General features: G+C 71.6%; 53 protein-coding genes and 2 riboswitches (1 of these 55 only partly in view). Of the genes, 30 read left to right on the forward strand and 23 right to left on the reverse strand.

Annotated features, from left to right (window positions below):
- Positions 1–140: 140 nt before the first annotated feature.
- Entirely contained in the window at positions 141–1,187 is a 1,047-nt protein-coding gene (locus AB0F15_RS28090) for an SIS domain-containing protein (protein ID WP_360276391.1), read from the reverse strand.
- A 148-nt stretch (positions 1,188–1,335) separates the two neighbouring features.
- On the opposite strand from AB0F15_RS28090, the gene AB0F15_RS28095 reads away from it, so the two are divergent.
- Together AB0F15_RS28095 and AB0F15_RS28100 are read left to right on the forward strand one after the other, a co-directional pair.
- Entirely contained in the window at positions 1,336–2,091 is a 756-nt protein-coding gene (locus tag AB0F15_RS28095; RefSeq protein ID WP_360276394.1) for a GntR family transcriptional regulator, read from the forward strand.
- Positions 2,092–2,181: 90 nt separating this feature from the next.
- The gene (locus AB0F15_RS28100; RefSeq protein WP_360276396.1) at positions 2,182–3,699 is read left to right on the forward strand and encodes an MFS transporter; all 1,518 of its coding nucleotides are present in this window, start codon (positions 2,182–2,184) and stop codon (positions 3,697–3,699) included.
- Between the two features lie 5 nt (positions 3,700–3,704).
- On the opposite strand, the gene AB0F15_RS28105 is transcribed toward AB0F15_RS28100, so the two are convergent.
- A complete protein-coding gene (locus AB0F15_RS28105) occupies positions 3,705–4,658 on the reverse strand; it encodes a threonine/serine dehydratase (RefSeq protein WP_360276399.1) in 954 nt (317 codons plus the stop codon).
- Between the two features lie 147 nt (positions 4,659–4,805).
- Between AB0F15_RS28105 and AB0F15_RS28110 the strand changes: the two genes are divergently transcribed.
- A complete protein-coding gene (locus AB0F15_RS28110) occupies positions 4,806–5,534 on the forward strand; it encodes a hypothetical protein (RefSeq protein WP_360276402.1) in 729 nt (242 codons plus the stop codon).
- Between the two features lie 38 nt (positions 5,535–5,572).
- On the opposite strand, the gene thiE is transcribed toward AB0F15_RS28110, so the two are convergent.
- Positions 5,573–6,232, reverse strand: coding sequence for a thiamine phosphate synthase (gene thiE / locus AB0F15_RS28115; RefSeq protein ID WP_360276404.1), 660 nt, complete (start codon positions 6,230–6,232; stop codon positions 5,573–5,575).
- Positions 6,233–6,262: 30 nt separating this feature from the next.
- Positions 6,263–6,368: riboswitch (TPP riboswitch) on the forward strand.
- Between thiE and thiO the strand changes: the two genes are divergently transcribed.
- The 5 genes from thiO to AB0F15_RS28140 all read left to right on the forward strand — a co-directional run bounded on the left by thiO (position 6,362) and on the right by AB0F15_RS28140 (position 9,263).
- A complete protein-coding gene (gene thiO, locus AB0F15_RS28120) occupies positions 6,362–7,435 on the forward strand; it encodes a glycine oxidase ThiO (RefSeq protein WP_360276407.1) in 1,074 nt (357 codons plus the stop codon). It overlaps the preceding riboswitch by 7 nt.
- A complete protein-coding gene (gene thiS / locus AB0F15_RS28125; RefSeq protein WP_360276409.1) occupies positions 7,435–7,635 on the forward strand; it encodes a sulfur carrier protein ThiS in 201 nt (66 codons plus the stop codon). Before thiO ends, thiS begins: the two co-directional genes overlap by 1 nt.
- A gap of 1 nt (position 7,636) precedes the next feature.
- The gene (locus AB0F15_RS28130; protein WP_360276412.1) at positions 7,637–8,395 is read left to right on the forward strand and encodes a thiazole synthase; all 759 of its coding nucleotides are present in this window, start codon (positions 7,637–7,639) and stop codon (positions 8,393–8,395) included.
- 97 nt (positions 8,396–8,492) lie between these two features.
- Positions 8,493–8,924, forward strand: coding sequence for a MarR family transcriptional regulator (locus tag AB0F15_RS28135; protein WP_360276415.1), 432 nt, complete (start codon positions 8,493–8,495; stop codon positions 8,922–8,924).
- 42 nt (positions 8,925–8,966) lie between these two features.
- The gene (locus AB0F15_RS28140) at positions 8,967–9,263 is read left to right on the forward strand and encodes a hypothetical protein (RefSeq protein WP_360276418.1); all 297 of its coding nucleotides are present in this window, start codon (positions 8,967–8,969) and stop codon (positions 9,261–9,263) included.
- A 4-nt stretch (positions 9,264–9,267) separates the two neighbouring features.
- Here the strand turns inward: AB0F15_RS28140 and thiD (AB0F15_RS28145) are convergent, their stop codons facing one another.
- Positions 9,268–10,101, reverse strand: a complete 834-nt coding sequence (gene thiD, locus AB0F15_RS28145) for a bifunctional hydroxymethylpyrimidine kinase/phosphomethylpyrimidine kinase (RefSeq protein WP_360276421.1) — start codon at positions 10,099–10,101, stop codon at positions 9,268–9,270.
- Positions 10,102–10,218: 117 nt separating this feature from the next.
- Between thiD (AB0F15_RS28145) and AB0F15_RS28150 the strand changes: the two genes are divergently transcribed.
- Positions 10,219–11,238, forward strand: a complete 1,020-nt coding sequence (locus AB0F15_RS28150; RefSeq protein WP_360276424.1) for a phosphatidylinositol-specific phospholipase C domain-containing protein — start codon at positions 10,219–10,221, stop codon at positions 11,236–11,238.
- 47 nt (positions 11,239–11,285) lie between these two features.
- Here the strand turns inward: AB0F15_RS28150 and AB0F15_RS28155 are convergent, their stop codons facing one another.
- The 4 genes from AB0F15_RS28155 to AB0F15_RS28170 form a co-directional block, all read right to left on the reverse strand.
- Entirely contained in the window at positions 11,286–11,798 is a 513-nt protein-coding gene (locus AB0F15_RS28155; RefSeq protein ID WP_360276427.1) for a hypothetical protein, read from the reverse strand.
- Positions 11,799–11,839: 41 nt separating this feature from the next.
- The gene (thiD, locus tag AB0F15_RS28160) at positions 11,840–12,640 is read right to left on the reverse strand and encodes a bifunctional hydroxymethylpyrimidine kinase/phosphomethylpyrimidine kinase (protein WP_360276430.1); all 801 of its coding nucleotides are present in this window, start codon (positions 12,638–12,640) and stop codon (positions 11,840–11,842) included.
- Positions 12,637–14,274 (reverse strand): phosphomethylpyrimidine synthase ThiC, encoded by a 1,638-nt coding sequence (thiC, locus tag AB0F15_RS28165; RefSeq protein ID WP_360276433.1) that lies wholly within the window; start codon positions 14,272–14,274, stop codon positions 12,637–12,639. Before thiC ends, thiD (AB0F15_RS28160) begins: the two co-directional genes overlap by 4 nt.
- Positions 14,268–14,391: riboswitch (TPP riboswitch) on the reverse strand. Its footprint overlaps the gene before it by 7 nt.
- A gap of 48 nt (positions 14,392–14,439) precedes the next feature.
- Positions 14,440–15,351 carry a trypsin-like peptidase domain-containing protein gene (locus tag AB0F15_RS28170; RefSeq protein WP_360276436.1) on the reverse strand — a complete coding sequence of 304 codons (912 nt, stop codon included), beginning with the start codon at positions 15,349–15,351 and terminating at the stop codon, positions 14,440–14,442.
- A gap of 200 nt (positions 15,352–15,551) precedes the next feature.
- On the opposite strand from AB0F15_RS28170, the gene AB0F15_RS28175 reads away from it, so the two are divergent.
- Positions 15,552–17,723: a glycoside hydrolase family 15 protein gene (locus AB0F15_RS28175; RefSeq protein WP_360276438.1), complete on the forward strand. Its 2,172-nt coding sequence runs from the start codon at positions 15,552–15,554 to the stop codon at positions 17,721–17,723.
- Positions 17,724–17,775: 52 nt separating this feature from the next.
- On the opposite strand, the gene AB0F15_RS28180 is transcribed toward AB0F15_RS28175, so the two are convergent.
- Positions 17,776–18,354: a peptide deformylase gene (locus tag AB0F15_RS28180; protein WP_360276441.1), complete on the reverse strand. Its 579-nt coding sequence runs from the start codon at positions 18,352–18,354 to the stop codon at positions 17,776–17,778.
- A 155-nt stretch (positions 18,355–18,509) separates the two neighbouring features.
- Here AB0F15_RS28180 and AB0F15_RS28185 point away from each other — a divergent pair, with 155 nt between their 5' ends.
- Together AB0F15_RS28185 and AB0F15_RS28190 are read left to right on the forward strand one after the other, a co-directional pair.
- Complete coding sequence (locus tag AB0F15_RS28185) at positions 18,510–18,818, forward strand: DUF3263 domain-containing protein (protein ID WP_013230291.1); 309 nt, start codon at positions 18,510–18,512, stop codon at positions 18,816–18,818.
- The gene (locus tag AB0F15_RS28190) at positions 18,815–19,450 is read left to right on the forward strand and encodes a LytR C-terminal domain-containing protein (protein ID WP_360276443.1); all 636 of its coding nucleotides are present in this window, start codon (positions 18,815–18,817) and stop codon (positions 19,448–19,450) included. The genes AB0F15_RS28185 and AB0F15_RS28190 overlap by 4 nt, the downstream gene beginning before the upstream one ends.
- Positions 19,451–19,621: 171 nt before the next feature.
- Here the strand turns inward: AB0F15_RS28190 and AB0F15_RS28195 are convergent, their stop codons facing one another.
- From AB0F15_RS28195 to AB0F15_RS28205, 3 genes are all read right to left on the reverse strand, one after another.
- Positions 19,622–21,892 (reverse strand): AAA family ATPase, encoded by a 2,271-nt coding sequence (locus tag AB0F15_RS28195; RefSeq protein WP_360276446.1) that lies wholly within the window; start codon positions 21,890–21,892, stop codon positions 19,622–19,624.
- A 321-nt stretch (positions 21,893–22,213) separates the two neighbouring features.
- The gene (gene pssA / locus AB0F15_RS28200; protein WP_360276449.1) at positions 22,214–23,167 is read right to left on the reverse strand and encodes a CDP-diacylglycerol--serine O-phosphatidyltransferase; all 954 of its coding nucleotides are present in this window, start codon (positions 23,165–23,167) and stop codon (positions 22,214–22,216) included.
- Positions 23,168–23,170: 3 nt separating this feature from the next.
- Positions 23,171–23,902 (reverse strand): phosphatidylserine decarboxylase, encoded by a 732-nt coding sequence (locus AB0F15_RS28205; RefSeq protein WP_360276452.1) that lies wholly within the window; start codon positions 23,900–23,902, stop codon positions 23,171–23,173.
- Positions 23,903–24,152: 250 nt separating this feature from the next.
- On the opposite strand from AB0F15_RS28205, the gene AB0F15_RS28210 reads away from it, so the two are divergent.
- Complete coding sequence (locus AB0F15_RS28210; RefSeq protein ID WP_360276455.1) at positions 24,153–24,359, forward strand: hypothetical protein; 207 nt, start codon at positions 24,153–24,155, stop codon at positions 24,357–24,359.
- Positions 24,360–24,415: 56 nt separating this feature from the next.
- Here AB0F15_RS28210 and AB0F15_RS28215 read toward each other — a convergent pair whose 3' ends face one another.
- The gene (locus AB0F15_RS28215) at positions 24,416–24,697 is read right to left on the reverse strand and encodes a GlsB/YeaQ/YmgE family stress response membrane protein (RefSeq protein WP_360276458.1); all 282 of its coding nucleotides are present in this window, start codon (positions 24,695–24,697) and stop codon (positions 24,416–24,418) included.
- 72 nt (positions 24,698–24,769) lie between these two features.
- Between AB0F15_RS28215 and AB0F15_RS28220 the strand changes: the two genes are divergently transcribed.
- On the forward strand, positions 24,770–25,336 hold the full coding sequence (locus AB0F15_RS28220; RefSeq protein WP_360276461.1) for a helix-turn-helix domain-containing protein: 567 nt from the start codon (positions 24,770–24,772) through the stop codon (positions 25,334–25,336).
- Entirely contained in the window at positions 25,333–26,586 is a 1,254-nt protein-coding gene (locus AB0F15_RS28225; RefSeq protein WP_360276464.1) for an MFS transporter, read from the forward strand. The genes AB0F15_RS28220 and AB0F15_RS28225 overlap by 4 nt, the downstream gene beginning before the upstream one ends.
- Here the strand turns inward: AB0F15_RS28225 and glp are convergent.
- Entirely contained in the window at positions 26,540–27,733 is a 1,194-nt protein-coding gene (glp, locus tag AB0F15_RS28230) for a gephyrin-like molybdotransferase Glp (protein ID WP_360276467.1), read from the reverse strand. The two genes, AB0F15_RS28225 and glp, sit on opposite strands and share 47 nt — an antisense overlap.
- A 73-nt stretch (positions 27,734–27,806) precedes the next feature.
- On the opposite strand from glp, the gene AB0F15_RS28235 reads away from it, so the two are divergent.
- The 5 genes from AB0F15_RS28235 to groL all read left to right on the forward strand — a co-directional run bounded on the left by AB0F15_RS28235 (position 27,807) and on the right by groL (position 32,864).
- Positions 27,807–28,484 carry a TIGR00266 family protein gene (locus tag AB0F15_RS28235; RefSeq protein WP_360276470.1) on the forward strand — a complete coding sequence of 226 codons (678 nt, stop codon included), beginning with the start codon at positions 27,807–27,809 and terminating at the stop codon, positions 28,482–28,484.
- The gene (locus AB0F15_RS28240) at positions 28,484–29,107 is read left to right on the forward strand and encodes an AIM24 family protein (RefSeq protein WP_360276473.1); all 624 of its coding nucleotides are present in this window, start codon (positions 28,484–28,486) and stop codon (positions 29,105–29,107) included. The genes AB0F15_RS28235 and AB0F15_RS28240 overlap by 1 nt, the downstream gene beginning before the upstream one ends.
- A gap of 112 nt (positions 29,108–29,219) precedes the next feature.
- Positions 29,220–29,426 carry a cold-shock protein gene (locus tag AB0F15_RS28245; RefSeq protein WP_003085446.1) on the forward strand — a complete coding sequence of 69 codons (207 nt, stop codon included), beginning with the start codon at positions 29,220–29,222 and terminating at the stop codon, positions 29,424–29,426.
- 73 nt (positions 29,427–29,499) lie between these two features.
- Complete coding sequence (locus AB0F15_RS28250) at positions 29,500–30,981, forward strand: serine/threonine-protein kinase (RefSeq protein WP_360276476.1); 1,482 nt, start codon at positions 29,500–29,502, stop codon at positions 30,979–30,981.
- A 254-nt stretch (positions 30,982–31,235) separates the two neighbouring features.
- Entirely contained in the window at positions 31,236–32,864 is a 1,629-nt protein-coding gene (groL, locus tag AB0F15_RS28255; protein ID WP_360276478.1) for a chaperonin GroEL, read from the forward strand.
- A gap of 62 nt (positions 32,865–32,926) precedes the next feature.
- Here groL and AB0F15_RS28260 read toward each other — a convergent pair whose 3' ends face one another.
- Together AB0F15_RS28260 and AB0F15_RS28265 are read right to left on the reverse strand one after the other, a co-directional pair.
- Positions 32,927–33,247 carry a hypothetical protein gene (locus AB0F15_RS28260; RefSeq protein ID WP_360276481.1) on the reverse strand — a complete coding sequence of 107 codons (321 nt, stop codon included), beginning with the start codon at positions 33,245–33,247 and terminating at the stop codon, positions 32,927–32,929.
- A 175-nt stretch (positions 33,248–33,422) separates the two neighbouring features.
- On the reverse strand, positions 33,423–33,638 hold the full coding sequence (locus AB0F15_RS28265; protein ID WP_360276484.1) for a PspC domain-containing protein: 216 nt from the start codon (positions 33,636–33,638) through the stop codon (positions 33,423–33,425).
- A 122-nt stretch (positions 33,639–33,760) separates the two neighbouring features.
- Here AB0F15_RS28265 and AB0F15_RS28270 point away from each other — a divergent pair, with 122 nt between their 5' ends.
- The gene (locus tag AB0F15_RS28270) at positions 33,761–34,528 is read left to right on the forward strand and encodes a nucleotidyltransferase domain-containing protein (RefSeq protein ID WP_360276487.1); all 768 of its coding nucleotides are present in this window, start codon (positions 33,761–33,763) and stop codon (positions 34,526–34,528) included.
- A 14-nt stretch (positions 34,529–34,542) separates the two neighbouring features.
- Here the strand turns inward: AB0F15_RS28270 and AB0F15_RS28275 are convergent, their stop codons facing one another.
- Positions 34,543–35,472, reverse strand: a complete 930-nt coding sequence (locus AB0F15_RS28275; RefSeq protein WP_360276490.1) for an o-succinylbenzoate synthase — start codon at positions 35,470–35,472, stop codon at positions 34,543–34,545.
- Positions 35,473–35,535: 63 nt separating this feature from the next.
- On the opposite strand from AB0F15_RS28275, the gene AB0F15_RS28280 reads away from it, so the two are divergent.
- Positions 35,536–38,340, forward strand: coding sequence for a BTAD domain-containing putative transcriptional regulator (locus AB0F15_RS28280; protein WP_360276492.1), 2,805 nt, complete (start codon positions 35,536–35,538; stop codon positions 38,338–38,340).
- A 109-nt stretch (positions 38,341–38,449) separates the two neighbouring features.
- Here AB0F15_RS28280 and AB0F15_RS28285 read toward each other — a convergent pair whose 3' ends face one another.
- From AB0F15_RS28285 to AB0F15_RS28295, 3 genes are all read right to left on the reverse strand, one after another.
- Complete coding sequence (locus AB0F15_RS28285) at positions 38,450–39,295, reverse strand: DUF72 domain-containing protein (protein ID WP_360276495.1); 846 nt, start codon at positions 39,293–39,295, stop codon at positions 38,450–38,452.
- Positions 39,296–39,854: 559 nt separating this feature from the next.
- Positions 39,855–40,616 carry a DUF4253 domain-containing protein gene (locus tag AB0F15_RS28290; protein WP_360276497.1) on the reverse strand — a complete coding sequence of 254 codons (762 nt, stop codon included), beginning with the start codon at positions 40,614–40,616 and terminating at the stop codon, positions 39,855–39,857.
- 185 nt (positions 40,617–40,801) lie between these two features.
- A complete protein-coding gene (locus tag AB0F15_RS28295; protein WP_360276500.1) occupies positions 40,802–42,448 on the reverse strand; it encodes a DNA repair helicase XPB in 1,647 nt (548 codons plus the stop codon).
- A gap of 88 nt (positions 42,449–42,536) precedes the next feature.
- On the opposite strand from AB0F15_RS28295, the gene AB0F15_RS28300 reads away from it, so the two are divergent.
- Positions 42,537–43,145, forward strand: coding sequence for a hypothetical protein (locus AB0F15_RS28300; protein WP_360276503.1), 609 nt, complete (start codon positions 42,537–42,539; stop codon positions 43,143–43,145).
- 84 nt (positions 43,146–43,229) lie between these two features.
- Positions 43,230–44,216: an NAD-dependent epimerase/dehydratase family protein gene (locus tag AB0F15_RS28305; RefSeq protein WP_360276505.1), complete on the forward strand. Its 987-nt coding sequence runs from the start codon at positions 43,230–43,232 to the stop codon at positions 44,214–44,216.
- 80 nt (positions 44,217–44,296) lie between these two features.
- Here the strand turns inward: AB0F15_RS28305 and AB0F15_RS28310 are convergent, their stop codons facing one another.
- Entirely contained in the window at positions 44,297–45,262 is a 966-nt protein-coding gene (locus AB0F15_RS28310) for an ABC transporter substrate-binding protein (protein WP_360276508.1), read from the reverse strand.
- Positions 45,263–45,448: 186 nt separating this feature from the next.
- Between AB0F15_RS28310 and AB0F15_RS28315 the strand changes: the two genes are divergently transcribed.
- The 6 genes from AB0F15_RS28315 to mdlC all read left to right on the forward strand — a co-directional run bounded on the left by AB0F15_RS28315 (position 45,449) and on the right by mdlC (position 54,224).
- A complete protein-coding gene (locus AB0F15_RS28315; RefSeq protein ID WP_360276511.1) occupies positions 45,449–48,283 on the forward strand; it encodes a nitrate- and nitrite sensing domain-containing protein in 2,835 nt (944 codons plus the stop codon).
- A gap of 12 nt (positions 48,284–48,295) precedes the next feature.
- The gene (locus tag AB0F15_RS28320; RefSeq protein ID WP_360276513.1) at positions 48,296–48,973 is read left to right on the forward strand and encodes a copper homeostasis protein CutC; all 678 of its coding nucleotides are present in this window, start codon (positions 48,296–48,298) and stop codon (positions 48,971–48,973) included.
- A 500-nt stretch (positions 48,974–49,473) separates the two neighbouring features.
- A complete protein-coding gene (locus AB0F15_RS28325; RefSeq protein ID WP_360276516.1) occupies positions 49,474–49,686 on the forward strand; it encodes a hypothetical protein in 213 nt (70 codons plus the stop codon).
- A 44-nt stretch (positions 49,687–49,730) separates the two neighbouring features.
- Entirely contained in the window at positions 49,731–50,693 is a 963-nt protein-coding gene (locus AB0F15_RS28330) for a hypothetical protein (protein WP_360276519.1), read from the forward strand.
- A 166-nt stretch (positions 50,694–50,859) separates the two neighbouring features.
- Positions 50,860–52,509, forward strand: coding sequence for a S53 family serine peptidase (locus AB0F15_RS28335; RefSeq protein ID WP_360276522.1), 1,650 nt, complete (start codon positions 50,860–50,862; stop codon positions 52,507–52,509).
- A gap of 128 nt (positions 52,510–52,637) precedes the next feature.
- Positions 52,638–54,224: a benzoylformate decarboxylase gene (gene mdlC / locus AB0F15_RS28340; RefSeq protein WP_360276530.1), complete on the forward strand. Its 1,587-nt coding sequence runs from the start codon at positions 52,638–52,640 to the stop codon at positions 54,222–54,224.
- Positions 54,225–54,300: 76 nt separating this feature from the next.
- Here the strand turns inward: mdlC and AB0F15_RS28345 are convergent, their stop codons facing one another.
- Positions 54,301–55,161 carry an ABC transporter ATP-binding protein gene (locus AB0F15_RS28345; RefSeq protein ID WP_360276533.1) on the reverse strand — a complete coding sequence of 287 codons (861 nt, stop codon included), beginning with the start codon at positions 55,159–55,161 and terminating at the stop codon, positions 54,301–54,303.
- Between the two features lie 20 nt (positions 55,162–55,181).
- A protein-coding gene (locus tag AB0F15_RS28350) for an ABC transporter permease (protein ID WP_360276536.1) crosses the window boundary here: on the reverse strand, positions 55,182–55,533 show its 3' end. The gene runs 482 nt beyond the window's last position; 352 of the gene's 834 nt are visible here — the last part of the coding sequence; its start codon lies beyond the right edge, outside the window; it ends in the stop codon at positions 55,182–55,184.

Genomic DNA, 55,533 nt, shown 5'->3' on the forward strand with positions numbered 1-55,533 from the left:
TAGCCGGCCCGCCCCCCCGTGGGGGGGTGGGGCGTTGGGGTTGGCCCCTCCCCCGCCCCGGGGCCCATCACCCGCCCGGGGGGCTTCTCCCTGGGCGGCCCTGGTCGACGTGCCGCCGGCGTCGACGCCCACCGCGAAACTCACCGGGTCTTGGTCACCTTCAGCAGGCCGCGCGGGCTGTCCGGGTCGCCGCCGCGGGCCAGTGACAGGCCGAGCGCGATCCGCTGGATCGGCAGGATCTCCAGGATCGGCGCCAGTTCCTCGACCGTCGGCGCGACGTCGATGCGCAGCGCCGCGGGCACCTCGGCGGCGGCCGAGCCGACCGCGAGCACGTCCGCGCCCCGCTTGCCGACGGCCTCGAGGACCTCGTGCATCGCCCGGCCGCCGTGCCCGGCGCTGGTCACCGCGAGGACGGCGGTCTCGCCGTCCACCGCCGCGACCGGGCCGTGCAGCAGGTCCGCGCCGCTGTACGCGCGCGCGGCGAGGTAGCTGGTCTCGGCGAGCTTGAGCGAGCCTTCGAGCGCGGTGGCGTAGGAGTAGCCGCGGCCGGTGGTGAGGACCCGGTCCACGAAGCGGTACCGGTCGACCGCCCGCTGGACGCCTTCGGCCGCGCCGTCGAGGGTCTGCTGCGCCAGCTCGCCGATCTTCTCGGCGTCGGCCGCCTTGCCGCCGCGCACCGCGTCGACGAGCAGGTACAGCGCCATCAGCGTCGCCGAGTACGTCTTGGTGGCGGCGACGGCCTTCTCGACGCCCGCGCCGATGTCGACGCCGAGCTCGGACGCGGCCCGCAGCGGCGAGTCCGGCGTGTTGGTGACCGACACCGTGAGCGCGCCCTGGCGCCGCGCCGTTTCGGTCACCTCGATCAGGTCGGGTGAGCCGCCGCTCTGGCTGACCGTGACGAACAGCACGTCCCGCAGATCGGGCCGGGCGCCGTACAGCGTGGCCGTGGACGGGGAAACCAGACCGGCCGGAAGGCCGAGCAGTACCTCGATCAGGTACTTCGCGTACAACGCTGCGTGGTCGCTCGATCCACGCGCGGCGAGCAGAGCGAACCGCGGGGGCCGGTGTGAGATCTTTTCCGCCACTTCGGCGATTTCCGCCTGACGCGCCACCAGTCCGGCCAGGACGTCCGGCTGCTGGGCGATCTCCGCGGCCATGTGCTCGCCGGGCCGTTGTTCGGTCATCATTTTCCTCTCCACCTCCGGCATTATGTACCGGACTCAGGCGGCGTCGGTCAGGTCTAGACCAATGTTATAGGGGCGGCGCGTTTGGGGAAAAGGGTACGTTTCTTACGGGGACGTGGCGTGCGATGAGGGAAGACATAGGGAGCCGGGCATGTTGGAGACCACCACCACGGGCGAGGCGGGCGCCGTCGCCGGGCTGCGCGGGCAGCGCGAGCCCAAGTACTGGGCGCTGAAACAGCACCTGCTCGACCTCCTGGACGTGCTGCCCCCGGGGTCGCCGATCCCGACCGAACGCGCGCTCGCCGGGGAGTTCACGGTCTCCCGCACCACCGTGCGCCAGGCGCTGGCCGACCTGACCGCCGAGGGTCGTCTGCACCGTGTGCAGGGAAAAGGCACCTTCGCGGCCGAGCCGAAGCTCGCGCAGCGGCTCCAGCTGTCCTCCTACACCGAGGACATGCGCAAGCAGGGCCTGAAGCCGTCGTCGAAGCTGCTGGAAGTCGAGGAAATGCCGGTCGAGGGCGATCTGGCGAAGCTGCTCGGAATCCGGAACGGGGCGAAAATCCTCCGTCTTCGACGTCTTCGACTGGCGGACTCCCAGCCGATGGCGCTGGAGACGACCCACCTCCCGCTCGGCCGGTTCCGCGGGCTGCGCAAGCACGTCTCGGCCGGCGGTTCGTTGTACGCCGTTCTCCGCGAGCACTACGGCGTCGAACTCGAGCGCGCCGAAGAGACGATCGAGACGTCGCTGGCGGGGCCGCAGGAAGCGGAGATGCTCGGCGCGGACGTCGGCATGCCGGTGCTGATGCTGACCCGCCACTCGTTCGCCACCGACGGCAAGCCGGTCGAGTTCGCCCGCTCGGTCTACCGCGGTGACCGCTACAAGTTCGTGACGACGCTGCTGCCGTAGGCCTCGTGAGTGGTAATTCGGGTCAGAACCCGAATTACCACTCACGACAGCCGGGTTGACGGGGGTCTCCGGGCACGGTGGAGTTGGCCGGTGAACTCAGCTGAAGACACCGGGATCCGGTGGGGCACCGGCGCGGCCCGCGGCGTGCTCGCCACCACCATCCTCGGGTCCGGCATGGCGATGCTCGACGGCACGATCGTCAACGTCGCCCTGCCCCGCATCGGCACCGAGCTGAACGCCTCCGTGGCGGGGCTCCAGTGGATCCTCGACGGTTACCTGCTGGCGCTGGCCGCGCTCATCCTCGTCGCCGGTTCGCTCGGCGACCGGTACGGCCGGCGCCGCATGTACCTCATCGGCGTGGTCTGGTTCGGCGTCGCGTCCGGGCTGTGCGCCGCCGCGACGTCCACCGAGATGCTCGTCGCGATGCGGATCCTGCAGGGCATCGGCGGCGCCCTCCTGACGCCCGGGTCGCTCGCGATCCTCCAGGCGTCCTTCGCGCACGACGCCCGCGCCCGCGCGATCGGCGCCTGGTCCGGCCTCGGTGGCATCGCGGCCGCCGCCGGGCCGCTGCTCGGCGGTTTCCTCGTGCAGGTCTGGTCGTGGCGGCTGGCGTTCCTCATCAACGTGCCGATCGCGGTCGCCGTGGTGCTCATGGCGCGCAGGTTCGTCCCCGAATCCCGCGACACCGGCGCCACCGGGCACCCGGACTTCGGCGCCGCCGCCCTCGGCGCCCTCGGCCTCGCGGGGATCACCGGCGCGCTGGTGGAGGCGCCCGCCCGCGGCGTCGGCGACCCGCTCGTGCTGGTCGCGGGCCTGCTGGGGATCGCGGGGCTGGCCGCGTTCGTCGCCGTCCAGCACCGCTCGCGCGAGCCGCTGGTGCCGCCGTCGCTGTTCCGCGACCGGACGTTCACCCTGGCCAACGCGCTGACCTTCGCCATGTACGCGGCGCTCGGCGGCGTGATGATGCTGCTGGTCATGCAGCTGCAGGTGTCGCTCGGCTACTCGCCGACCGCGTCCGGGCTGGCGGGGCTGCCGCTGACGGTGATCATGCTGCTGCTTTCGGGCCGCTCCGGGGCGCTGGCCCAGCGCATCGGCCCGCGCACGCAGCTGGTGGTCGGCCCGATCGTCGTCGGCATCGGGATGCTGCTGATGCTGCGCATCGCGCCCGGCGCGTCCTACCTCGGCGCGGTGCTGCCCGCGGTCGTGGTCTTCGGCCTCGGCCTGGCGACGGTCGTGGCCCCGGTGACCGCGACCGTCCTCGCCGCGGCGCCGGACCGCTACGCCGGTGTCGCGTCCGGCGTCAACAACGCCATCGCGCGCTCCGGCGGCCTGCTGGCGGTGGCGGTGCTGCCCGCCGCCGCGGGGCTGACCGGCGAGGCGTACGCCGACCCGGTCGCGCTCACCGCGGGCTGGCGGACGGCGCTGGTCATCTGCGCGGCCCTCGCGATCGCCGGCGGCCTGATCGCACTGGGCATCCACAACGGTGTCCTCGAACCGGCCGCCGAGCGGACCGACGACGAGTGCCCCCACCTGGGTGAGTGCTACCACTGCGGCGTCGAGGGGCCGCCGACGCACATCCGCCGGGGCTCCTCCGTCGCCGGCTCCTGAGCGGGTCAGCGCTCCGCGAGGATCTCGGCGAACAGCGCCGGGTCGGCGTTGCCACCCGAGACGACGGCCACCGTGCGGCCGGCGGGCAGCTCGTCGGCGTGGAACAGGTACGCCGCCGTCGTCACCGCGCCGCTGGGTTCGGCCACCAGCCGGGCCTGGCGGGCGAGGACGCGCACCGCCTCCCGGATCTCGTCTTCGCTGACCGTCACCATCGCGTCGACGACGGCCTGCAAATGGGTGAAGGTCAGCTCCGACGGCTGTGAGCGGAGACCGTCGGCGATCGTGCGGCCGCGGTCGGCCTGCGGCCACCGGACCAGCTCGCCCCGACGGAGGCTGTCGGCCGCGTCCCCGGCCAGCGCGGGCTCGACGCCGATCACCCGCGCCCGCGGGCACCGGGCCTTGATCGCGGTGCCGACGCCGGCTGCCAGCCCGCCACCGCTGACCGGGACGAGCACGACCTCGACGTCCGGGAGGTCCTCGGCGATCTCGAGGCCGACCGTGCCCTGCCCGGCGATGACGGCCGCGTCGTCGAAGGGCGGCACGAGGGTCAGCCCGCGTTCGGCGGCCAGTTCGCCCGCCTTCGCCGGGTGCTCGCCGAGCGGTACCTCGATGATCTCGGCGCCGTACGCGCGGGTGGCCTCGACCTTGATCCGCGGCGTGACGTCCGGCACGACGATCACCGCGGGGATGCCGTACCGCTGCGCGGCGTACGCGACTGCCTGCGCGTGGTTGCCACTCGAATAGGCGATGACGCCGCGGGCGCGGACCACCTCGTCGAGGGCCGTGATCGCGTTGAACGCGCCGCGCACCTTGAACGCGCCGACCGGCTGCAGGTTTTCGGGTTTGAGCCACAGGGTCTTGCGGGGATCCCACGTCTGGAGCAGCAGGGGCGTGCGCACGGCGACATCGGCGACGCGTTTCGCGGCGGCCTCGATGTCGGAGATCGTCACCAGTTCCATCTGCCGAGTATGTCAAGAAAACGTGGGGTTCGGAATGTCTACTATGGACAGACAGAGTGGTCCTCCTCACGCTGCGGCAACGTGGGGAGTGCCTCACGCGCCTTAGACGTTGGACAGGGGAGAACACCGACTACCTAGATCGGGATCATGAGCAAGGAGAACGCAGCGACTTCGGAGAAGACGGAAGAGAAGCCGGGCCTGCGGATCGCGCAGGTGCTCGCGGCGGCACTGGCGGCCGTGACCGCGGCACTGCTCGGCTCGACGCTGGGCGTGGCGGGCACCGTGGCCGGTGCCGGCGTGGCGAGCGTGGTGTCGACGGTCGGCAGCGAGCTGTACCTGCGCTCGCTGCAGCGCACCCGCGAGGCGGCCCTCAGGGCGCGCCAGCTGGCGACGTCGGGAATCCGGCGGCGCGGGCCCGCGGTGGACATCACCGACCAGCCGACGGTGCAGCTGAAGCCGCCGGAGGAAGAGCCGTCACGGCTGTCCTCGCGGCTGCGGAAGCTGCGCTGGCCGCTCATCATCGGCACGAGCCTGGCCGTGTTCGTGGTGGCGATCGCGGCGATGGTCGGCGTGGACGCGGCGACGGGCGGCAAGGTCGCGGGCGGAACGGGCTCGAGCATCGGCAAGGTCCTCGGCAGCGGCTCCGGTCACCCGGCCGAGACCCCGTCGACGCCCCCGGCTTCGACGGACGACACGCAGGTGTCCCCGACGGAGACGAGCACGACCCCGACGAACACCTCGACCCCGCCGACCACGTCCTCGGAGACCCCGGCGACCACCTCGGGCACGGCGAGCGAGCAGCCGTCCACCTCGGCCCCGGCCACGACGGCGACCCCGCCGACCAGCAAGGGTGTCGCGGCGACACCGACCCCGTGACGCGTGAAGGCCACCCCGCCGGGTGGCCTTCACGGCGATCAGGGCAGCCGGGCCCGCAGGTCCCGCGCCGCGGCCTCGGGGTCGTCGGCCTCGGTGATCGCCCGGACCACCACGATCCGCGACGCCCCCGCGTCGAGCACCTCCGGCAGCCGCGGTCCGTCGATGCCGCCGATCGCGAACCACGGCCGGTCCGGGGTCCACGCCGCCGTCGCCCGCACCAGCTCCAGGCCGGGTGCGTGGCGGCCCGGCTTCGTCGGCGTCGGCCAGCACGGGCCCGTGCAGAAGTAGTCGACCCCGGGCTCGGCGGCCGCGGCGAGGGCTTGGTCGAGGGAGTGCGTCGAGCGGCCGATCACGACGTCGTCACCGAGGATCCGGCGGGCCAGCGGCACCGGGATGTCGTCCTGCCCCAGGTGGAGCACGTCCGCCCCGACCGCCAGCGCCACGTCCGCGCGGTCGTTCACCGACAGCAGCGCCCCGTGCCGCGCACACGCCTCCGCCAGCACCTCCAGCGCCGCGATCTCGCCGGCCGCCTCCAGCGCGCCGGTCTTGTCCCGCAGCTGGATGATGTCGACCCCGCCGGCGAGGGCCGCGTCGGCGAACGACGCCAGGTCGCCGCGGGTCGTGCGGGCGTCCGTGCACAGGTACAGGCGCGCGGCGTCGAGGCGGGCGCGGATCTTGTCACCGGAGAGGGCGGGCATAGCGGCGACCGTACCCGCGCGTTAAGGTGAGGTCGTCCGCACGGGAGCCCGGGGCACGGGCTGAGAGGGAGCTGCCGCTCCGACCGTGGAACCTGATCCGGGTCATGCCGGCGCAGGGAGCGTGATCCCATGACGAACCTGGCAGTGGTGGGCGGCGGCGTGATCGGCCTGTCCGCGGCGTGGCGTGCGGCCACGAAGGACCACCAGGTCACCCTCTACGACCCCGAACCCGTCCGGGGCGGTGCGTCCTGGCTGGCCGGGGGCATGCTCGCCCCGGTCACCGAGGCCTGGCCCGGCGAGGAGGACGTCCTGCGCCTCGGCGAAGCGTCCCTCCGCCGCTGGCCGGATTTCGCCGGTGACCTCGCGAACGAGGGCGTCGACCCCGGCCTGGCCGCGCACGGGACGCTGGTCGTCGCCTTCGACAGCGCCGACGCCGGGCACCTCGACATCCTCGCCGGCTACCTGCACTCCACCGGCCGCACGGCCGAGCGGCTCACCGGCCGGGAAGCCAAGCGGCTCGAACCCGGCATCGGGTCCGTCCGAAGTGGACTTCACGTGCCCGGCGACCTGGCCGTGGACAACCGGAAACTGCTCGAAGCGCTGTGCACGGCCTGCGAAAAGCGAGGGGTCCGGTTCGTCCGCGAACGGGTGGAAGAACTCCCGGACGCCGAAGCCGTCGTGCTCGCCGCGGGTGCCTGGACCGGACGGCTGCACCCGCGGCTCGCCGACGCCGTCCGCCCGCTCAAAGGCGAAATCCTCCGGCTCAGGCCCCGCCGCGGCTGCCTGCCGCCGCCCGCGCACACCGTCCGGGCCGTCGTCGAGGGCCGCCCGATCTACCTCGTTCCGCGCGGTGACCAGGAGCTCGTCCTCGGCGCCACCCAGTACGAAGCCGGCTTCGACCAGGCCGTCACCGCCCGCGGGGTGCGTGAGCTGATCGAGGGCGCCGAGCGCGTGTTCCCCGCGATCACCGAGTACGAGCTGACCGAGACCGCCGCGGGCCTGCGGGCCGGCAGCCGGGACGCGCTGCCGTACCTCGGTGTCCTGGACGACGGCGTCTTCGCCGCCACCGGGCACCACCGCAACGGTCTGCTGATGGCTCCGGTGACCGCGGCCGCCGTGGTCGCCTGGCTCGAGGGGGACAAGCCGCCCGAAGGCACCGAAGCCGCTTCCCCCGCCCGCCTGCACCAGAAGGAGCACGTGTGATGGAGATCAAGCTCAACGGCGAGTGGACGGAGTTCCCGGACGGCGCGACCGTCGCCGACGTCCTCGACGCCACCGGCGGGCAGCGGCCCGGGATCGCCGTCGCGGTCGACGGCGTCGTCGTCCGGCGCGCCGACTGGGCCGCCACCCCGGTGCCCAAGGGGGCAGGCGTCGACGTGCTCACCGCGGTCCAGGGAGGCTGAAATGGACGAAGAACCGCTGGTCATCGGCACCTGCAAGCTGACGTCCCGGCTGATCATCGGCACCGGCGGCGCGGCCAACCTCGCGGTGCTGGAACGCGCGCTGGTCGCGTCCGGCACCGAGCTGACCACCGTCGCCATGCGCCGCGCCGACGCCGAAGGCGGCTCCGGTGTCCTCGAGCTGCTGCGCCGCCTCGGCATCGAGCTGCTGCCGAACACCGCGGGCTGCCGCACGGCCGCCGAAGCCGTGCTCACCGCGCAGCTCGCGCGTGAGGCGCTCGGTACCGATCTCGTCAAGCTCGAGGTGCACGCCGACGACCGGACGCTGCTGCCGGACCCGTTCGAAACCCTCGACGCCGCCGAACGGCTGGTCGCCGACGGGTTCACCGTGTTCGCCTACACGAACGACGACCCGGTGCTCGCGCTGCGCCTGGAGGAAGCAGGCTGCGCCGCGGTGATGCCGCTGGGCGCGCCGATCGGCACCGGCCTCGGCATCCGGAATCCGCACAACATCGAGCTGATCGTCTCGCGGGCCGGGGTGCCGGTGATCCTGGACGCCGGAATCGGCACGGCGTCGGACGCGACGCTCGCGATGGAGCTCGGCTGCGCCGCCGTCCTGCTGTCGACGGCGGTCACCCGGGCCGCCGATCCTGAGCGGATGGCCGCGGCGATGCGGGCCGGCGTCGTCGCCGGACGGCTGGCCCGCGAGGCCGGCCGCGTGCCGCAGCGGTTCTGGGCGCAGGCGTCGAGCCCACCCCGGTGAACCGAGGTGGCTTAACGCCGAGTGTGCACGGCGAACCCGTAAGGTGGACGGCACTTTCCGGCGCATCCGCGGCGGGGCAGCGCAGAAGGAGCCAGCCGTGACGAGCACATCGGTCCAGGACGTCTCGGGCAGGTTGTACCTCGCCGTCGGCAGGCTGTCCCGGTCACTGCGGCAGGCCGGGGTGCCGGGGCCGGGCCACGGTGCCCTCTCGGCGCTCGCGACGCTGGTGCACGCGGGCCAGCTCCGGCTCGGCGACCTCGCGGCGAAGGAGGGGGTGGCCGCGGCGACCATGTCGCGGATCATCGCGTCCCTGGTCGAGGCCGGCTACGTCAGCCGGGAATCCGACCCGGTCGACCGGCGCGCGTGGCTGGCGAAGGCGACCGAAGAGGGCGAGCGGCTCGTCTCCGGCGTCCGCTCGACCCGGGTGCAGGAACTGGACCGGCGGCTCGACCGGCTCTCGCCCGACCACCGGGAAGCGCTGCTGGCGGCGCTGCCGGCGCTCGAAGCGCTGATTTCCGACGAGGGTTAGCGTCTTCGGCCGAGAAATCTCGCGAGGGGAGACGGAAGGCCCATGGGTGAAGGCCCCGAAATCCCGCTGGCCCGGCTGCGTGAGGTGACCGCACTCCTGCTGGCGCACGTCGAACGCACCGGTGGTTCGGTCACGCTCGAGCACGACCTGTTCTGGGAGCTGCTGCCGGAACAACGCCACGATCTCGGCCACGAGCCCGCCGAGCACACCGTGGGCCGGCTCGGCGAGTCGTGGGCGCAGCTGGCGGCGATGGCCGATGACCCCGACCGGGTGGTCGGGTACGGGCTCGTCTGGCTGGCCGACGTCCTGCGCGCGCTCGGCCACCAGTCGATCGGCTGAACCTTCAGCGCTCCTCGGGAGCCAGTCGCCAGAAGGCCGAGACCGGGCCGACCTTGGCGCCCATCGGGTAGGCGTGCTCGACGGCGTGCGAGACGAACCACTTGCCGTAGTGCGCGGCCTCGACCACGGACATCCCCTTGGACAGGCCCGCGGTGAGCGCCGACGCCATCGTGTCGCCCGCGCCGTGGGTGTGCGGGGTCGCGTAGCGCCGCCCCGGCAGCTCCACGAACGTCGAGCCGTCGAAGAGGAGGTCGACGCACTCGGGGTCGGCCTGCAGGTGCCCGCTCTTGACCAGGACGTACCGCGGGCCCATCCGGTGCAGCACGACGGCCGCGGTGTGCATGCCCTCGCGGTCGGTCACGGTCATCCCGGTGAGCAGCCGGACCTCGTCGAGGTTCGGGGTCAGCACGGTCGCGCGCGGCAGCAGTTCGTCGCGCAGCGCCCGGAGCCCGGCTTCGTCGAACAGCGGGTGGCCGTGCATCGACGCGGCCACCGGGTCGACGACGAACGGGATCTTCGCGTCGCGCCCGATTCGGGCGGTGTCACAGGCCGCGGCGACCGCGTGGATGATCTCGGCCGAGGCGAGCATGCCGGTCTTCGCCGCGCCGACGCCCATGTCCGCCGCCACGGCTTCGATCTGCCCGGCCACGATGTGCGGCGGCAGGTCGGCGCGGTCGTGCACGCCGAGGGTGTTCTGGACGGTGACCGCGGTGACCGCGACCAGGCCGTGGACACCGCAGGTCAGGAACGTGCGCAGGTCCGCCTGCAGGCCGGCGGCGCCGCCGGAGTCCGAGCCGGCGATGGTCAGCGCCGACGGCGGGCTGGGGTTCTCGTTCATGGCGCTATCTTTCCCGACTTCCGGTCTAGGCCAACCGGCCGCACTTCCTTCATCAACAGTCCACCACGGTGGCACATTGTGTGAGCTACTGCACCATTCACGGGCGAAGGAGCCTGGATGAAGCTCTCCTCGGTGGTATTCCTCGCGGCTGCTCTCGTCGCCGGCACGCTCTCCGGAGCGACCGCCGCCGGCGCGGACGGCGCGAAGATCTCCCACCTCACGACCGTCGGCGTGCACAACACGTACGACCCGGCGGCCTACGACTACCTGGCCAGGGCCCTCGACGCGGGCTCGTCGCTGATCGAGCTGGACGTCTGGCCGGACTTCTTCACCCACGAATGGAAGGTCAGCCACTCGAGCCCGCTGGGGAACAACAACAACTGCGTCGCGGCCACCTCGGCGTCGCAGCTGTACTCCGGGGGGAAGAACAAGAACCTCGAGTACTGCCTCGACGACATCCGGATCTGGCTCGCGGCCCACCCCGGCCACACGCCGATCACGCTCAAGATCGAGATGAAGACCGGCTTTTCGGACAACACCGGCCTGGGTCCGGACGAGCTGGACGCCACGTTCCGGGCGCACCTCGGCAGCGTCGCGTTCCGCCCGGCCGAGCTGCTCGGGAGTTACGGCACGCTCGACGCCGCGGCCAAAGCGGACAACTGGCCGTCCGTGGACGCGTTGCGGGGCCGGGTGATCACCGAGATCATCCCGGGCACGGTCGAGGAGGGGAACCCGACCGACACGCTCAAGACCGACGTCGAGTACGCGCGGTACCTGGTCGGCCTGAAGAACGCCGGCAAGCTCGGCGACGCGAACATCTTCCCCACCGTGCACGGCGCGGCCGGCGGTGACCCGCGGGACAAGTACACCGCCGACCTCAAGCCGTGGTTCGTGGTGTTCGACGGCGACGCGAACGCGTGGGTCACCCAGACCGGCCCGGCGTGGTACGACGCCAACCACTACTACGTCGTGATGACGGACGGCGAGAACGTCGCGCCCGCCATCGACGCGCACAACCCGACGGTCGACCAGGCGAACCAGCGCGTCGCCGAGCTGGCGAAGCAGCACGCGTCGGTGATCACCGCGGACTGGACCGGGCTGACCACGGTTCTGCCGGAGGTACTGCCCCGCGGCTGAACGGCTGCTCCCTGGTCGTGCGAAACGGCCAGGGAGCGGTCAGCCCGTCACGCTTCCCACCAGTGGGGCTGGTCGATGTCAGGTGCGTCCGGAAGCGGGAAGTGGAAGGGGACGCCGAGCCGATCGGCCAGCTCCTGCCCCTTCCACATCGCTTCGTCCCGTACCGGCTGCGTGCGGCTCAGGTGCGGTACGAAGCGGCCGAGGGCGACCAGGTGGTGGTGCGGGTGAGCCACGACCACGTCCAGCTCCGCCTGCCAGCCGCGAGAGTCGCCGTCCCAGGTGATTTCGACGGCGACCGGCGTCAGCCCGCGTTCGGTGAGCTCCGCGAGCATGCCGTCCACAGTGGACTCCGGTGGTGGCTCGAGCAGGTCGCACTCGTGCAGCACCCCGGTGCGGTACCCGACCAGCCCCTTGCCCTCGTTGATGTCCACCACCGGGGTGCGGCCCGACTTGACCCGCAGGACCTGGATCGCGCGCACGAAGTGGTTCCTGGCGAGCAAGGCGTCGATCTCGGTGCGCAGCTCATCGGACAGGACCGCCCACAGCTCCTCGGGTTCCACCGGCTCAGTCTGGCAGCCCCGGGGGCGGTCCCGCGCCCGGTTTACCGGTCCAGCACCCAGAACGGCGAAACCGGGCCAACGCCCGCGCCCAGCGGGTAGGCCTCCGCGACGCAGCGCTCGATGAACTTCTTGCCCGCCGCCACCGCCTCCGGCACCGAAGCGCCCTTCGCGAGCGACGCCGTGATCGCCGACGCCAGCGTGTCCCCGCCGCCGTGGGTGTTTTCCGTCTCGTACCGCGGGCCGCTCAGTTCGACGTATTCGCGCCCGTCCGAGAGCAGGTCCACGCAGTCGGGTGTGCCCGTCATGTGGCCACCCTTGACCAGGACCCACCGCGAGCCGAACTCCAGCAAGGCTTCGGCGGCGGCCCGCTGCGATGCCGGGTCGACCACCGAAACGCCCGTCAGCAACCGGACTTCGTCGAGGTTCGGCGTGATCAGCGTCGCGCGCGGGAACAGCTCGGTGCGGATCGCCTCCAGTGCGTCCTCGCGCAGCAGCGGGTGCCCCGTCATCGACGCCGCCACCGGGTCGACCACCAGCGGGAAGTCCAGGCCGAGCTCGTCGAGCGTCTTCGCGACCGCGCGGATGATCTCCGCCGTCGCCAGCATGCCGGTCTTCGCCGCGTCGACGCCCATGTCCGACGCCACCGCCTTGATCTGGGCGGTGACCACGTCGGCCGGGATCTCGGTGAACCCCTGCACGCCCAACGAGTTCTGCACGGTCACCGCGGTCAGCGCGACCAGGCCGTGCACGCCGTTCGCGAAGAACGTGCGCAGGTCGGCCTGGATGCCCGCACCACCGCCGGAGTCGGAGCCGGCGATGGTGAGGGCGGTCCTCGGAGTCATTGGCCGACCACGGGGAGGTAGACCTTGTTGCCGTGTTCCTCGAACTCCGCCGACTTCTCCGCCATGCCGGCCTCGATGGCCTCCACAGTGGACAGTCCGTGTTCCTCGGCGTACTTGCGGACGTCCTGCGTGATCCGCATCGAGCAGAACTTCGGGCCGCACATCGAGCAGAAGTGTGCGGTCTTGGCCGGCTCGGCGGGCAGGGTTTCGTCGTGGAACGAGCGCGCCGTGTCCGGGTCGAGCGAGAGGTTGAACTGGTCGTTCCAGCGGAACTCGAAGCGCGCTTTGGACAGCTCGTCGTCCCACTCCTGCGCGTACTGGTGGCCCTTGGCCAGGTCCGCGGCGTGCGCGGCGATCTTGTACGTGATCACCCCGGTCTTCACGTCGTCGCGGTTGGGCAGGCCGAGGTGCTCCTTCGGCGTGACGTAGCACAGCATCGCCGTGCCGTACCAGCCGATCTGCGCGGCACCGATGGCCGACGTGATGTGGTCGTACGCCGGCGCGATGTCCGTCGCGAGCGGGCCGAGGGTGTAGAACGGCGCCTCGCCGCAGAGCCGTTCCTCGAGCTCCACGTTCTCCTTGATCTTGTGCATCGGCACGTGCCCGGGGCCCTCGATCATCACCTGGACGTCGTGCGAGCGCGCAATGTGCGTCAGCTCGCCCAGGGTCTCCAGCTCGGCGAACTGGGCGCGGTCGTTGGCGTCGGCGATCGAGCCCGGGCGCAGGCCGTCACCGAGGGAGAACGTGACGTCGTACTGCCGCAGGATCTCGCAAAGTTCCTCGAAATGCGTGTAGAGGAAAGATTCCTTGTGGTGCGCGAGGCACCACGCGGCCATGATCGACCCGCCGCGGCTGACGATGCCGGTGACCCGCCGCGCGGTCAGCGGGATGTAGCGCAACAGCACGCCGGCGTGCACGGTGACGTAGTCGACGCCCTGCTCGCACTGCTCGATGATCGTGTCGCGGTACACCTCCCACGACAGCTTTTCCGGTTCACCGTCGACCTTTTCGAGGGCCTGGTAGATCGGCACGGTGCCGACCGGGACCGGCGAATTGCGGACGATCCACTCCCGCGTCTCGTGGATCCGCTTGCCGGTGGAGAGGTCCATGATCGTGTCGGCGCCCCAGCGGGTGGCCCACACCATCTTGTCGACCTCTTCCTCGACCGACGACCACACGGCCGAGTTGCCCATGTTGGCGTTGATCTTCACGAGGAAGTTCTTGCCGATGATCATCGGCTCGGACTCGGGGTGCTTCCGGTTGACCGGGATCACCGCGCGGCCACGGGCCACCTCGTCGCGCACGAATTCGGGCGAAACCCGTTCCCTGACGGCGATGTACTCCATCTCGCGGGTGATGACACCCTGCTTCGCCCACCCGAGCTGGGTGTTGTGTTCCCGCCCGTCGGCCCAGCCCGCGCGGAGCCGGTGCAGTCCGGTGTGGACGTCGATCTCGACGTCCGGATCGGTGTACGGGCCGGAGGTGTCGTAAACGTCGAAGTGTTCCCCGTTGGAAAGGTCGATCCGCCGCACGGGGACGCGGAGCCCGGATTCGGTCTGCCGGTACGCCTTGTGCGAGCCGGTGATCGGCCCGGTGGTCACCTTTACGGCAGCATTGTTCTCAAGCGTCGTCAACGACTTTCACTCCCTACGCCGGCATTACCCGGTCAGGTTCATGCGGTCGGTGACGCCCGGGAAGTTCCCCAGTCACCCTCTCAGCCCGCCATGGCGCGAGCTCCCGCGTTGGTGTTGTGCCACCGACCATGCCACGCCGGGTCGGGATACTCAAGTCTCCTCACCTCACCCGACCAGTTCGGCCGGTGTGGCGTAGACGTCGACCATGGCTCCGTTGCGCAGCACCGTGATCGGCAGTGCGGTGCCGATCACTTCCGCGAACAGCTGCCGCTGGATGCCCTGGGCGTCCGAGACGCGGGTGCGCGCGACCGTCAGCACGAGATCGCCCGCTTTGAGGCCCGCCCGGTCGGCGGGCCCGCCCGCGACCACTTCCCGCACCCGCAGCCCGGCGTTCTGCCCGGTGCGCTCGGCGACGTCGTCGGGCAGCGGGGCGGGCACACCGACGACGCCGAGGTAGGCGCGCCGAACCCGTCCCTCGACGACGAGGGTGTCGATGATCCGCCGCGTCGTCGTGTTGATCGGCACCGCCAGCCCGAGGCCGACCCCGGCGACGGCCGTGTTGATCCCGACGACCCGGCCGGCGGAGTCGGCGAGCGCGCCGCCGGAGTTGCCGGGGTTGAGCGCGGCGTCGGTCTGGATGACGTCTTCGATCACCCGGCCGGCGCGGCCGTGGCGCACCGGCAGCGCCCGCCCGAGCGCGCTGACGACCCCGGCCGTGACGGTGCCGGAGAAGCCGAGCGGGCTGCCGACGGCCACGACGAGCTGCCCGACGACGAGCCGGTCGGCGTCCCCGAGCACGGCGGCCGACGGCGTTTCGCCGCGGGCCCGCAGCACGGCGAGATCGGACAGCGGATCGGCGCCGACGACGTCGAAGGGCACTTCGCTGCCATCGGCGAAGGTGGCGACACCCCGCCGGTGGTCGTCGACGACGTGGGCGTTGGTGAGCAGGTGACCGTCGTCGGAGAAGACGACCGCCGAGCCGCTGCCGCGCGCGAGCTGCACCCCGGCGACGTGCGGGGTGACGGTCTTGGCGACCGTGCTGACCGCGCGCGAGTAGGCGTCCATCGCGTCGTCCATGCGTACCTCGATTACAGCGTTGCAGGTACTACGATTCTGCGCCCGGTTCGGCGGGAAGTCCGTTCGCTGCTGGTGAACCGGCCGGCGGATCCGTGACGGTCAGTGGTTCACCGGATTGGGGCATGTATCCGGCAGAAATCGGCGGCAGACTGCCAGGCGCTTCTGTAACGGTGCAGAGGCGACTTTTCTGTGGGGTTGATATGCGCAAATTCATCTTCGGCGCCCTGGCGGGGCTGCTGGTCACCGGGCTGGTCCCGGCGACCGCGGTGGCCCGGCCCGAAGGGCAGGCACCCGGCGCGCCCGGGGCCCATCCCAGCTGGCTGCCCGCGAACAAGACCGGCTTCGGCACCGCCCGTGACCGCGACAGCAACGTCTGGTTCACCCTGCAGGGTGGCCAGCTCTCCGAGGTCTACTACCCGGACCTGTCGACGCCCAGCGTCCGGTCGATGAACTTCGTCGTCACGGACGGCCGCAGCTTCGCCACCACCGACTACTCGGCGAAGACGCAGCAGGTCCGGCGGACCGGCGAAGACAGCCTGACCTACGAGCAGACCATCACCGACGACCAGCACCGCTGGCGTCTCCGCAAGACCTACGTCACCGACCCGGCCGCCACGACCGTGCTGGTGGACGTCGACTTCCAGTCGCTCACCGGGCGGCCCTACCAGCTCTACGCGGTCGCCGACCCGGACCTGACCAACGACGGCTCCGACGACTCCGCCGCCCGCGCGGGGAACACCGTCACCGCGCAGGACGCGTCGAACGCCGCCGCTCTCACCGCGAAGCCCGCCTTCGCGAAGACCAGCGTCGGCTATGCGGGCGCGTCCGACGGGAACACCCAGCTCGCCAGGACCTTCAAGCTCGCCTCCTACGACACCGCCGAGAAGGGCAACGTCGTCCTGACCGGTCAGACGAACGCCGACGGGCTGTGGAACCGGCACGTCACCGTCGCCCTGGGCATGGGTGCGAAGGCCGCCGACGCGCTCAAGAGCGCGCAGGCGTCGCAGCGGCGCGGCTTCCGCGACATTGCGCGCGCCTACGACCGCGGCTGGCAGCAGTACCTGCGCGGGATCAGCAAGCCGCCGTCGTCGCTGAAGACGGCGGCCGAGCGCGACCTCTACCAGGCGTCGATGCTGACGCTCGCCGCGAGCGAGGACAAGCACCACCCCGGCGCCTTCATCGCGTCGCCGAGCATGCCGTGGCGGTTCGGGAACAACGACCCGGAGTGGTCGCCGTCCGGGACCTACCACCTGGTCTGGCCGCGCGACCTCTACCAGATCGCGACCGGGCTGGCCGCCGGCGGCGACAAGTCCGCGGCGAACCGGGCCGTGACCTACATGTTCGGCACGCAGCAGCAGCCCGACGGGCACCTGCCGCAGAACAGCCGCGTCGACGGCGTGCCGTACTGGACGTCGATCCAGCTCGACGAGACCGCGTTCCCGATCGTGCTGGCCCAGCAGCTCGGCCGGAACGACCTGTGGCCCGGCGTCCGGAAGGCCGCCGACTTCATCCTCGGTTACCGGGGGCCGAACGGGCAGGCGTCGCCGTACACCCAGCAGGAGCGCTGGGAGGAGCAGGACGGCTGGTCCCCGTCGACCATCGCCTCGGTGATCGCCGGGCTGGTCTGCGCGGCGGACATCGCTTCGCACAACGGCGCGGCCGCCGACGCCGCCCGCTACCTCGCCGCGGCCGACAAGATGAAGGCCGACCTGCCCAAGCAGACGATCACCACGAACGGGCCGCTGTCTAAGGACCCGTACTTCGTCAGGCTCACGAAGGACGCGAACGCGAACGCCGGCACGACGTACAACCTCGGCAACTCGAGCGTGACGATGGACCAGCGCGCGGTCACCGACGCGGGCTTCCTCGACCTGGTCCGGCTCGGCATCTACCGCGCCGACGACCCGGTGATCCGCAACAGCATCCGGGTGACCGACAAGGACATCGCGTTCACCACGCCCACCGGCCAGTTCTGGCACCGGTACACCAAGGACGGCTACGGCGAGCAGGCCGACGGTTCGCCGTGGGACTACACGTTCCCGGCCGAAAGCCGCACGACGTTCGGCCGGCTGTGGCCGCTGCTCGCCGGTGAGCGCGGCGAGTACGAGCTGACGCTCGGCGACAGCGCCTCGGCCGCGCGGCGGCTGCGGGACCTCGGCCGGGTGAGCAGCTCGGCGGAGACCATGCCGGAGCAGGTGTGGGACGAGAACCCGCCGTCCGGGCAGACCGGCTTCCCGGCCGGCACGCCCACGACGTCGGCGACCCCGCTGGCCTGGACGCACGCCCAGTACGTCCGGCTCGCCTGGGACGTCAAGGCGGGCTCGGTGCTGGAGACGCCGCGAGTGGTGCGCTGCCACTTCCTCGGCTGCTGACCGCTCGTGAACCGGCGAAGGGCCCCTCGGTTTCGAGGGGTCCTTCGTGGTCTCAGATGACGGCGCCGTCGTCCTCGGGGGTCCGCGGCGGCAGCCAGGAGTTGCCCGGGACGCCCCACTTGTTGGACTTCAGCATCTTCTTCGCGGCGCGCGCGTGCCGCCCGACCAGGCGGTCGAGGTAGATGTACCCGTCCAGGTGATCGGTCTCGTGCTGCAGGCAGCGCGCGAAGTAGCCGGTGCCCTCGACCTCGATCGGGTTGCCATCGACGTCGGAGCCGGTCACCTTCGCCCAGTCGGCCCGGCCCGTCGGGTACGACTCGCCGGGCGCCGAGAGGCAGCCCTCCCAGTCGTCGTCCGGGTCCGGCATGGTCTCCGGGATCTCCGACGTCTCCAGCTTCGGGTTGACCACGACGCCCTTGTGCCGCACGCCTTCGTCGTCCGGGCAGTCGTAGACGAACACCCGCAGATCGAGGCCGATCTGGTTGGCCGCGAGGCCGACACCCTCGGCGGCGTACATCGTCTCGAACATGTCGTCCACGAGCGTGCGCAGCTTCTCGTCGAACTCGGTGATCTCCCGAGTCGGCTGGTGCAGCACGGGTTCGCCGGCGATCACGATGGGGTGGATGGTCACGGCGAGCCAGTTTAGTCGGACCCCTCTGGTAGACCTGCATCAGACCGTGACGCGCCGACGTCGATGCCCACGTCGGCGGCGGCTTCCGTGGTTGAATGGCGCCCGCGGAAGAGCTAGGTCTGATTCGCCATGACGCCCGATTGAGAGGGACTCGGATGGACGCCGCGGAGTCGATGGCTGAGCCGCAGCCGTCGCCGCCGAAGCCCGTGCCCGGCCTGACCGAACGCGAGGTCGAGATCCTCGCCTTCGAGCGCCAATGGTGGCGGCACGCCGGGGCGAAGGAGAACGCCATCCGCGAACGCTTCGACTTGTCTGCGACGCGCTACTACCAGCTGCTCAACAAGCTGCTGGAGAAGCCGGAGGCGATCGAAGCCGACCCGATGCTGGTGAAGCGGCTGCGCAAGACCCGCGCCGCCCGCCAGCGCAAGCGAGGCGCCCGGCGACTGGGGATCGAGCTGCAATGAGTGTGTTTTCGGGAATGTCCCGGCCGATGAAGGCCGCGGGTGTCGCGTTGATCGGCGTGGCCATCATCGCCGCCGTCATCGGCGGGATCTCCGCGCTCGGCGGGGGCGACGGATCGAACGAAGCCGGGCCGAGCGGCACGTCGACGCAGCCGGGCACGTCCGGCGGGACGTCGACGCCGCCTTCGGGCACGGCTTCTTCGACACCGCCGTCGTCCTCGACGAACTCGTCGTCGACCGCACCGTCGTCGCCGGCCCCGCCGGGGACCGGCCAACCGACGTCGCCCGCTCCCGGGCAGCCCGGGCAACCGAGTGGTGACCAGCAGGCGTCCAACAAGTGGGTGACCGTCCGGGTGTTCAACAACTCGACGATCAAGGGACTCGCCGCCCGTGCGGCCAACGACTTCCGCGGGTCGGGCTGGAACGTCACCGAGGCCGACAACTACTCCCAGGGCATCATCCCGGCGACCACGGCGTACTACCGCCCGGGCACCGACGAGGAAGCGGCCGCGAAGCAGCTCGCGCAGGAGTTCGGCTTCAAGGCCGAGCCGCGGTTCGAGGGCATCAAGGACGCAAGCCCGGGCGTGATCGTCATCGTGACGAACAACTACGAGAGCCACCCCAAGGGCAGCTAAACCCGTAACCCGCGTGCTCAAACCCGTAACCCGCGTGCTCAAACGCGTAACCCGCGTGATTGAGCCCGGAACTCGCGAGATCCGGCCTCAATCACGCGAGATCCGGGTCTGATCACGTGGGTTACGGGTCTGGTCACGCGGGTTACGGGTCTGGTCACGTGAGTTACGGGCTCACTCGCCGGCCTGGTTCTTTGCGTAGGCCTCCAGCGCCGCCAGCTGGGCCGGGTCGAGGCTTGGCCGGACCGCCTTGCGGGCTGCTTCGAGGTGCGCCGCCGTGACTTCGCGGGCCTCCAGTGACTCGCGCATCGCCGTCAACGCCGCTTCGCGGATCAGCGCCGCGCAGTCGGCCGCCGAGTAACCGTCCAGAGTGGACGCCACCGCGGCGAGGTCGACGTCGTCGGCCAGCGGGGTGTTCTTCGAGCTCGCCGCGAGGATCGCCGCGCGGGCCTCGGCGTCCGGCGGTGGCACGTAGACGCGGCGCTCGAGCCGTCCCGGCCGCAGCAGCGCCGGGTCGACCAGCTCCGGCCGGTTCGTCGCGCCCAGCACGACGACCTCGCGCATCGGCTCGACGCCGTCGAGCTCGGTGAGCAGCGCGGCGACCACGCGGTCGGCGACACCCGAGTCGGACGACTGGCCGCGGCGCGGCGCCAGCGCGTCGATCTCGTCCAGGAAGATCAGCGCGGGCGCGGCCTCCGCGGCCCGGCGGAACAGCTCGCGCACCGCGCGTTCGGACTCGCCGACCCACTTGTCCATCAGCTCGGCGCCCTTGACGGCGAAGACGTTCAGCGCGCCGGTGCCGGCCAGCGCCCGCACGAGGAACGTCTTGCCGCCACCGGGCGGCCCGTACAGCAGCACGCCGCGCGGCGGTTCGACGCCGAGCCGGGCGAACGAGTCCGGGTACCGCAGCGGCCACAGCACGGCTTCGGTGAGCGACTGCTTGACGTCGACCATGTTCCCGACGTCGTCCAGGGTCAGCCCGCCGGTGGCCAGGTTGTCCGAAGTGGACATCGAGACCGGCCGGACGGTCGCCAGCGCGTCCAGGAGGTCCTGCTGCGAGATGCGCGGCTCGTCGGTGTCGCGCTGGCGCAGCGCCGCCCGCAGTGCCGCGTCCCGGCGCAACGCGATCAGGTCCGCCGCGACGAAGCCGGGCGTCCGCTCGGCGAGGACGCCGCAGTCGATGCCCGTGTCGAGCGGGACGTCGCGGAGCAGGACGTTCAGCAGCTCCCGCCGGGTCTTCGCGTCCGGCAGGGCCAGGCCGAGCTCGCGGTCCAGCAGGTCGGCGGCGCGCAGCCGCGGGTCGGCCGACTCCGCACGGGCCGTCGTCGCGACGACGGCGAAGCGCTCGCGCCGCAACGCCGTCCGCAGCTCCTCCAGCACGACGGTCGCCACCGGCGGCGGGGTGGTCGCGGGCAGCAGCGCGTCGACGTCGGTGAGCAGCAGCACCGCGGGCCCCGCCGGCGCGCGGATCGCCTCCCGGAGGCGCGCCACCGCGACGTTCGGGTCCAGCACCGCGAGGTTCGGCGCGGCCACCGGCAGCACGCGGATGCCGGCTTCCTGCGCGACGGACCGGACCAGCGTCGCCTTGCCGACCCCCTCCGGGCCGGACAGCAGGACACCCAGGTGGGCGGGCGCGCCCAGCCGCGCCAGCAGCTCGGGCCGGTGGAAGGCGAGGTCGAACCACTCGGCGAGCTTGCGCGCGGCGGCCTCGGCGCCGATCAGGTCGGCGAGCGGAACGGCCGGTTCGGCGACCTCTTCGACGGCGGCCTCGTCTTCGACGATCTCGGCGTCGATCCACTCCTCGGCCGCGGTGACGGCGGAGGTGCGGACCAGCGCGGTCGCCGTCCGGGGCCGGGCGGGCTCCGGCGTGCCCGGCCGGGCCCCGTCGCGCCAGGTGACCACTGTGGACGGACCGACCGCCACGGCACCCGGCGGCTCGGTCGCGGTGACGGTGAGCAGCTCGTTCGTCCAGGTCGCGCCGATCGCCCGCGACAGCTGGCCGCGCAGGCCGGCGGGGTCCGACCCCGGCGACGGCGCGAGGTCCTGCGGCAGCAGCGAAACGGCGTCGCCGACGGTGAGCACCTTGCCGATCAGCGCGAGCCGCAGCATGTGCGGGCTCAGCGAGACACTGGCCAGCCGCGACCCCGCGACCGTCACCGTCTTCGCCGCCGCGACGTCGGCCGGCGCGACGACGATTTCCGAGCCCTCGGTCACGCCCAGGTTCGACATCGTCACGTCGTCGGTGAGCACCACCCCGGGCACGCCGGTCTCGTCGGCGGGCGCGGCGAGCGCGGCGCTGACCCGGGCCCCGGTGAGGTGGACGGCGTCCCAGGCCCGCAGGCCCAGCGCGTCGAGGACTTCCGGATGCAGCCGGACGACGCCGCGGCGCGTGTCCAGCGCGGACGGCGTGTGCCGGACGGTCAGCGTGATCTGCGGGTGGCTCACGCCGTTCACCCTAGCGAGCCGGCGGTCCTGGAGGAGGGTGATGCCCGCCGATCCGCGGGATCACGCGAGATGCCCGCCGGATCACGCGAGTTACGCCGCCAATCACGCGAGATCCGTGCTCAATCACGCAAGATCCGCCTCAGACCACGCGAGATGCCCGTCCGATCGCGCGCGAGCGCCGTACCGGAACGGCGAACTCGCGTACCTGGATGGACGACTCGCGTACCCAGGCGGACGACTCGCGTGATTGGAGACGTAACTCGCGTGATTGGAGACGTAACTCGCGTGATTGGAGACGTAACTCGCGTGATTGGTGGGGGCTTACTTGCGGCGGAGGCCGATCTGGCGCCACGAGCGGCGGCGCGGGCCTTGGCCGTTTTGGCTGCCGCGGGGGGTGCGGACCGTCTCGCCGGTGCGGGGGAGCCGGACCGCGCGCATGGCCGCGCCGGCCACCCGGCGGCGCAGCGGGGGACGCAACCCCAGCCGGCGCGGGGAGCGGGCCCGGCGGATCGCGCGGCGCTCGCGCGGCGGGACCGTCCAGGCTTCGGGGTGCGCCGCCAGCCAGCGGTGCCGCTTGACCGAGTACGGGATGTGCGCCAGGTACAGCACCATCGCCACGACCAGCGCGACCAGCGGGAACTGGATGATCGCCGCGGCCAGCAGGGCGACGCCGATCAGCAGCGGCGCGATCGCCTTGGCCGGCGCCTTGACCGTCTTCAACGACAGCGTCGGGATGCGGCTGATCAGCAGCGCGGCGATGGCGACCGTCCACGCCCACACGACGTACTGCGACGACCACCAGCCCGCGCCCCACTGGAGCCAAGCGACCAGCGGAAGCATCGCCAGCAGGCCGCCGGCGGGCGCCGGGACGCCGACGAAGAACTCGCTCGCGTACACCGGCTGTTCGGTGTCGTCCAGCAACGTGTTGAACCGGGCCAGCCGCAGGATCATGCAGACGGCGAAGATCAGCGACGCCACCCAGCCGATCCGGTCGGCGCCGGTCTGCCACACGTAGATGACCAGCGCCGGCGCGACGCCGAACGAGATGCCGTCGGAGAGCGAGTCCAGCTCCGCGCCCATCTTCGACGTCGCGTCGAGGAGACGGGCGATCCGGCCGTCCAGGCTGTCGAGCACCGCCGCGATGCCGATCGAGGCGATCGCCATCGCGTAGTTCTTCGTCAGCGCGAACTGCACGGCCGACAGGCCCGCGCACAGCGCGAGCACGGTGATGGCGTTCGGCAGCAGCCGGACACCCGGGGTGGTCACGCGGACCATCGATCAGCCTTCCGAAAGCGACACAGCGGAGGGGAGTTCGGCGATCACCGTCTCGCCGCCGACCGTGCGCTGGCCCTTGGCGACCAGCACGCGTGCACCCGGCGGGAGGTAGAGGTCGACCCGCGAGCCGAAACGGATGATGCCGTAGGTCGCGCCGGCACCGACCTTGTCGCCCTCGCGGATCTCGCAGAGGATGCGGCGCGCGACCAGGCCGGCGATCTGCACGACGACGAGCTCGTGGCCGTCTTCGGTGCGCATCAGCACGGAGTTGCGTTCGTTGTCGTCGCTCGCCTTGTCCAGGTCGGCGGACAGGAACTTGCCCGGCCGGTAGGCGACCCGCTCGATCACGCCGTTCGCCGGCACGCGCTGGACGTGCACGTCGAACACCGAGAGGAACACCGAGACGCGCATCCGCGGCTCGGCGGGCAGGCCGAGCTCGGCGGGCGGCACGGCTTCCTCGATCAGCGACACGAGGCCGTCGGCCGAAGCGAGCGCGACGCCGTCACGCGGCGGCGGGACGCGCTTGGGCTCGCGGAAGAACGCGGCGGTCGCCACGGTCGCCAGCGCCCCGACGAGCCCGAGGCGCTTGGAGAACCGGCGCGCGAGCAGCGTCGCCGCGACGCCGCCCGCCACGAACGGGCGGCCGGCGGGGTGCATCGGCGGCAGCGTTTCGCGAGCGAGCTGGAGGGCGTGCGCGACTGGGTTGCCGGCGGGCTCCGGCCGGGTGCCGCTCATGGTCGGGTCCCCTGTTTTCGTGTCGGAAGAATGGTGGGCGCGCCGGGGGTCCGGCGGCCGCGTACGGGCGCCCCCACGCTACCGCTGCCCCAGGTGAGCGTGTCCGCGCGCCCCTGCAGGCTCCTCCGGGAGGGGGTCACCGCAGCGGGTGGGAATGATCCTCAAGTCGTAACGCAAGGTCGATTTCGCCGATGACTCTAAGTAGTTTTCGCCGTTCGGGGCGGTGCCCCGACTGACCCTGTGAGGACCGATGAGCCACCGCCGCGATCTTGCCGAAGCCCGGCTCGGCGAGCTCCTGGCCGCGTGGCGCCGGGAGATCGACGAAGTGCCCGTGCCGTCGCTCGTCGATCCGGTGCGCGCGGTGGACGTCGTCATCGAGGCGAAGAAGGCGAAAGATGGGGGCCGGGTGCATCCGCCCCCCGACGGCGCACGCACCCGGCCACCCGGATGTGCGTGAACGAGGAGTTTAGCTGCTGAGGACCCGGTGCTCGCCGGTCGCCGATCGCAAAGTTATCAACGATCACCCGGACGCCGGGCGACATCGCGCACGAGCCGCAGGATCGCCAGCAGCACGACGGCGCCGAGGATGGCCACGCCGAAGCTGGGGAAGTCGAAGTCGAACGTCTTCGCCTGGCCGGTCGCGACGCGGTAGAGCAGCCCGCCGAGCGCCGCGCCGACCACTCCGACCAGGACGCTGACCAGGCAACCCTGCCGACGCCGGTCCTGCCCGCCGACGACCAGGTTCCCGGCCCAGCCGACGATCGCGCCGAAGATCACCCATGCCACGAAGCCCATGGCGGGAGCTTACGGGAGTCAATGCACAACAACCATTGCACAAGAGTTATTGTGCAACTACTCTTGTGCTTCATGGCGAGAGAAGAGAACGTCCGGGAGATCCGGGACTCGAAGGCGCTGGCCGCCATCGCGCACCCACTGCGCCATCGGCTGCTGGACCTGCTGCACCTCGACGGCCCGGCGACGGCGTCGCTGCTGGCGGAGAAGACGGGCCAGGCGGTGGGGAACATCAGCCATCACCTCAAGGTCCTGGCGGCCAGCGAGCTCATCGAAGAGGCACCCGAACTCGCGCGCGACCGCCGTGAACGGTGGTGGCGGCGTACCTCCAGCGCGATCAAGTGGGGTGCGCAGGACTTCCCCGACGACCCGATCGCCGAGGCGGCCGAAGTGCTGACCCTCGACCACCAGCACGCCGTGGCCCGCCAGTGGCTGGCTCAGCGCGAGACCTACCCCCGGGAGTGGCGCGGGGCGCTGTTCAGCATCGACGGCTGGACCCGGCTTTCCGTCGCCGAACTGGAGGAGCTGAACGACCGGATCGTCACCATGCTCGCCGGGTACCGCGATCGGCCCCTGCCGGATGACGGGGTCGAGCGCCGACCGGTCTTCTTCGCCGCACGAGCGTCGCTGGGTCAGCCGTGAAGGGGCTCTGGGGGAACAGGGACTTCCGGCTGCTCTGGACCGGCGAGACGACGAGCATGCTCGGCAGCATGGTCGCGAGCACGGCGTTGCCGCTGGTCGCGGTGGTCACGTTGCAGGCGAGCACCTTCCAGGTCGCGTTGCTGACGGCGGCGGCCTGGCTGCCGTGGCTGGTGATCGGACTACCCGCCGGCGCCTGGGTGGACCGGCTGGCGAAGCGCCCGATCATGCTGATCTGCAACACGGTGTCGATGCTGGTGTTCGGCAGCGTCCCGCTCGCGGCCGCCTTCGGCGCGCTGTCCATGCCGTTCCTGCTGGCGGCCGCGCTGCTCGGCGGCATCGCGAAGGTGTTCTTCACCCTCGCCTACCGCGCGTACGTACCGGCACTGGTGGGCGCGGGCGAACTCCTCGAAGCCAACGCCAAGCTGCAGGGCAGCGAGTCTGCGACGGAGGTCGCCGGACCGGGTCTGGCCGGGCTGCTGGCCCAGGCGTTCGGGCCGGTCAGCGGCATCCTGGCCGATGCGATCAGCTTTGGCGTCTCCGTCGTGTTCGTGCGGGCGATCCGGACGCGCGAGACCGTGGTCCCGGCCGAGCGCACGCCGTTGCGCAGCCAGATCGCCGAAGGGCTGCGGTTCGTGGTGAACGACCGCTACCTGCGGACGCTGACGGTGTTCGGCGCCGTCTCGAACATCGCGCTGACCGGGTACGGCTCCATCCAGATCGTCTTCCTCTCCCGCACGCTCGGCGCCCCGCCCGGCCTGGTCGGCCTGGTCCTGGCGGTGGCCGCCACCGGCGGCGTGCTCGGCGCGGCCCTGGTCGGGCGGCTCGGCAGCCGCCTCGGCACCGCCCGCGCGTTCCTGGTGTGCGAGGCGTTCGTCGCGCCGATGGGGCTGCTCGGGCCGTTGAGCCGGCCGGGCTGGGGCCTGGTGCTCTACGTGCTCGCGCTGTTCGGCGTCTGCACCGGGCTCATCGCCTCGAACATCCTGACCACGACGTTCCGGCAGCAGTACTGCCCACCCGAGCTGTTCGGCCGGATCAACTCCAGCGCGGCGATCGTCAACTACGGCACGATCCCGCTGGCCGGTGTCCTCGGCGGCGCGCTGGGCGAGGCGATCGGCGTCCGCGAGACGCTCTGGGTGATGGCCGGCGTGCTGCTCGCCGCGCTGGTGCTGCTGGCCCCGCTGGCGAAGCTGCGGGACTTCCCGGTCAGAGCAGCAGGACGTCCACCTCGTCGCCTTCCGCAGCCGACGTGACGTCCTCCGGCAGCACGATCAGGCAGTTGGCCTGGGTGAACGCGGCCAGCAGGTGCGAGCCCGGCCCGCCGCGCGGCCCGACGATCCCGGTGACCTCCCGGTCGGACGGCGTGAACACGCCCCGGCGGTACTGGCGGCGTCCGCCGGGCGAGGTCATCGCCTCGGTCAGCCGGGCCCGCACGCGGCGGCGCGAGACGTCGGTGTGGCCCAGCGCCGTCAGGATCGCCGGGCGCAGGAACGCCTCGAACGACACCAGCACGCTGACCGGGTTGCCGGGCAGCGTCACCACCGGGACGCCGTGCCAGCGCCCGCAGCCCTGCGGCCCGCCCGGCTGCATCGCGATCTTCGCGAACTCGACGCCCTGACCGGTCAGTGCGTCCTTCACCACTTCGTACGCGCCCGCGCTTACCCCGCCGGAGGTGACCAGCAGGTCGGCGTCGGCCAGCTTCGGCTCGATGACCTTCCGGAACTCTTCGACGTCGTCGACGACGCTGCGGACGACGTCGACCTCGCAGCCGAGACCGCGGATCGCCGCCGCCAGCATCACGCTGTTGGACTCGTAGATCTGGCCGTGGCGCAGCGGCGCCGGCGCGTCGATCAGTTCGGTGCCGGTCGAGGCCACCACCACCCGCAACGGCCGGTGCACCCGCACCTCGGCGAGCCCGACCGCGGCCGCGAGACCCAGCTGGGAGTGGCCGAGGACGGTGCCGGCGTGCAGCGCGACCGTGCCCTCGAGGACGTCTTCGCCGGTGTGCCGGATGTGCGCGCCTTCGCGCGCGGGCGCCGAGATCGTCACCGTTTCCGTGTCGCCGTCGGTGTCCTCCACCATCACGACCGCGTCCGCGCCGGGCGGCAGCGGTGCGCCGGTCATGATCCGGTGCGCGGTGCCCGGTTCGAGCGGCCGGACGTCGACCCGGCCCGCCGGGATGTCGTCGGCGACCGGCAGGGTCACCGGCGTGGTGGCCGCGTCACGGGCGCGGACCGCGTAGCCGTCCATCGCGGAGTTGTCGAAGGGCGGCAGGGCAACGCCGGCCCGCACGTCCTCGGCCAGGACGAGCCCGGTCGCGGCGGCGAGGGGCAGTGCGGTCACGGGGGAGGTGCCCAGGAGCGCGGCAACCCGCTCGCGGTAGTCGTCGACGGAGATCACCGGACCATCCTCCCCGTCTCGGGGGCTCGTGCAAGACTCTGCCCCGTCGAGCGCACGCCACAGGGGAGCACGCATGCAGGTCGGGATCCGTCAACAGCCTTCGTTCGCCGTGGCCCGGCTGATGCTGGCGCCCGGCGAGCCGTGCCAGGTCGAGTCCGGCGCGATGATGGCCACCAGCTACGGCGTGCAGGTGCAGTCGCAGGCGCAGGGCGGGATCATGAAGGGCCTCGGCCGCGCGTTCCTCTCCGGTGAGTCCTTCTTCATCTCCACGTTCACCGCGCCGCCGAACGGCGGCTGGGTCGACGTCGCCGCCAACCTGCCCGGCGACATCCAGGTGATCCCCCTCGACGGCCGCGGCGGCTGGGCCGTCACCCGCGGCTGCTGGCTCGCGTCGTCGCACGGCGTGCAGACCGAGACCCGGTGGGGCGGGATGAAGAACCTGATGGGCGGCGAGGGCGGTTTCCTGACGCACGCCACCGGGCAGGGCCAGCTGCTCGTCAGCTGCTACGGCGCGGTCGAGACCATCACGCTGCAGCAGGGTGAGATGGTCACCATCGACACCGGGCACGTCGTCGCGTACGCCGACACCGTGCAATACCAGATCCGGAAGGTCGCGCAGGGCATCATCCAGTCGATGAAGAGCGGCGAAGGCCTCGTGTTCGACTTCGTCGGCCCCGGCCAGATCATGACGCAGACGCGCAACCCGTCCGCGCTGGTCAGCTGGATCGTCTCGCACGTCCCGTCACGCTGATGCGCGTCCAGACCCGGCACACCCCCGTCTTCGGGGTCGCCCGCGTCCTGCTCGACCCGGGCGAGGCCGTGCGGGCCGCGCCGGAAACCCTGCTCGCCAGCCGCTTCGGGGTCACCGAGACGCCGGCGGGCCGCGGGGGCGTCCGCGCGGGCAAGAGCACGACGGCCGTCTACACCGCGCCGTCCGACGGCGGCTGGATCGACTTCGCGCCGTTGCGCCCCGGCGACGTCTACCCCCTCGAACTGGGCGGCGGCACGGGCTGGTCGGTGCACCGCGACGCGGTGCTGGTGCGGCCGTCTTCGGTCCGGCACGACACCGGCTGGGTGCCGCTGCAGCAGCTCTTCGGCGCCGATTCGGGATTCCTCGAGCACTACAGCGGAACCGGGCCGCTCGTGCTGGCCGCGCCCGGCCCGGTGGACGCGTTCGAGCTCGGCAAGGGCGAACTGGTCACGGTCCGGCCGGACTACCTGCTGGCCTACCCGGACACCGTCCAGTGCCGGTTGCGCGCTCTCGATCCGGGCGGTCCGCAGTCGCTGCGCACCGGCGAAGGGCTCGCGGTCGACTTCGCGGGTCCCGGGACGGTGCTCGTGCACGCGCGGAACAGACGCCTTTCGGGTTCGTGATCTTCAGACGAATTGCCCATTGCCGAGGGGAATAATTCCGGTAGCGTGATTGGCACTTCCGCCGCTGGCATCCGCTCGGGCCAGCGGATCCTTTGTGCTGAGGGAGGGCGCCGTGGCTGTCGGCACCGTCAAATGGTTCAACTCGGAAAAAGGCTACGGGTTCATCGAATCCACCGAGGGTCCGGACGTGTTCGTCCACTATTCGGCCATTCAGTCCGAAGGATTCCGCACTTTGGACGAAGGTGACCGCGTCGAGTTCGAAGTGCAGTCCGGACGCGACGGTCGCAGTCAGGCGGCCGATGTGCGGAAGGTTTCCTAGCCGCTTCCGGGGTCCGGTCGACTGATCGGCGAACCCCCGGCAGGCGCCGAACCAGGGGCGTTACGCTTCGGGCGTGACAGGCGATGTGTCGGGGGACCTCACCGGTCGCCGGCTGGGCAACTACCGCATCGACGGAGTGCTCGGCAAGGGCGGCATGAGCGTGACCTACAAGGCCACGGACGTGCGGCTCGGTCGCAAGGTTGCCCTGAAGATCATCGGTGACCACCTCGGGGCCGACGCCGAGTTCCGCGAACGGTTCGTCGACGAGGCGCGCAACACGTCCGCGATCGACCACGCCAACGTCGTCCCGCTGTACGACTTCGGCGAGCTCGACGGCATGCTCTACATCGCCATGCGGATGGTCGACGGTGGCGATCTCGCCGCCCTGATCTCGGCGGGCCCGATCGCGCCCGCGCGCGCACTGACGATGCTCGACCAGGTCGCGGACGCCCTCGACACCCTGCACAACCGTGGTCTGGTCCACCTCGACGTCAAGCCGGCGAACGTGCTCGTGACGAAGAAGGAGACTTCGCGCGAACACGTGTACGTCGCCGACTTCGGGCTGACGCGGCGCGGCGCGACCGGGCACCGGACGCGCGGCGGCGACTTCCTCGGCTCGCCCACGTACGCGGCACCCGAGCACCTGCGCGGCGAGCCGCTGGACGGGCGCACCGACCAGTACGCGCTGACGTGCGTCCTCTACGCCTGCCTCACCGGCAGCCCGCCGTTCAAGGGCGACGTGCCGACGGTGATCAAGGGGCACCTCAACGGCGAGCCGCCCGCGATCTCCCGTGCCGTCGCGCTGCCCCCGGCGATCGACGAGGTCGTCCGTCGCGGGATGGCGAAGAAGCCCGCGGACCGCTACGCCAGCTGCGTCGAAATGGTCGAGGCCGCGCGCCGCGCGCTCGGCCCCCTGGCGACGTCGGACACCCCGCCGGGGCCGCCCGGGTCCCATTCGGGCGGAATCCCCGCGCCGCACCGTCCTGGTCAGGTACAACAAGGGCCGCACCAGAACAGCGCACCGCAGGGAGAGGGGGCCCCCGTGCACCCGTACGGAGGACAACAGCAGCCCGGCTACGGCCGGCCGGGCCCCGGACCGCAGGGCCCGCCGCCGCAAGGCCCGCCCCCCGGCTACGGCTACCCCCAGCAGGGCGCTCCGCAGGGACCGCACGGAATGCCGCCGCAGGGGCCGCCCCCGGGGTACGGCTACCCGCAGCACGGCATGCCCCCGCAGGGCCCGCCGCCCGGCTACGGCCCGCCCGGTGACCCGATGCGGCTGCGCCCGCCGCTGCCCGCGGGCGGCGCGGGCGCGTTCCACCAGCCCAAGAGCAGCGGTGGCAAGAAGTGGATCTTCCTCGTTCTCGGCCTCGTGGTGGTCGCCGGCCTGGTCGTCGGCGCGATCTTCCTCTTCAGTGACGGCGGCAGCGGTGGCGGCGGCGGCCAGACGACGGCCCCGAACATCCCCGTCGGCCCGGACGGCGGCTCGCCGAGCACCGCGCCTTCGTCGTCGCTGAACGCACCCCCGACGTCGATCAGCATCCGGTCGAGCTCCTGAATCCGTACGGCGCTGAGCAGGCCTTCTTGCACTCTCCCCCAGAGAGTGCTAAACACGGACCTGGCACTCGACACCGTTGAGTGCCAGGTGCGCGGTCACCGACCGCGTGCTTGAAGGTCGGGACGGTGAGGCTGCCCCTCAACCGGGGCCGTCGTCCGTCGCGGGCACCGAGCCTGGCCAAGGAAGAGTCCTGCTGCCGCCGCTGCAAGTAGTCGGCGCGGCGGTGGCGCCCAATACCGGAGGACCACACCGCAATGGCCAAACTGATCGCGTTCGACGAGGACGCCCGCCGAGGTCTCGAGCGTGGCTTGAACATCCTCGCCGATGCCGTCAAGGTGACCCTCGGCCCGCGGGGCCGGAACGTCGTGCTCGAGAAGAAGTGGGGCGCGCCGACGATCACCAACGACGGTGTCTCCATCGCCAAGGAGATCGAGCTCGAAGACCCGTGGGAGAAGATCGGGGCCGAGCTCGTCAAGGAAGTTGCCAAGAAGACCGACGACGTCGCGGGTGACGGCACCACCACCGCCACCGTGCTCGCCCAGGCCCTGGTCAAGGAAGGCCTGCGCAACGTCGCGGCCGGAGCCGACCCGATCAGCCTGAAGCGCGGCATCGAGGCGGCCGTCGAGGCCATCACCGAGCAGCTGCACAAGGCCGCGGTCCAGATCGAGACCAAGGAGCAGATCGCTGCTACCGCCTCGATTTCGGCCGGCGACCGCACCATCGGCGAGCTGATCGCCGAGGCGCTGGACAAGGTCGGCAAGGAAGGCGTCGTCACCGTCGAGGAGAGCAACACCTTCGGTCTCGAGCTCGAGCTCACCGAGGGCATGCGCTTCGACAAGGGCTACATCTCGGGTTACTTCGTCACCGACCCGGAGCGTCAGGAAGCCGAGCTGGAGGACCCGTACGTCCTGCTCTTCGGCTCGAAGATCTCCACGGTCAAGGACGTCCTGCCGCTGCTGGAGAAGGTCATCCAGTCCGGCAAGCCGCTGCTGATCATCGCCGAGGACGTCGAGGGCGAGGCCCTGGCCACCCTGATCGTCAACAAGATGCGCGGCACCTTCAAGTCCGTCGCCGTCAAGGCGCCGGGCTTCGGTGACCGCCGCAAGGCGATCCTGCAGGACATCGCGATCCTCACCGGTGGCCAGGTCATCAGCGAGGACGTCGGCCTCAAGCTCGAGAACGCCGACCTGTCCCTGCTGGGCAAGGCGCGCAAGGCCGTCATCACCAAGGACGAGACGACCATCGTCGAGGGTGCGGGCGACGCCGACCAGATCCAGGGTCGCGTCAACCAGATCCGCGCCGAGATCGAGAACTCGGACTCGGACTACGACCGCGAGAAGCTGCAGGAGCGGCTCGCGAAGCTGGCCGGCGGCGTGGCCGTCATCAAGGCTGGCGCCGCGACCGAGGTCGAGCTGAAGGAGCGCAAGCACCGCATCGAAGATGCAGTGCGCAACGCCAAGGCCGCCGTTGAAGAGGGCATCGTCGCCGGTGGTGGCGTCGCTCTCATCCAGGCTGCCGAGGCGGCCTTCGCCGGTCTGAAGCTCGAGGGCGACGAGGCCACTGGGGCCAACATCGTCAAGGTGGCCGTCGAGGCCCCGCTCAAGCAGATCGCGATCAACGCCGGCCTCGAAGGCGGCGTTGTGGTGGAGAAGGTCAAGGGCCTGCCGCTGGGTCACGGCCTGAACGCCGCCACGGGTATCTACGAGGACCTGCTCGCCGCCGGCGTGCCGGACCCGACGAAGGTCACCCGCTCCGCGCTGCAGAACGCCGCTTCCATCGCGGCGCTGTTCCTGACCACCGAGGCCGTCGTGGCGGACAAGCCGGAGAAGGCTTCGGCCGCTCCGTCCGACCCGTCCGGTGGCATGGGTGGCATGGACTTCTGAGTCCGGTCGCTTGACCGGAAAAGCCCGGTCCGCTTCGGCGGGCCGGGCTTTTCCCGTGACTGCTACGGCTTGGTGAAGAACCAGACGGCGAATGCGCCGGCGATCACGACGCCGAGCGCGAGTACACCGAGGCCCCCGAGCCAGGCGGTGCTCGCTTCTTCCGCTTCGAGCCCGACGACGATCGCGCCGATCCCGGTGAGCAGGACCCAGATCGCCAGCGCCGCCGCGGCGTACAGCACGACCTTGGTGGCACTGACGCTGCCGGTGCCGCCGGCGGCCAGCACGGTGTAGGCGGCGAAAGCGGTCAGCCCCAGCCCGGCGATCAGGTACAGCCCGCCCAAGAGCCCGACGACGACCTTCGCGGCGGTGTTTCCGTGATCCACAAGCGCGAACCCTAACCCCTCGAACGGGGTCCGCGATGCGGTTTTGGGCCGCTCGGCCCAACGGTCACGGCCGAACGGCCCGGACGTCCCCTGGCGTCCGGGCCGTTCGTTTTCGTGCACCCCCGGCATCTCCGGCGGGCACCGGTTCCCCCTGCGAACCGGCGCCCGCCCCGGTTCAGGAGCCGTCTTCGGGCGTCAGGATGGCGGCGGCGACGTAGATCGGAATGGCGATCCCGACCGAAAGGAACACGGCGGCGACCATGCCGATGCGCAGGACGTTGGCATCGATACCGAGGTAGGCGGCCCAGCCACCGCAGACACCGGTGAGCATCTTGTCGCTCCGGCTGCGGCGGAGCTTCTTGGTTTCCGGGGTGTACACGCTGTTCGTCATGGCTCAATGGTGTCTCCCGGCGGCCGCCGCGGACATCGGGAACGGCCCGGACCCCGACCCTGAACTTGCTCTCGGGGAAAACCAGGTGCTTCCCGTCCCGGCGGCCCGGTACAACTTCTGCCGTGAAGCACGACAACCCCGAGTTCGCCGCCATCGCCGGGCAGGGCACCATCCTGCGCTGCCAGGTCGGGTCCGGCCTGCACGGCACCGCCGTCGACGGTCAGGACGACCGCGACGAAATGGGGCTGTGCGTGGAGCCGGCCGAGTACGTCACCGGGCTGCGGCGGTTCGAGCAGTACATCTTCCGCACCCAGCCCGAAGGCGTGCGGTCCGGTCCGGGTGACCTCGACCTCATCGTCTATTCGCTGCGCAAGTGGATGCGCCTGGCGCTGACCGGAAATCCGACGGTCCTGCTGCCGCTGTTCGTGCCGGAGGCGGAGATCGTGCGGATCACCGGCCTCGGCCACGAGCTGCGCGCCGCCGCCGACCGGATCGTGTCGCGGCAGGCGGGGCTGCGGTTCGCGGGCTACCTGCAAACGCAACGCCGTCGGATGCTCGAAGGGGCGCTGAAGGTCAACCGGCCCGAACTGATCGAGAAGTACGGCTTCGACACCAAGTACGCGATGCACATGGTGCGACTCGGCGTGCAGGGCGTCGAGCTGCTGGAGACCGGCCGGATGACGCTCCCGATCGCCGAGCCGTGGCTGACCTGGCTGCGCGACCTGCGCCGCGGGAAGCACACGCAGGACGAAGCCGTCGCCGCCGCGGCAGACCTGGAGGATCGGCTCCACCAGCTGGTCCGCGGGGCCTCACCGCTGGCGGAACAGCCGGACCGGGACTGGGCGAACCGGTGGCTGGTGCACGCCTACGAATCGGCCTGGCGGGCTTGACGCCGGGTCCGCGCTCAGCACCGGGCGCGGACCCGGCTCAGCCGGTCCGCCCAGGCCGCCGTGACCTCGGGTGTCGCCGCGTAAGCCGCCGTGGGGGCCGGGGCCTGGCGCCGGACCGGGAGGTAACCGTCCACAGGGGACAGCGAGTCCGGGCAGACGTCCCCGTCCAGCAACGAAATCGTGCCCAGTCCACAAGCGAATTCCAGCTCGGGCAGCGCGCCGGCCAGCGCGAGCCCCGCCGCCAGGCCGACACTCGTCTCCACCGCCGACGACACCACGCACGGCAGCCCGCACGCCTCGGCGACCTCCAGCGCACGCCGCACGCCGCCGAGCGGGGCCACCTTCAGGACCGCGATGTCCGCCGCGCCGGCGACCGCCACCTTCAGCGGGTCCTCCGCCCGGCGGATCGACTCGTCGGCGGCGATCCGGACGTCCACCCGGCGCCGCACCGCGGCCAGCTCGTCGATCGACGGGCACGGCTGCTCCGCGTACTCGAGGCCGCCCGCCGCCTTGTCGAGGTCCGTGATCGCCCGCACCGCCGTGTCGACGTCCCACGCCATGTTCGCGTCGACGCGGATCGCTCCGCCGGGGCCGAGCGCGTCGCGGACCGCCTCCACCCGCGCGCAGTCGTCCACCAGGGACACCCGCGGGTCGGCGACCTTCACCTTCGCCGTGCGGCAGCCGGCCGCGCGGACCAGTTCGTGCGCCTTTTCCGGCCCCACCACCGGCACCGTCGTGTTCACCTCGATCCGGTCGCGGACCGGCGCGGGCCAGCCGGTCTCGGTGGCTTCCAGCGCGGCCCGCAGCCACGGCACGCTCTCGGCGTCGGAGTAGTCGGCGAACGGGCAGAACTCACCCCAGCCCGCCGAGCCGTGCAGCAGCACGCCCTCACGGACGGTGATGCCGCGGAACCGGGTGCGCAGGGGGATCGCGTAGACCTTCATCAGCGCCGATCATGCCACCGTCCGGGTGGGCAAACAGCGGGCGAACTGCGCGTTTCCGGCAGAATGAGTTCCGTGGTCCTCGATTTCCGCGTGCTGGGTCCGGCCGAGGTCACGGCCGACGGCCGCCCGGTACCGCTCGGGGGCAGCCGGCCGCTGATCGTGCTGGCCGGATTGTTGCTGCGCGCGAACCGGGTCGTGCCGGTCGACGAGCTCGGCCGCTGGCTGTGGGACGACGACCGCCGCCGCTCCAAGGGCGCCCTCCAGACGTACGTGCTGCGCCTGCGCCGCGCCCTCGGCGACCAGGTCGCGATCCGCACCGAAAGCGGCGGCTACCTGATCGAGGTCGCGGACGACCGGCTCGACCTGGGCCGCTTCCGCGCGCTGGCGGTCCGCGGCAAGGCGGCGATGGACCGCGGCGAGAGCCGCCGGGCGGCCGCGCACTTCGCCGAGGCGCTCGCGCAGTGGCGCGGCCCGGCGCTGCTGAACGTCGAGTCCGACGCGCTGCACCGCGACGAGGTCGGCCAGCTCGCCGAGGAACGGCTGCGCGTGCGCGAGCAGTGGGCCGACGCGCTGCTCGAAGTCGGCGAGTACGGCACCATCGTCCCCGAGCTCACCCGGCTGACCAGGGAAAACCCGTTGCGGGAGCGGTTGCACGAGCAGTTGATGACCGCGCTGTACCGATCCGGCCGCCAAGCCGAGGCGCTGGAGGTGTACCGCCGGATCAGCGGCGTGCTGGCCGGCGAACTCGGGCTCGACCCCGGTCCGTCGCTGCAGCGCACCCGCCAGGCGATCCTCACCGGCGCGGATGGCGATACCGCCCCGGCGCTCGCGCGCTACCGGCTCGGTGCCGAGCCGCAGGTGCCGCACCAGCTGCCCGCCGACCTGCGGACGTTCTCCGGGCGCGAGTGCGATCTCAAGGCGTTGCACGCGCTGCTGCCAGAGGTGGCCGACGCCGGCACGTCGACGCCCATCGCGTCCGTCGAAGGCATGGGCGGCATCGGCAAGACGACGCTGGCGGTGCACTTCGCGCACGAGATCGCCGACCGGTTCCCCGGCGGGCAGGTCTACCTCAACCTGCGCGGCTACGGTCCCGGTGAACCGGTCGAGCCGTCGGCGGCGCTGGAGGCCGTGCTCACCGCGCTCGGCGTCCCGTGCGATCAGATCCCCGGCGACCTCGACGGCCGCGCGGCGAGCTGGCGGACGCACACCGCGGGGCGGCGGCTGCTGATCCTGCTCGACAACGCCAACCGCACCGAGCAGGTGAGCCCGCTGCTGCCCGGGCCGGGCTGCCTGGTCCTGATCACCAGCCGCTGGCAGCTGCGCGCGCTGGTCGCGACCCACGGCGCACGGCGGATCGCGCTGGAGGAGCTCGGTGACGAGGACGCCGTCGCGCTGCTGGCGTCCACGATCGGCTTCGACCGCGTCGCCCGCGATCCGGCGGCGGCCGAGCGGTTCGTGCGCTACTGCGGCGGGCTGCCGCTGGCCATCCGGATCCTGGCCGTGCGCGCGGCGCAGTTCCCGGACCTGGCGCTCGACGAGTTCGCCGGCTCACTCGACGGCGATCTGCTCGGTTCGTTCGACCTCGCCGACGGCGAAGGCACCAACATCCGGTCGGTGTTTTCGTACTCCTACCAGGCGCTGCAGCCGTCGACGGCCCGGCTGCTGCGGCTGCTCGGGCTGCTCACCGGCGTCGACTTCACGGCACCGGCGGCCGCCGCGGTCGCCGGGCTGACCGTTGCGGAGACCCGGCCGATGCTCGAAACCCTCGCCGCGGCGCACCTGCTCGCCCAGCCGAGGCCGGGCCGCTACCAGTTCCACGACCTCATCCGGGCTTACGCCGGCGAAGCCGCTTCGCAGGTGGACTCGGCTTCGCAGCGTGACACCGCTTCGGACCGGCTGCTGAGCTGGTACCTGGCGTCGGCGCTGAACGCGTCACGGCTGATGCGGCCCGAGCGCTACTACCGGCTCCTGGAGCTCGACGACCTCGAGGGCGGGCCGGCGTTCGGTTCGTACCACGAGGCGCTGGACTGGTTCGGTGAGGAGTGCGGCAACCTCATCGCCGCGGTGCACCTGGCGCGGCGCCGGGGCCGCGACGACGTCTGCTGGAAGCTCGCCTGGCTGCTGCAGAGCTATTTCGTGACGCGCTCGCGGCTCGACGACTGGCGTTCGGTGTTCGCGGTGGCGCTCGAAGCCGCGCGGGCGAGCGGCCACCGGCCCGGCGAAGCGGGGATCTTGAGCGGGCTCGGCGTCGTCAACGGCGTCGCCCGGCAGTACGCGGAGTCCCGGCGGTACCTGGAGCAGGTGCTGGCGATCCAGCGCGAGCTCGGGGCGCGCGAGGGTGAGGCGCGGGCGCAGTACAACCTGGCGATGGCGGCGCACGACCTCGAGGACTGCGCTTGGGCGTACGAACACGGCATGCAGGCGCTGGAGATCGTCCGTGAGCTGGGGCTGGGCCACTTCGAGGCGAGCGTGCTGCGGGCGCTGGGCGACATCTGCACGTCCATGGGCGACTACGAGCAGGCGCTGCGCCTGGCCGACGCGGCGCTGGCGATCCTCGGCCCGGACGGCCGGCCGGTGGACACGCGGTTCACGCAGCACACGCGCGGCCTGGCGCTGATCGGCCTCGGCCGGCTCGACGAGGGCATCGCGTGCATCCGCGACTCGGTCGAGATGTTCTTCGCGATGGGCGAGCAGTACGAAGCGGCGGACGTGCTGTCCCAGCTGGGCACGATCCACCTCCGCCACGGCGACGCGGCGCTGGCCCGCGAGTGCTGGCTCCGATCGGTGCGCTTGCTGACGGAGCTGGGCCACCCGGACGCGGACGACGTGCGGGCCAAGCTGGCGGCTTCGGTCGTCTCGGAGAGTTGAGGCTCGTTCCGGACGGCTCACGTGCCGACCCCCAGTGACAGCACGCAAGCCCGTCCGGCCCGTGTGCCCACCCAAGCCGATGGCGCTCACTGTCCGCTCACTGTCTCGTTCACTGCCTTGTCAGCGGGGCCACCCCGAGCAGGTCGGCGAGACATTCGGCGTTCCGGGGCGCTTCGACCTTCACGTCGTTGTCGAAGTAGACGTGCACATCACGCCGCCCGCCGTCGTGCCACGCCCGGATCTTTTCGGCCCAGGCGCGCAGGGCGTCGTCCGAGTAGCCGCTGACGTAGAGCTCTTCGTCGCCGTGCAGCCGGACGTAGGCGAAGTCGGCGGTCTGGTCTTCGAGGAACGGCCACTTCCCGGCGGTATCGGCGACCACTAGAGCGATCCCGTGCTCCCGCAGCAGGTCTTTGGCGGCGGGCTCGGCGAAACTCGGGTGCCGGACTTCCAGCGCGTGCTGCAGCGGTCTTCTTGTCCCGGCTTCGAGAAACGGCGTCCCCTTGAGCTTGTCGTCGTGCTTCATCGCCAGCTGGGCGGCGTCGGTGGTGGTCCGCGGCAGCAGAGCGAAGAAGTCGACAAGCCGATCAGGATCGAAGGCCAGCCTCGGCGGCAGCTGCCAGAGGAACGGCCCCAGTTTCGCGCCGAGCGCAAGCACCCCGGAGGCGTAGAAGTTCGCCAGCGCGGTCTCGACGTCCCGAAGCTGCTTCATGTGGGTGATGAAGCGGCCGCCCTTGACGGCGAAGAGGAAGTCGGCGGGAGTTTCGTCGAACCACGCGCGGTACCGCTCCGGACGCTGCAGCGAGTAGAAGGAGCCGTTGATTTCGACGGCGTTCATCCGCCGCGACAGGTATTCGAGCTCCCGCCGCTGCGCGAGCCCGGGCGGGTAGAACACCCCGCGCCACGGGGGATAGCGCCACCCCGAAGTGCCGATCCGGATCTCGGCGATCGCCCTCACCGCCTTTCCGCGCTGAGTGGTTCCCCCTCGCCGGGATCCCCAAACGCGCCTGTGTCCGGACGGGCGGACCACGGGTCGGGACGGACGTCCCAATTTGGTGGACGCGCGTCTTACCGGGCCTTTGCAGTGATGGCTCACGTGGCGGGCCTCCCGGGGGTGGTGGACGGGCGGTTTGTGGTGGGTTGGCGGTCGGCGGGTTGGGGTGGATTGCGAGTGGGGAGGTGACGGGAGGCCGCGGCAGGTGCAGGCGTGTTGCGGCGCAGGTGCCAGTCGCGGAGTTTCGGCGCCGGGTTCGGAGCGCCTCCCGGTCCGCTGGCTCCGGCCGCTCGCGGCTCCGGCCTCCGCCTCCCGGTCACGGCCTCCGGCTACCCCGGCCCTCCGGCTGCCGCCCTCCGGCCCCGGCCGCCCCCGGCCTCCGCCCCCGGGCCTCCGCCCCCGGGACCTCCGGCCCCCGGGCCTCCGCCCCCGGGACCTCCGGCCCCCGGGCCTCGGCGCCCCGGCCTCGGCCCCGCCGAACCTCCGCTCCCCGAACCTCCCCTCCAACCCAACCCCAACCCCCTCAAGCCCAGGAAAACCGCCAATGCCGCGACTGCACCAGCCCCGACGCGTACTCCCGCAGATTCCCCGGCTGGGCCGCGAACGTGGGCAGGCTGAACGCCCGGTGCTCCGCCGCGACCGTCAGCGCCCTTGCCTGGTTCCTTGGCGGGGCTGCCACCGAAAGCTCGATCGCGTCGAAGCCCAGGACCACCAGCGTTGCTCCGAAGCGGTCCTCCCAGCTGCGCAGTACCGCCGACAGCTCAGCGACCTGGTCGGTGCACTTGATCATTCCCGTCCAGCCAAGCAGGGCCGGGATGTCGGCCGGGCGCTCGGTCTGCACCAGGCCGAGGCGGTGGGGGGCGCGCGTGGCCAGGATCGAACCCGTGTTGCCCGCTTCGGCCAGCGGGTCGGATTTGCGGGGGTTGCGCTTGGCCAGTCCCGGGAACCCGGCGCCGAAGGGCCTCAGGCAGGCGCCGTCGCAGCAGGAGCCGTCCCACCAGCGGGCGAGTGCGCTCGCCGGGTCGGCCGCTGCCACCCGGTGGCCTGCCGGGGCCAGGCGGCCTCGGTCGTCGATCCAGTCCTCGCCGTTCGCCGCGAAGCGCTGGTCGTGGGGGATCAGCACCGGCCACAGCCCGGACCGCTCGAACTCGGCCACGCAGCCGAGGTAGCGCTCGGGCCGGGTCAGCGGCAGGTCGGACACCCACAACCGGCCGTGCCACGACCCCGGTGGCAGGGTCTGGACCGGCGGCGCGGGCGTACCGGGGCGGAGCGGTGCGATCGTCATGGACGTCCCCTCGAACTTGTGTTCGGTTGCTGCACGTCGAACAGTAGTTCGAGGGTCCGACAATTTCCAGCGTTTTGGCCGCTCATCCGTTCGAGTGAATCGGGAAAAGAGCAGGTCAGAGCGCTGAGTGAGGCGTCTGGGACGAAAGTTGTTGCTGTGACGATCCGCTGGGCCGATGGAGTGGCTCAGAGTGGCCGGAGCAGGTCGTCCGCGTCGACGATGTGGTACGCGTAACCCTGCTCCGCGAGGAAGCGCTGCCGGTGGGCCGCGTACTCCGTGTCGACCGTGTCGCGGGAGACGATCGAGTAGAAGTGCGCCTGCCGCCCGTCGCCCTTCGGGCGCAGGAGCCGTCCCAGCCGCTGGGCCTCCTCCTGCCGGGAGCCGAACGTGCCCGAGATCTGGATCGCCACCGATGCCTCCGGCAGGTCGATCGAGAAGTTCGCGACCTTCGACACCACCAGCGTCTTGATCTCGCCGCGCCGGAACTTGTCGAACAGCTCCTCGCGCTCCTTGTTGCGGGTCGCGCCCTGGATCACCGGGGCGTCGAGCTCGTCGCCGAGCATCTCCAGCTGGTCGAGGTAGGCGCCGATGACCAGCGTCGGCTCGCCGGCGTGCTTGGCCACGATCGACTTGATCACCGGGGTCTTCGTCAGCGCCGTCGCCGCCAGCTTGTACCGCTCGTCGGCCTCGGCCGTGGCGTAGTCGAGGCGTTCCGCGTCGGTCAGCGTCACGCGGACCTCGGTGCACTCCGCCGGCGCGATCCAGCCCTGGGCCTCGATGTCGCGCCACGGGACGTCGTAGCGCTTCGGCCCGATCAGCGAGAACACGTCGCCTTCGCGGCCGTCCTCGCGCACCAGCGTCGCGGTCAGGCCGAGCCGCCGCCGCGACTGCAGGTCCGCCGTCATCCGGAACACCGGCGCCGGCAGCAGGTGGACCTCGTCGTAGACGACCAGGCCCCAGTCGCGCGAGTCGAAGAGCTCCAGGTGCCGGTACTCGCCCTTGGTCTTGCGGGTGATCACCTGGTAGGTCGCGATGGTGACCGGCCGGATCTCCTTCTTCTCGCCGGAGTACTCGCCGATCTCCTCCTCGGTCAGCGACGTCCGCGCGATCAGCTCGCGCTTCCACTGACGGCCGGCGACCGTGTTCGTCACCAGGATCAGCGTCGTTGCCTGGGCGCGAGCCATCGCCGCCGCGCCGACCAGCGTCTTCCCCGCGCCGCACGGCAGCACGACGACACCGGAGCCGCCCGCCCAGAACGCCTCGGCGGCCATCCGCTGGTAGTCGCGCAGGTGCCAGTCGCGCTCGTCGAGGGCGATCGGGTGCGCTTCGCCGTCGACGTATCCGGCGAGGTCCTCGGCAGGCCAGCCGACCTTCAGCAGCGCCTGCTTCAGCCGCCCGCGCTCGGACGGGTGCACGAGGACGGTGTCCTCGTCGATCCGGGCGCCGATCATCGGGCTGATCTTCTTGTTCCGGATGACCTCGGTCAGCACCGCGCGGTCGGTGGTCGCCATGACGAGCCCGTGCGCCGGGTGGTTGGCGATCTGCAGCCTGCCGAACCGACCCATGACGTCGACGACGTCGATCAGCAGCGGCTGCGGCACCGGGAAGCGCGAGTAGGTCGTCAGTGCGTCGACGACCTGCTCGGCGTCGTGGCCCGCGGCGCGGGCGTTCCACAAGGCCAGCGGCGTGATCCGGTAGGTGTGCACGTGCTCCGGCGCCCGTTCCAGCTCGGCGAACGGCGCGATCGCGACGCGCGCGTCGCCGGCCTGGGGGTGGTCGACCTCCAGGAGCACGGTCTTGTCGGACTGGACGATCAGCGGGCCATCAGTCACAACTACTGTTATACGTGCCTCGCTCCGGCCCGCTCCCGTCGCGGTCCGCCGGTGGGACGAGGTGCCGAGGGGATCACTGGAGGGCACGTTGACCACACCACCGTTCGAGGACAACCCGTTCCGGTCGCCGGCCTACGCGGGGCCGCCCGCGCCGATGCCGCCGGTGCCCGGGCAACGGCCGATTCCGCACTGGTTCACCGTGAAGGTGCGGATCCTGCTGGTCGCGTGCGTCGTCGTCGCGCTGGGCCTGGGCTCACTGGGCGCGATGAGCATCTACTGGCTCGAGCGCAGCGGCCCGCCGTCGAACGGTGACTGCCTGTACCTGACGCGCGAGGGCGCGGGCAAGCTCGCCTACCACCGCGTCGGCTGCGGCGCGGACAACGCCACCTACCAGGTCGAGAACACCTATCGTGGGGCCATCGCGTGCGCATCCGGCGACTACGTGCGGTTCCGGCTCGGCGCCGGCCAGACGCTCTGCCTGGCCCTGAACGTCAAGGCGGGCGACTGCCTGCGCGACGTCGACGACGAGAGCGCGATCGGCAAGGTTTCCTGCACCGACCCGGCGGCGCAGGAGCGCGTCGAGATCCGCTCCGGGTTCGCCCGCGACGATGAGTGCGAAGGCGCCGACAAGGTGCTCAGCTACTCCGGCCCGCCGTCCCGCACGGTGTGCCTGAGCAAGGCGGGCGAAAACATCTAACGCGCACAGCGCAGCTCGGCGACCGGGCTGCGCTGTGAGCGAATCCGCTTGGCCGGGCGGTGCTCCCGCTGCTTGTGTGCCGGGATGGAGATCCTGGTTCTGGGCGGTACGGCGTGGGTGGCTCGGGAGCTGTCGCGGCAGGCGATCGAACGCGGCCATCGGGTGACCTGCCTCGCGCGCGGCGAGAGCGGCGAAGTCGCGGACGGAGCGACACTGGTCGCCGCCGACCGGCGCGATCCGTCGGCCTACGAGCCCCTGCTCGGCCGGGTGTGGGACGCGGTCGTCGAGGTGTCGTGGCAGCCGGGCTTCGTCCGGGGAGCGCTCGACGTGCTGGGCCGCCGGGCCGGGCACTGGGTGTACGTCTCGTCCGTGAGCGCCTACGCCGCCCACGCCACGCCGGGGGCGGACGAGTCCGCGGCCCTGCTCGCCCCGACCGACCGGAGCGAAGCCGGCCGCGAGCTGTACGGCGAGGCGAAGGTCGCCTGCGAGCAGGCGTCGACGGCCGCGGTGGGCGACCGCCTCCTCATCGCCCGGGCCGGGCTCATCGGCGGCCCGGGCGATCACAGCGGGCGCTCCGGCTACTGGGTCGCCCGCGCCGCCCGCGATCCGCGAGGGCCGATGCTGGTCCCCGGCACACCGGCCCTGCCCACCCAGGTGGTCGACGTGCGGGACCTCACCTCCTGGCTGCTGGACTCCGCGGAGACGGGCACCACCGGCACCTGCAACGCTGTCGGCCCGGTCGTTCCGTTCGGAAAGTGGATCGAGCTGTCCCGCGCCGCCGGTGGGCACACCGGTCCGGTCGTCACCGCCGAACCGGCGTGGCTGCTCGCCAACGGCGTGACCCAGTACATGGGGGCCGAATCGCTGGCGATGTGGCTGGCCGAGCCGGGCTGGGAAGGGTGGTCGGCCCGGGACGGGTCCGCCGCGCGCGGCGCGGGGCTGCGTCACCGGCTCCGGGCGGAGCTGCTGGCCGACACGCTGCGCTGGGAACGCGAGCAGGGGCTGGACCGGGAACGGCGCGCGGGCCTCAGCGCGCAGCGCGAGCGCGAGTTGCTCGACGCCCTCGGCTGAGCGCTGAACCCGGCCGGCCGCGGCAGGCGCGGTCCCGCGCGGCGCTCGAACACGGTCACCCCGACCCGAGCCAGTGCAAGCTAGTAACCGGTTTGCGCGGGGAGCAGGCTCTGGACGTCCAGTCGGTCCGCCAGCAGGCCCGAGTTGTGCATCAGGTCGGCGACGCGCTGCAGCCGGATGCCGTTGAGGGACGCCGGGTACGAGCCGAGCGAGATCAGCGCGGCCGTGGTCGAGTCGATGTCGGAGAACTTCGGCAGCGCGTCGCGCACGGTGGCCGGGTCCGTCGCGCTCTGCTGGGCCGCGCCCAGTGCCGTGCGGAACACCGTGAGGGTCCGGGGGTTGGCCTGCGCGAACGGCTTGGCCGCCGCGTAGCCGGACAGCGGGAAGTCGAGCGTCGAGCCGCGGGCGCCGTCGGCCAGGATGTGCGCGCCGAGGTCCTTCTCCGCGCGGGTGATGTACGGCTCGATCATCAGCGCCGCGTCCGCGTCGCCGGCCTGGAGGGCCTGCGGCATCCGGTCGAACGGCACCTCCCGGAACTTGATCTTCGCCTCGTCGACACCCGCGGTACCCAGCACCGAACGCGCGACGAGCGCGCCGACGTCGTCCAGCATGTTCACCGCGATCTCGGGCGACCTCTTCGCCGTCGGCACGGTGTAGTCCGAGTCGGGCAGCGTCACCAGGGCCATCGTGTTGGGCCCGGAGGTGTAGGCCTCGCCCTGCAGCTGCAACGCCGTCCCGCCGGCCGCCGCGCGGAACATCGCGATGTCGGAGGCGAAGGTGACGTCGAGGTCGCCGGCGGCCAGCTTCGCGAGCCCGTCGTCCGCGCCGAGTTCGACGAGCCGCACGGTCAGGCCGGCGGAGCCGAACTTCCCGGCCGCGACGGCGATCCGCAGCGGGGCCGTGTCGATGGCGTTGCCCACCCCGACGCGCAGGGTGGTCCGTTCCAACGGCGGTGGAGCCGCGGTGGTGCCGGAAGAGAACACACTGCATCCCGCGGTCGCCAGAAGCGCCGCTACCAGCGGAATCGTCCTTCCGCATCTGATCATGAACCTTCACCTACCGCGAGAATCTGGTTCTCGTGCTGGATCGTATGGTCCGCGCCCCATACGATCGCAAGCAGGGCCGTATCGTGCCAGCGCGGCTTTCGGATCTTCACGGGGCGGGCTACCGTTCAGTAGGTTCGAGTGTCGTTCGATCCGCGGGTTCCCGCCCGCGGCGGAAAAGGAAACCAGGTGACCCGTCGCGACAAGCGTCCCCGCAAGGGCGGCGACGCGGCGGATCCACGTCCGGTGGGCGGCCGCTGGCGGCTGCGGAACTGGCGTCTCGGCACGAAGCTCTTCGCCGTCCTCCTCATCCCGGCGCTGGCCGTCATCGCGCTCGTCGGCCTGCGGATCAGCTCCGACCTGCGCGAAGCCCGGCAGCTGGCCGAGTTCGCCACACGCGGCCGCGTCGACAACACGGTCGCCGAAGCCCTGCACGAACTGCAGCGCGAGCGCGACCTCAGCGTCCGGTTCGTCGCCCAGAACCGGCAGGGCGACACCGCGGACCTCACCGCCCAGCGCACCCGCGTCGACCAGGCCATCGGTGCGTTCGAACGGACCCTCGCCGACAGCAAGCCGCGGCTCGACACGAAGGCCGCGGAAAGCCTGCAGCAGACCGACGACCGGCTGCGCGTGCTCAGCGGCCTCCGCTTCTCCGCGGAACATTCGGCGTTTCCGGCCGACGCCGTGCTGCGCTCCTACAGCGAGCTGATCTCCGGCCTGCTCGACATCAGCGACTCCGCCGCCGCCGACGTCTCCGACCCGGAACTCGCGCGGATGCGGCTGGCGGGCAACGCACTGGCCCGGATCAAGGACCAGATGTCGGTCAAGCGGGCGGTGATGGCCGAGGCGCTCGCGGAGGGCACCCTCAACCGCGACCGCACGCGTGCCCTGCTCGGCGCGGAAGCCGAACTGGCCGCCGCGCGCAGCGACTACCGCACCTTCGCCACCCCCGACCAGCAGCGGATGTTCGACGACACGGTGATCGGCCTGGTCGTCGACATCGGCAACGACATGGTGGAATCCGCGCTCACCCGCACCGAAAACGGCCAGAACCTCTCGGGCCTCGACCCGAACCAGTGGGACGCTTCGGCAACCCACACGGTCAACCTCGCCCACCAGGTGCAGCAAGCACTGTTGGTCCAATTGCAGGAACGCACGGACGCACTGGCAGCGCAGGCCCGCACGGCGGCGCTCTGGGACGGCGGCGTGGTGCTCGGCGTCCTACTCGTCGCGGGCGTGCTGTCGGTGGTCATCGCGCGGTCCCTGTTGCGCCCCTTGCGGATCCTGCGCCGGACGGCGCTGGAGGTGGCCGAGCACCGGCTGCCCGCGGCCGTGCAGAACCTGCTCACCGATCCCGAGCCCGCCCCCGAGAACCTGCGGAAACGGCTCGCGGTCGCGCCCGTGCCGGTGTTCACCCGCGAAGAGCTCGGCCAGGTGGCGCGCGCGTTCGACGCGGTGCACGGCGAAGCCGTCCGGCTCGCCGGCGAACAGGCGATGCTGCGCGAAAACGTCAACGCGATGTTCGTCAACCTCTCGCAGCGCAGCCAGGACCTCGTCGAACGGCAGCTGACGGTGCTCGACCGGATGGAGGCCGACGAGCAGGACCCGGACACCCTCGCCGGGCTGTTCGAACTCGACCACCTCGCGACGCGGATGCGGCGCAACAGCGAAAACCTGCTGGTGCTGTCCGGCCAGGACTCGGCGCGCGAGGACGCCGGCCCGGTGGCGGCCGACGAAATCGTCGGCGCCGCGCTCTCGGAGGTCGAGCACTACCAGCGGATCGAGCTCGGGCCTGCGCCGCAGGTCGCGGTCCGCGGCGAGGCTGTCAACGACCTCGTGCACGTCGTTTCGGAGCTGCTGGAGAACGCGACGCGCTACTCCGGCGACGAGACGGTGACCGTGGCGAGCGCCGAAACCCACGACGGCGACTGGCAGATCGAGATCATCGACCACGGCGCCGGCATGCCGCAGGCGGAGATCGACCGCACCAACGTCCGGCTGGCGCACCCGCCGGACGTCGACGTCGAAGTGTCCCGCCGGATGGGCCTGTTCGTCGTCGCGACGCTGGCCATGCGCCACCAGATCGACGTGCGGCTGAGCGCCGGCGAGAGATCCGGGCTGGTCGCCACGGTGCTGGTGCCCGCCGCCCTGATCGTCGATCTGCCGCCGATGGCGGTGCCGCCCCCGCCCGCCGAGCCGCCCGCGGCCCCGGAACCCGAGCTGCTGGCGCCGCTCGCCCCGCTCACGCCGCCGGAGCCCGAACCGGAACCCGAGCCGGAGGAGCTCACACCGCCGTCGATCGAGGCGGGGCCGCCTCGCCGGGCTCCGGTGGTGGCCCGCGACCAAGCGCCGGCGTGGCCGACCGCGGACGAGGAAGCTCACCTGGACCTCGACGCCCCGACCGAGCGGATGCCCGCCTACCGCGACGTCCTGTCCCGTTGGTTCGACGCCTCCGCCGCGCCCGAAGTGCCGCGGCGGCCGGTGGAACCGCGCCCGGTCGCGGAGGAGGGGGCGCGCCCGGCCGCCGCCCGGCCGCGGCACGCGCTCACCACCCGGCCGCCGATCCGCGAGCCCGAGCCGGTGGCCGCCGCGCCGACGCCGATGCCGGCGCCCGCCCCCATGCCCGCGCCCCCGCCGTCGCCACCGCCCCCGCCCATGCCCGTACCCGCGCCTGTGCCACCGCGCATGCCTGCGCCCGCGCCGATGCCACCGCCACCGCCGCTGCCTCCGCCCGTGTCGGATGACGAAGACACCGAACCGCAGTTCGCGCCCGTCGCCCCGCCCGCCGCGATCGAGCCCGCGTACGAGTGGCCGACCCCGGCCGAGCTGGAGCAGGAGGACGGCGCGGAGGACACCTGGCCGTTCCTGCAGCCCGCGGATTCCGCGGCCGGGCCGGGAGCGGTGCCGGAACAGCGGCCGATACTCTCTCTTTCCCCGGAAGCGGTGCGCGAGCGGATGACGAGCCTTCAAGGCGGCTTCCGGCGAGGGCGGCACGCGAGGGGAGACGACACCCGGAACCAGTGAAACGGATGAGGCATGAGCTCGAAGACGCCCCTGCTGGAAGTGATCGCGCTGGACGCGGCGGACGCCGAAGGCGCGCAGGCGGGCGGGGCGGACCGCCTCGAACTGGTTGCGGACATGGCGCAGGACGGCCTGACGCCGTCGGTCGAGACGCTGCGTGAGGTGCTTTCGGCGACCGACCTTCCGGTGCGGGTCATGCTGCGGGACAACGGTTCCTTCGCCATCGGCGACCTCGAAGGGCTGCGTGCGGACACGGCCCGGCTGATCGACGCGGGCGCGCGGGAGTTCGTCTTCGGCTTCCTCACCGTGGACAGCGAGATCGACCTGGACGCCTGCGAGGCGTTGATCAAGGAGGTCGACGGCCTGCCCTGGACGTTCCACCGCGCCATCGACCGCACCCGCGATCCGGTGCGCGCGTACGACCAGCTGGCCTCGCTCGGGTGCGACACGGTGCTCGCCGCCGGCCACCCGAACGGCGTCGCCGGCGGGCTTTCGGTGCTGCAGCGGCTCGCGCAGCGCGAGAGCGGGCCGGACCTGCTCGTGGGGGGCGGCCTGCGCGCCCAGCAGGTCCACCTCTTGCGCGCCGGCGGGGTGCGCGGGTTCCACGTCGGAAGTGCGGTGCGGCCCGGCGGCTGGCAGGCGCCGGTCGACGCCGAAACGGTGCGTGGCTGGGTCGATCTCGTCAAAAACTGATCCACTGCGAAACCCGCACGAGTGCGGGGACGGTGGCCGCAGATCCGCAGCCGGTCGGCGGACAATCACTTGATCCGTCGACCGGTTGTACCAGTATTTTGTTTTTTGAATCGATCGTATGAATTTGCATTCGGCCCTGGCAAATGCCGAACGGTCGTCGGGCGTGCACCTGCACGTGCAGTTCCTTTGTTGCTCTGCTTGGCGGCTGATGCTGCGGCCAAGGGCTGGCTATCGTGGGTGGGAAGTCGTGAAACAGTCGCGATTTCCGGTGGCGGCACGGCGGGCGGCGCACTGTGGTGAACCCTCCTGAGGTGCCAAAAATCCTTTGCTGGCGCAGGAGGCGGCGCTGTGGGCGCGCGTATTCGGTTCGCGATCAATTCGAGCAGAAGCCATCAAGAAACCAGGACGCCTGCCATCAGGTGGATTTCCGTCGCCTGGGAGCGACTGATTCCTCGCGGATATCCCTCGGGTGCCTCCGTGGCAAGCAGGAAGGCCGAATCGTGACCGGCACGATATCGCGTCAATGCGAATCCGAAACCTCCGAAGACGAGTTCGCCCGCTGGGGACTCGGCGGTTCACTCGCCCTCACCGGGCTACTGGCCGTCGTCAAGATCGCGGAAACCGCCACCGGCGTGGTGCTGACCGCCACCGGGGTGCTCCCCGGTGCCAATCACCCGAAGGAGCGGGCTCCGGCCTGGCCCCGCGGGGAATGAGCAGGGCTGCCCGATCGGCAGCTCTCTACGGACGGAGGGCTGCCATGACCGGCAGCGGCGGACGGGACGACCGGAGTGGCGCGCGCGTGGGCCTCGCCGACGTGCGACGGCTGGAGGACGCCGTCGCGCGGCTTCGGGCGCAGGACTACCGCTACGGCGGCGGTGCCTGCAGCGAAGCCGTCGCGGCACAGCTGTCGTCGGCGGTGGAACTGTTGGGCGGCACGGTGCGCGCTGCCGTTCTGGCGCGGCTCTCCACCGCTGTCGCCGACCTCTACAACCTCGCCGGCTGGACGCGCTTCGACGAGGGCCGTCCGGGCGCCGCGCTGGACGCCTTCGCGCGGGCGCTGGAGCTGGCGGTCGAAGCGGGCAACCACGACCTTCAGGCCAACGTCCGGTACCGGACGGGGCGGCTGCACCTGCACTACGACGCGGTCGATCCGGCGCTGGCGGAGTTCGCGCGGGGCCGCGAGGCGGCGCTGCGGGCCCGCTCGGGGCTGGCCAGTGCCATCCTGTCGGCCAATCAGGCGTGGGCGCACGCCAAGAAGGCCGATGTCGTCACGGCGCTGGCCTGCCTGCGCCGGGCGCGCGCGGAGTTCGCCGACGCCGAAGGGGCGGAACCGTCGCCGTGGGCGGCCTTCTTCGGGCCGACCGACCTGGCGGCGATGATCGGCACGGTGCACGCGGAGCTGGCCCAGGTCGTCGATGTCCGGTACGGCCGGGACGGGATCCCCGCGCTCGTCGCCGCGGTCGCCGGGTACGGCGCGGACATGACCCGCAGCCGGTCCCTGACCGTCATCTGGCTGGCCACCGTGCACGCGCTCGGCGGCGACCTCGATGTCGCCGCCGAAGTCGGGCGGGAGGGGATCGAGCTGGCCGGCGCGCTGCGGTCGCCCCGGACCCGGGACCGGCTGCGGACGTTGTCGGCCGCCGCCCGGCGGTACCGGCGCGATCCCCGCGCCCGCGAAATCATCGAACGCATCGAAATGGTCGGGCATTACGGACAATAATCGGAGTGTCATGCGGAGGTAAACTTCACGGAAAATGAAAATGGGATTCGTCGAAGCCCAGACAAAAGTAGGTTCTCGACGTGATCGCGGCTTCTTATGCTTCTCGGCAACCTGCGGCGAGGATTACCGCGCAGGCCCGGTCCCCACCGCCGAGAGGAAATTCCCCATGCGCTTGCGCAAGCTCGTCGCGGCCGCTGTGCCGCTGCCGGCGTTGCTCGGCCTCGCCGTGGCCGTCCCGGCCGCCGCGGCAGCGGAACCCCTGGTCATGCTGGCTGACAACGCCGCGCCGCTGATCAACAGCGCCCGCACCGGTGACGTCCCGGCCGACCGGCCGATCACCGCCGCGCTTTCCCTGAAACTGCACAACCAGCAGGCGCTCGAAAAGTTCCTCTCCGACGTGCAAAACCCGGCATCGGCGCAATACCACCGGTTCCTGACCCCGGCGCAGTTCACGGCCCGGTTCGGCCCGACCCAGGCCGATGTTGACAAGGCCGTCTCATTTCTTGGGAAGGCGGGTGCCACCGGGATCGAGGTTTCCGGCAACCGGCAGGCCATCACGTTCACCGGCTCGGCGGCGCAGCTCGAATCGGCCTTCCGCACCCGGATCGGGACCTACCACGACCGGGTCTCCGGGCGGGACTTCTTCGCCAACGACGCCGTGCCCGCCGTGCCCGCGAGCGTCTCGGACGTCGTCGGCAACGTCGTCGGTCTCGACGACCACGCGGTGCGGACGCACGCGTCGAAGGCGGCCGCCCAGCCGAACGTCGTCAAGTCCGTCACGCCGCCGGTGCTCAAGACCGCCTACGGCACCAGCGGTCTGTCGGCGACCGGCAGCGGCGTGAACGTCGGGTTCGTCGAGTTCGACGGCTACCAGAAGGCCAACATCACCAAGTACGACAGCACGTACGGCCTTTCCGCGGGCCCGGTGACGACGGTGGGGGTCAGCGGCGCGAACTACGACTCGTCGCCGGGCGACGGCCAGATCGAGGTCGAGCTCGACATCGAGGTCGTGCACGCGCTGGCCGCGGCGGCCCACGACTACGTCTACGAGGCGCCCAACTCGAGCGCGGGCGAACTGGCGATGTACCAGAAGATCGCGTCGGACCACACGGTCAACGTCGTCTCGATCTCCTGGGGCGCCTGCGAATCCGCCGAGGGATCGAGCGCGGCGAAGAGCGTCAGCAACGCGGTCGCGACCGGCACCGCGGAGGGCATCTCCTACTTCGCCGCCGCGGGCGACGACGGCACGACCGACTGCTACCGCCAGACCGGTTCGGCGGCCAAGGGCGTCGACTTCCCGGCGTCGAGCCCGAACGTGACGGGCGTCGGCGGCACGAAGCTGACCGTGACGTCGTCCAACGGCTACAGCAGCGAGGCGACCTGGAACGACGGGAACAACGGCGGCTCGACCGGCGGTGGCATCTCGACGGTCTTCACGGCGCCTTCGTACCAGTCGTCGCAGAGCTCGACCTACCGCAAGGTGCCGGACGTGTCGGCGGACGCTTCGCCGACTTCGGGTTACTACATCTACTCGGCGGGCACCTGGGAGACGGTCGGCGGCACGTCGGGCGCGACCCCGCTGTGGGCGGCCTTCGCGGCGCTGCAGAACCAGGTGCACGGCGGCGGTCTGGGCAACCTGAACGCGAAGCTCTACTCGATCGGCAACGGGTCTTCGTACAGCACGGGCTTCCACGACGTGACGACGGGCAACAACTCCCTCCACGGCACCACCGGTTTCAGCGCGGGAACGGGCTACGACCAGGTGACGGGCTGGGGTTCCTTCAAGGGCAGCGGGCTGTCCGGCCTGATCGGCTGAGCAACGGGCGGAGCCGGGGCTGTCGCGAGGTGCGACGGCCCCGGCTTGCGCTCGTGCCAGTGCCCGCCGGTCGGCACTGCGCCGCTTGGGGGACTTTCCTTCGCAAGGCGAAGCGTTAACCTGGGCGCATGATCAAGCGCACGGTGCTGGACGCCACCCGCGAACTACTCCGCGAACTCGGCCTCACCACGGTGTTCGGCAATCCGGGCACCACCGAGGTGCCGTTCCTGACCGACTGGCCGGACGACTTCGACTACGTCCTGGGCCTGCAGGAGTCCGCCGTCGTGGCGATGGCCGATGCCTACGCACAGGCCACGCGCCAGGCCGTGCTGGTCAACCTGCACTCCGCCGGCGGTGTCGGGCACGGGCTCGGAAGCCTCTTCACCGCCTACCGCAACCGGACGCCGATGATCGTCGTCGCCGGGCAGCAGATCCGGTCGCTCATCCCGCACGAGCCCTTCCTCGGTGCGATGGAAGCGCCCGAGTTCCCGAAGCCGTACGTGAAGTGGTCGATCGAGCCCGCCTCCGCCGAGGACGTCCCGGCGGCGCTGGCGCGGGCCTACCACGTGGCGACGCAGGCGCCGTCCGGCCCGGTTTTCGTGTCCGTGCCGGCCGACGACTGGTCCGTCACCACCGAACGGACGGTCATCTCCCGCCCCCGGATCCGGGGCTTCGCACCCGATCCCGAGGCCGTCGACGAGCTCGCCGCCGCGCTGGCGGCCGCCGAGCGGCCGGCGATCGTCGTCGGGGGAGCCGTCGACCAGGACGGCGCCGTCGGCGAAACCGTCGCGCTCGCCGAACGCCTCAACGCCGCCGTGTGGGTCGCGCCGATGTCCTACCGCTGCTCGTTCCCCGAAGACCACCCGCTCTTCCAAGGGTTCCTCGACCCCGAACGCGGCGCCGTCGCCGACGCGCTCGCGCGGTACGACCTCGTCGTCGTGCTCGGGGCGCCCGCTTTCACCTACCACGTCGACCGCGGCCGCGGGGAAGCTCCGCTGCCGCCGCTGTTCATCGTCAGTGACGACGAGCAGATCCTCGCGCGCGCCTTCGAAGGCACCGGCATCCGCGCGACGCCGAAGCTGGGCATCCGTGCCCTGCTCGACGTCGTCGAGCGGAGCACGCGGCCCGCGCCGGCTCCGCGGCAGCGTCCCGCGAAGCCGGGCGGTGAGGCGCTGACCGGCGAACTGGTCTACTCGACGCTCGCGGAGGTGTTGCCGGACAACGCACTGGTGGTCGAGGAAGCACCCAGCCACCGCGGGGTCCTGCACGACCACCTGCCGATCACCGCGACCGACACCGGGTTCCTGACGATGGCCAGCGGCACCCTCGGCTACGGCGTCCCCGGCGTGGTCGGCGCGGCGCTCGCCCGGCCGGACCGCACGGTCGTCGGCGTGATCGGCGACGGTTCGAGCATGTACGGCATCCAGGCCCTCTGGACGGCGGCGCGCGAGGAACTGCCGGTGACGTTCGTGATCCTCGACAACTCCGAGTACGCGGCGGTCCGCATCCTCGGCGACGCGATCGGCGGCGCGAAGCTGCCGGGCACCGAACTGGGCGGCATCGGCTTCGCGGCGCTGGCGGAGAGCATGGGCTGCCACGGCGTCACGATCACCGAGCCGGCGGACCTGGCGCCCGGCCTCACGGCGGCACTGGCCGATCCCCGGCCGACGCTGGTCCACGTCCGGGTCGCCCCGTCGAGCAAGTCGCTGTACTGAGCGATTCGCCGGCGGCGACGGCGCTGCCCATGGCGACGCACCTGCTCATCTGGTCCACTGTGGACCAGGTGAGCGATCAGCTCCGGGTTTTGCTTTCCGTGACGTCCGAAGCCCGCTCGGCCAGTTCCCACTCGGCGGCGTCGGACGCGGCCGTGGCGGCTTCCACCGGGGTGCCGCCGTGCAGCAGCCGTGCCACTTCGCCGCGCAGCGTCACGAACTCCGCCGACTCGCGCGTGGTGATCTGGTCGCGCTCGGCGGGCAGGCCGACGGGCAGGTCCGCCACGATCGACGCCGGCGACTTCGACAGCACCAGCACCCGGTCGGACAGGTAGACGCTCTCGTCGATGTCGTGGGTGACGACCAGGATCGTGCTGCCCTGTTCGCGCTGCACGCGCCGGGTCAGGTCCTCCAGCTCGAACCGCGTCTGGGCGTCGACCGAGGCGAACGGCTCGTCCATCAGCAGCAGCGCCGGACGGCTGGCCAGCGCGCGGGCGATCGACACCCGCTGCTGCATGCCGCCGGACAGCTGCCACGGGTACTTCCCGCCGACCCCGGAAAGGCCGACCTGGTCGAGAGCTTCGGCCGCCCGCGACCGCCGCTCCGCGCGGGAGATCGGCCGCCACCGCAACGGGAACTCGACGTTCTTCTGCACCGAAAGCCACGGGAACAGCGAACGGCTGTAGTCCTGGAACACGACGGCCAGGTCGTCCGGCACCCCGGAGACGCGGTCGCCGTGCAGGCTGACGGTGCCTTCGGTCGACGGGGTGAGCCCGGCGACGCAGCGCAGCAGTGTCGACTTCCCGCAGCCGGACGGGCCGACGATGCTGGCGAGCTGACCGGCCTCGACGGTGAACGACAGGTTGTTCACCGCGGTGTGCGCCTTGGCCCCGCTGCCGTAGGTGTGACTGAGACCGGACACTTCGAGCATGGTGGACATGGGAGAGGCCTTTCGAAGCGTCAGTCGCGGCCGAGGCGGGCCGGCTGCCAGGCCAGCACCCGCCGCTCCGCGGCCAGGAAGATCGTGTTGAAGGCGTAGCCGAGGATGCCCAGCAGCACCAGCCAGGACCACATGGTCGGGAACTCGAAGTCCTGCTGGGCGTTCATGAGCGACCGGCCGATGCCGTTGTAGGCGCCGACCAGCTCGGAGACGACCATCAGCAGCAGGGAGATCGACAGGCTCACCCGCAGCCCGGCGAAGATCTTCGGCGCCGCCGCGGGCAGCACCACCATCGCGAGCCAGTACCGCTTGGGCGTGCGGATCGACCGCGCCGTCTCCACCTTCACCTGGTCGACCGAGCGGACGCCGTCG

This window comes from Amycolatopsis sp. NPDC026612, assembly GCF_040638285.1.
Taxonomy (GTDB): Bacteria; Actinomycetota; Actinomycetes; order Mycobacteriales; family Pseudonocardiaceae; genus Amycolatopsis.

Bases quoted from the DNA above. Each gene is read 5' to 3' on its own strand.
- AB0F15_RS28090 (WP_360276391.1), bottom strand. From the start codon at position 1,187: ATGATGACCGAACAACGGCCCGGCGAGCACATGGCCGCGGAGATCGCC.
- AB0F15_RS28095 (WP_360276394.1), top strand. From the start codon at position 1,336: ATGTTGGAGACCACCACCACGGGCGAGGCGGGCGCCGTCGCCGGGCTG.
- AB0F15_RS28105 (WP_360276399.1), bottom strand. From the start codon at position 4,658: ATGGAACTGGTGACGATCTCCGACATCGAGGCCGCCGCGAAACGCGTC.
- AB0F15_RS28110 (WP_360276402.1), top strand. From the start codon at position 4,806: ATGAGCAAGGAGAACGCAGCGACTTCGGAGAAGACGGAAGAGAAGCCG.
- thiE (WP_360276404.1), bottom strand. From the start codon at position 6,232: ATGCCCGCCCTCTCCGGTGACAAGATCCGCGCCCGCCTCGACGCCGCG.
- thiO (WP_360276407.1), top strand. From the start codon at position 6,362: ATGACGAACCTGGCAGTGGTGGGCGGCGGCGTGATCGGCCTGTCCGCG.
- thiS (WP_360276409.1), top strand. From the start codon at position 7,435: ATGGAGATCAAGCTCAACGGCGAGTGGACGGAGTTCCCGGACGGCGCG.
- AB0F15_RS28130 (WP_360276412.1), top strand. From the start codon at position 7,637: ATGGACGAAGAACCGCTGGTCATCGGCACCTGCAAGCTGACGTCCCGG.
- AB0F15_RS28140 (WP_360276418.1), top strand. From the start codon at position 8,967: ATGGGTGAAGGCCCCGAAATCCCGCTGGCCCGGCTGCGTGAGGTGACC.
- thiD (WP_360276421.1), bottom strand. From the start codon at position 10,101: ATGAACGAGAACCCCAGCCCGCCGTCGGCGCTGACCATCGCCGGCTCG.
- AB0F15_RS28150 (WP_360276424.1), top strand. From the start codon at position 10,219: ATGAAGCTCTCCTCGGTGGTATTCCTCGCGGCTGCTCTCGTCGCCGGC.
- thiD (WP_360276430.1), bottom strand. From the start codon at position 12,640: ATGACTCCGAGGACCGCCCTCACCATCGCCGGCTCCGACTCCGGCGGT.
- AB0F15_RS28170 (WP_360276436.1), bottom strand. From the start codon at position 15,351: ATGGACGACGCGATGGACGCCTACTCGCGCGCGGTCAGCACGGTCGCC.
- AB0F15_RS28175 (WP_360276438.1), top strand. From the start codon at position 15,552: ATGCGCAAATTCATCTTCGGCGCCCTGGCGGGGCTGCTGGTCACCGGG.
- AB0F15_RS28185 (WP_013230291.1), top strand. From the start codon at position 18,510: ATGGACGCCGCGGAGTCGATGGCTGAGCCGCAGCCGTCGCCGCCGAAG.
- AB0F15_RS28190 (WP_360276443.1), top strand. From the start codon at position 18,815: ATGAGTGTGTTTTCGGGAATGTCCCGGCCGATGAAGGCCGCGGGTGTC.
- pssA (WP_360276449.1), bottom strand. From the start codon at position 23,167: ATGGTCCGCGTGACCACCCCGGGTGTCCGGCTGCTGCCGAACGCCATC.
- AB0F15_RS28205 (WP_360276452.1), bottom strand. From the start codon at position 23,902: ATGAGCGGCACCCGGCCGGAGCCCGCCGGCAACCCAGTCGCGCACGCC.
- AB0F15_RS28210 (WP_360276455.1), top strand. From the start codon at position 24,153: ATGAGCCACCGCCGCGATCTTGCCGAAGCCCGGCTCGGCGAGCTCCTG.
- AB0F15_RS28215 (WP_360276458.1), bottom strand. From the start codon at position 24,697: ATGGGCTTCGTGGCATGGGTGATCTTCGGCGCGATCGTCGGCTGGGCC.
- AB0F15_RS28220 (WP_360276461.1), top strand. From the start codon at position 24,770: ATGGCGAGAGAAGAGAACGTCCGGGAGATCCGGGACTCGAAGGCGCTG.
- AB0F15_RS28235 (WP_360276470.1), top strand. From the start codon at position 27,807: ATGCAGGTCGGGATCCGTCAACAGCCTTCGTTCGCCGTGGCCCGGCTG.
- AB0F15_RS28240 (WP_360276473.1), top strand. From the start codon at position 28,484: ATGCGCGTCCAGACCCGGCACACCCCCGTCTTCGGGGTCGCCCGCGTC.
- groL (WP_360276478.1), top strand. From the start codon at position 31,236: ATGGCCAAACTGATCGCGTTCGACGAGGACGCCCGCCGAGGTCTCGAG.
- AB0F15_RS28265 (WP_360276484.1), bottom strand. From the start codon at position 33,638: ATGACGAACAGCGTGTACACCCCGGAAACCAAGAAGCTCCGCCGCAGC.
- AB0F15_RS28275 (WP_360276490.1), bottom strand. From the start codon at position 35,472: ATGAAGGTCTACGCGATCCCCCTGCGCACCCGGTTCCGCGGCATCACC.
- AB0F15_RS28280 (WP_360276492.1), top strand. From the start codon at position 35,536: ATGAGTTCCGTGGTCCTCGATTTCCGCGTGCTGGGTCCGGCCGAGGTC.
- AB0F15_RS28290 (WP_360276497.1), bottom strand. From the start codon at position 40,616: ATGACGATCGCACCGCTCCGCCCCGGTACGCCCGCGCCGCCGGTCCAG.
- AB0F15_RS28305 (WP_360276505.1), top strand. From the start codon at position 43,230: ATGGAGATCCTGGTTCTGGGCGGTACGGCGTGGGTGGCTCGGGAGCTG.
- AB0F15_RS28310 (WP_360276508.1), bottom strand. From the start codon at position 45,262: ATGATCAGATGCGGAAGGACGATTCCGCTGGTAGCGGCGCTTCTGGCG.
- AB0F15_RS28320 (WP_360276513.1), top strand. From the start codon at position 48,296: ATGAGCTCGAAGACGCCCCTGCTGGAAGTGATCGCGCTGGACGCGGCG.
- AB0F15_RS28330 (WP_360276519.1), top strand. From the start codon at position 49,731: ATGACCGGCAGCGGCGGACGGGACGACCGGAGTGGCGCGCGCGTGGGC.
- AB0F15_RS28335 (WP_360276522.1), top strand. From the start codon at position 50,860: ATGCGCTTGCGCAAGCTCGTCGCGGCCGCTGTGCCGCTGCCGGCGTTG.
- mdlC (WP_360276530.1), top strand. From the start codon at position 52,638: ATGATCAAGCGCACGGTGCTGGACGCCACCCGCGAACTACTCCGCGAA.
- AB0F15_RS28345 (WP_360276533.1), bottom strand. From the start codon at position 55,161: ATGTCCACCATGCTCGAAGTGTCCGGTCTCAGTCACACCTACGGCAGC.